This window comes from Shewanella indica, assembly GCF_002836975.1.
Classification (GTDB): domain Bacteria; phylum Pseudomonadota; class Gammaproteobacteria; order Enterobacterales; family Shewanellaceae; genus Shewanella; species Shewanella indica.
Genome location: NZ_NIJK01000027.1, coordinates 1 through 57,671 on the forward strand (window position 1 = coordinate 1; position 57,671 = coordinate 57,671).

A 57,671-nucleotide genomic window follows, 5' to 3' on the forward strand; every position below is an offset into this window, starting at 1 on the left:
ACTATCAAAAAACACAACCCACAGCGTATCGTTATCGAAGCGACTGGGCGCCTAGAAATGCCCTTCGTGTTAGCGTGTACCGAGGCCAAGTTGCCTATTGTTCGTGCCAATCCTGTTCATATCAGACGCTTTGCCGGTGCTATTGGTCGTAGAGCCAAAAATGACCGCTTAGATGCACAGCTTATCGCCCATTATGGTGAAGCCATTAAACCTGATTTGACGGTCATAAAGGCTAAGAACATACGTTTAATGAGTGACTTAGTAATTCGCCGCAATCAGCTGCTCGCGATGCAGACCATGGAGAAAAATCGTATTCAAATTTTGCCTAAGCACCTACATTCGACAATGACACCCATCCTGACTGCGATAAAAAATCAGGTCTCAAAGATTGAAAATAAGCTTGTCAAACTCATCGAAGATTGCCCCGAATACCAAACTAAAAATACCCTCTTACAAAGCGTACCTGGTATCGGCAATATCGCCGCTGCGTCTATCATCAGCAATGTGCCTGAGTTAGGCTACATTACCAACAAGCAAGCGGCTTCACTCATCGGCGTCGCCCCTATTACACGTGAAAGCGGACGCTACAAAGGGAAACGAGTCATCCAAGGAGGCCGCGCACAGGTGAGAACCGTTTTGTACATGGCCATGATGTCAGCCATGCAATGTAATCCTGTTTTCAAGGACACTTACGCTCGATTACTCGAAGCTGGAAAACCAAAGAAAGTGGCGATTATTGCCTGCGTTCGCAAGATGGTGGTCATCCTAAACTCTATGCTTCGAGATGGCATCATGTGGGACCAAAACATCGCCCAAAATAAAGGATTGACGCCATAGTCGTTTGTTAGCTCGCTGACTTACGTTTTTCGTCCCAAGTTTCAAGCACAAACATTGCTATTGTATGCGCAGAGTGAATTGCCAAACGAGCATGACGAGGCTTTAATTTATACATAACTCGACCCTCACCATGCGCTGAACTGGCATGTGTGCGAAACGCTCCAATACCGTCAACAATTGACAGGATGCCGGATAACACTCTTTTTAAGTCATCATCTTGAACCAATTTAGGATCGAAACCTAAATCACCACGCACAACTTTCCAAACGTTTTGTAGATCTTGCTTTTGAGGTTGTGCTAATTGCTCGTCAGCAATATAGACCTTAAATATGGATTCCAAAATGTTGCAAGCTGCTGACACTGACTCTCTAGGTTCAGAGTTTACATTTGCTAGTGCTCTTGTAAATTCAGCTTCAATTGAGGGGATGTCTCTACCTTTAATTAAGTCAGACAAGGAGCGACTTGGAGCTGAACTACCATCAGATACAATACCGCCATTAATGTAAGTTAGATTGCACTGCGCAAGTATTGACTCAAGCTTTTCTTTGAATTCCTTTTTATGATTGGTAACGTTAGTTCCCCACAGGAAGACCTCTTCCTCTTCTTGCTTTGGTAACTCCATATACGTTTCAATCAACTTACCAAGGACTTTTAATGGTTCGCCTGATTCTTTGTTAATTCGTCTTAGCCACGCTTGAACTTTAACGGGCTTAGAACCTTCAGGCGGCTCCCCTGGAGCATCAGCATATAAGAAAAGGTTATCGAGACTTGCATGAGTTTCGAGTGCAGATAAATTGTCTGATAAAACCGCGATTACGGGCGCAGGAATGTCTTTTCTCATATTGCCTCTTAATTAAAAATTGATGATTGCGAGCTAACAGCTGTATAGTGCGCATGCGCGTTTTAGTTCTCGGAGGAGTGTAAACACGCATAGCTATCTGTTTGTATTGGCTGGATATAATACCATTTAGTCCAAATATCCCTTGCTGCTAAACGCGCATGCGTGGTTTCCAAACCTATTATCTACCAGCTGTATTTTTTAACATTATGAATTTGATGCTATTTTCTAAAATGTTACAGAAATAATGCGCAAAATTATCTACAAATTCCCGGCATTTTTCCTGGAACGGCAATAATACTGTATAAAAAATCAGTTATGAGGTGCTTGTCATGAGCGCGCCAAGTCGTTCAAGGGCTCTACAATCCAGGCCCAACAAAAAGCATTAAGTAAAGCCATGGCTACCGCACGGGTCCAAACTCTGTTTGTCCCTGCATTCCGCTTAATGCAGAAAAGTGTTGTTGCTTTCGGCCTTAAGCTTAAGAAAGTGCTAAAGCTAAGCGTTTGAATTGGTTATACAATACCCAGTACTGAATTTGAAAACAATTAGCCAAAGGTCAAGTTCTGCCAAAGGCAACAAAACCCTGATTTGGTTTGTTTTTGAAGCAGAATTGACTGGGTTTGAAACCCAAAGCAACATGACTTTAAGCCGCTGGCACAGCGGCTATCATAGCTTCCAGCTAAAAGTTCCTAAGTTAGTACTGGCCGAGCTTCCGGCCACGGTGTAGCCCATCACCTGTGGTGCACCTTTCGCACAGGCGATACTGTGACACGCTGCGAGTACGTCCTTGTAAGCTCTGCCTCGCCATCCCTGGCTTGGAAGGTCACAGTTCCACCTGTGCCTGGAAAATAGGTGTATGTCTGCAAACTCTTCAGATATTTCAAGCTACTCAGCGCTAACAGAGTTGTACCAATTCCCCCTCGGTGTCGCCGAAAGCCGTTGGCGCAAATAACGTGGCTGAGGCATGGATGCCGAAGCAGCGACAGTCGAATCAGGGATGAGCGTCTGAAGCGATAGTTATTTGCGCCATTAGGCCGAGGGGCTTTCGACACCGTGTGGGGCGGCAAGGGAGATCCAAGAGGGGATTGCTGTTGATCCCTTCTTGGTCGGGTGTGGGGCGAAGCTCCACGACTTTAAGCCGCTGGCACAGCGGCTATCATAGCTTCCAGCTAAAAGTCCCTAAGTTAGTACTGGCCGAGCTTCCGGCCACGGTGTAGCCCATCACCTGTGGTGCACCTTTCGCACAGGCGATACTGTGACACGGTGTGAATACGTCCATGTAGCCTCGACGAAAACGTCCCTGTTTTCGACGGTCACAGTTTCGCCAGTACCTGGGGAAATAGGTGTATGTCTGCAGGTATATAAGCAATATCAAGCAGCACTGTTGTGGAAGAATTGCACCAATCCCCCTTCGGAGCCGCCGCTGGCGTTGTTGCAAATTGGCGTAGCCGAGACAGGGATGTCGAGGCTCGAAGGTCGAGCAAGGAGGCGAGTCCTGAGTGTAGCCAATTTGCTTCATAAGCCAGCGGAGTTTTCGGCTACGTCGGGGGTGTCCTTGGGGATGCAAGGGGCTTTGGACAAGCAAAGCCCCTTGCCCGGTGTGGTGTGGAACACCACGACTTTACGCCGCTGGCACAGCGGCTAGCATTGCTTTCAGCTCAAAATAGCCAAATAACATAGATTGAACTTCCAGCAACGGATGTCTCCCATTGCCTGCCGCAGGCTTATGCACAGGCGATCCTGTGATTCGGCGAGAGTTGCACAGCAACATGCTTTCGAGCGCGAGCCAGGGACGGTGAGCTGGCCGTTAAACAGGGAAGTTGTTGTGAATACGTCCATGTAGCCTCGACGAAAACATCTGACCTACAAGGACGTAGGAAATGCCGAATTTGTCGGGAACAAAATTCGGCCCTGTTTTCGACGGTCACAGTTCCGCCTGTGCCTGGAAATTAGGTGTATGTCTGCAGACACTTCAGATGTTCCAAGCTACTCAGCGCTAACAGAATTACACCGATTCCCCTTCGAAGCCGCCGCTAGGCTTTGTTTGCATATTGGCGTAGCCGAGGCCGGCTTGGAAAATTGAAAACGAATTTTCCGAAGCAATGCCTGATATGAAGAAACAATGCTTGATAAGAAAATGCCCTCCTATTGGAGGGCATTCATTGATGAGTACAACCTAGCTTAAGCGTTTCTCGGTTGCTCAGGCTTATCTATATCCAAAGTCACTTCATAGGCCACATTGTTTTGGCTGACAGGCTTTACCGTCTCCACTTTGGGCTCGACACTAGCCTTGGTATCCCGGGCGATTTGCAGCGCTTCATGGGTGAGCATATTGTTGCCGCTCAGCAGATCATTCAACCCGCCCTTTTCGGCATCTACCAGCCCCAACTCTCTGAGCATGGCATCAACCACAGGCGCGTTGGCACGGTAGTTGAGCGCTGCACTGGTCACTTGCTCGGCAATGCCGCCATTGACACCGGCGCCATCGGAAGCAGCCCCCAATTGACCGGTTACGCCGCTGCCATAGCCTTGAAGGATCTTGATACCTTCGATGTTTTCCAGTGGTTTAACTGCATTGGCGACGATTTCCGGCAGAACTTTGAGGATCGCCAGTGAGCGCTGCAGGGCAACTTGCTCGTCACGCAACACGTTCTCGGCTTCGTGCAGTGCCTGTTTACCGGCCGCTTCCACCGCATACACCTTCTCATCGGCCTCGGCCTTGAGCATCTTGGCATCAGCACTGGCGCGAGCTTCGGTCAGTATCGCTATGGATCTGTCTTCGGCGGCGCGTTTCTCGGCTTCAGCCTGAACTGTAACGCCAACAGCTTCCCGCTCTGCCTCTTTACGGGCGTCAATAACTTCAATCTCTTTGCGACGATTGGCCTCAGCCACCTGACGCACTGTGATTACCGCTTCCTCTTTTTCAACCTTGAGCTTTTCGGCCTCGGCGGCGCGGGCCCTGGCGGCAGATTCTTCTTCCGACTTGGCGGCAACCGCAATCTGTTTCTCCTGTTCGGAGACTTCGATATCTCGCAGCTGTTGAATTCTGGCCTGCTCAATTTGCTTACGCTTTTCAATCTCGCGGGTTTCTATGTCTTTGGTCTTTTCAATTTCCGCCGACTCGATGGCGCGTTCCTTGGCGATTTCCGCCTCCCGCTCCTCACGCTGCTTTTGCTCTTTCTGCTTGATGATCTCGGCCTTTTGCTCGGCGCGCTTGAACTCCAGTGCCTGCTGCTGGATCAGACGTGCTTCCTCTTCGGCCTTTTCAATGTTCAGCGACTCTTTTTCGGCTTCCAGGTTACGCAGCTCAATCTGGATCCTGTTATCCTGCTGAATATCGTTGGTTTCTTTGCGCTTTTCTTCGATGATCTTGGCGAGTCTGGCACGACCTTCGGCGTCAAAGGCGTTGTTCTCATTGAAGAACTCCAGCTCTGTCTGATCAAAACCTGTCAGAGAAACCGACTCCAGTTCCAGACCGTTTTTCTCAAGATCGTTGGCAACGTTGTTCTGCACCCGCTGTACAAAGTCGGCCCGCTGCTCGTGCATCTCTGTCATGTTCATTTCGGCAGCCACTGCGCGCAGCACGTCAACAAACTTGGACTCCATCAGCTTCTTGAGCTCTTCCACCCTATTGGTGCGACCGCCCAATGTCTGGGCCGCCATGGAGATACCTTCGGCATTGGGGGCCACCCTCAAGTAAAAGTCGGCCTTGACGTCCACCCGCATTCTGTCTTTGGTGATCAGGGCATCTTTTTGGGTCTTGCCCACTTCGATGCGCAGGGTGTTCATATTGACGTGAATAATTTCATGCAGTACCGGCAGGACAATGGCGCCGCCATCTTTGACTACCTTTTCACCACCGAAACCCGTGCGCACAAAGGCCATTTCTTTGGTGGCGCGGCAATAGAGCTTGGCAAAAATAAACCCTATCACCAACAAACAGAGCACTACTGCGCCTGCGGTAAACAGCAACATACTGGTGCCGCTGGTATTTAAACCCGGGATGGTTTCCATTCCTGTTGTTTCCTTCTTTGGTTGGATTATTGTTCAAAACGGGTGGCAGACCACACGCGGCCGCTGCGTCTTAGCAGCACCACTTGCACCCCTGCCGGGAATTCGGTGTCTTCGTCTTCGGGTTCGACCAGGACATAGTGTTTCTGACGGTACTGATCCTGAACCACAGCCTCGCTGGGATTTCCCTTGATGGCGCAGCCGAGCGTTACTGTGCCTACGCTGCCGCTGAGATCTTCGATTGAGACGGCGCTGGATTCATTTTTGGGAAGGATTCGGGCCAGCTGCCCACCGAGGAAATGGCAGGCAACCGCCGCCAACGGCAAGGCCAGCAACAAGGAAAACACTTGCGGCAACAGGGCCGAGGTCAGCAGCCAGGAAAAATAGTTAAGTAGGTAGCCCATAATACTGAAACATCCCAGTGCCAGTACAAACCAGATGAGCACAGGCAGCCTATCCAGGCAGAGCCAACCGGCCAGCGCTGTCAGTCCGCCCTGAGGCAGGTCAGTATCAAGATCGGCATCGGGAAGCCAGTCATCCATGGCGGCCATCAGGCTGATACCCGCGATTAATGTGAGTCCCTCTATCACTCCAAGCAGTGCCACTATCGCCAAGGCTACAGCATAGGGCAGATTGGACTGGGCCAGAAAAAAGTCCAGCACAGGATTCCTCCTTGTGGGCGACGACCGCTCCCGGTCGCCAACATTCCATATATGCCTGTTAAATTCAGGTAATTCCTGAGTTTACCTCCAGGCAAGCTTGGACTCCAATAGCTTTTATCTGCATTTGACGTCAGAAATCGGAAGCAGTTCACACTAAGGCTCAAATCCAGAAGGCTTTATGCTGCCATAGCAACGCTTGAGGCTTAACCAGGCTCAGTTAACCTTAAGTCGCAAACTGCCGGCTCAATATCGGCAACAGGGAATAACCCAATTAGTGGCACACCTTTATTTTTTGTTACAAAACATTACCTTAATCAATCTACGCATGAGTAAAGCCTACTGAAAACTGCTTGAGTATCGTCCCTTGGCTTGGTTAGCATAGGGGCAGTTATTCTTTGATGAATGCCAGACATTCCAGAGCACACCATGACAGCCAAAACCGAATATCAGCAACTTTGCCAGCACTTTCGTACCATCAGCCACTTTGAGCATTTCAGTGCCCTGGGGGATTGGGACCAAGCCACCATGATGCCCATGGGCGGCAGCGAGGCCCGCTCCGAGGCGATGGCCGAGTTGGCATTACACATTCACAGCTTGAAAACTGCCCCCCGGCTTGCCGAATGGCTGGATGGCGCCGAAGCCAAGGCCACCGAACTCAGTATCGAACAGAGGGCCAATCTCAGAGAGATGCGCTGGCACTATGCCCAAGCGATAGCCGTGCCGGGAGACTTGGTGCAGGCCAAGACGCTGGCGGGTTATCGCTGTGAAAACCAATGGCGTGAACAGCGACATAACAACGATTGGCAAGGGTTTCGCCCCAATCTTGAAGCGGTAATCGCCTTGGTGCGAGAAGAAGCCCAGGCTCGCTCGGCGCACACTGGCAAGGCCGGTTACGATGCCCTGCTGGACAGATTTGAACCCGGCATGACATGTGAGCGGCTGGAGAACACTCTCGGAGCAGTGCGGGACTGGTTGCCCGAGCTTATCCAAAAAGTGAAGCACAAGCAGCTGCACCAGAGTTACAAGAGCAGCGCCGGCGACTACCCGATAGCAGACCAAAAGCTGCTGGGACGGGAGGTAATGCAATACCTGGGATTTGATTTCAACCAAGGGCGTTTGGATGTCAGCTCGCACCCATTTTGCGGTGGCGTGCCCGGTGATATCCGCCTGACCAGTCGCTATACGGAGGATGACTTTATCGCTGCCCTCACCTCCACTATTCACGAAACGGGTCATGCCCGTTACGAGCAGGCACTGCCAAAGGATTGGCGAGGACAACCCGCCGGAATGGCTCGCTCCATGGGGATCCACGAGAGTCAGAGCCTGTTTTTTGAGATGCAACTCGGCGGCAGCCGCGCCTTTATCAGCAAGCTCTATCCCAGAATTCGCCGACATCTCGACTGCCCGGTATCGGCCCATGAACTGGTCGACAATATCACCCGGGTCAAGCCGGGTCTTATCCGGGTCGATGCCGATGAGGTCACCTATCCGGCGCACATACTGCTGCGATTTGAAGCCGAGCAGGCCTTTATCGACGGCAGCCTGGAAGTGAAAGACCTACCCGATTTCTGGGATCAAAAGATGCAGCAATACCTGGGGCTGAGTACTGCCGGCAATTATAAAGATGGCTGCATGCAGGATATTCACTGGACCTTGGGCGAACTGGGATATTTCCCCAGCTACACCTTGGGAGCCATGTATGCCGCCCAGCTGAGATTTGCCATGGAAGCCGAGTTGGGCCCCATTGAAGCCCTGCTGAGCCAGGATAAGCTGGGGCAGATTTGCGACTGGCTGGATGAAAAGATCTGGTCCAAGGGGTGCCTGCTGGAAACCGATGAACTGATCCGCAGCGCCACAGGGCAGAGTCTGGATCCCAACTTCCTGCAGCGCCATCTGCAACAGCGCTATCTGGATTAATTTATCTGCAAAAATGGTATAATGGCGCGTTTCTACGAAGTAACTGAAAAGAGAAAGTGAATTCAGATGTTGATACGCGCCATTAGCCAGGATGACTGGCAAGCCATAGGCGAAATTCAAGCAGAGTGCTACCACGCTCTGGCCCCCGAACCTTTACATGTACTCAAGAGCAAGTGGCAGGCATCACCGCAAACCTGCTATGTCCTTGAAAAGAGTGAACAGGTGGTAGGCTATTGTCTGGCTCATCCCTGGACCGAAGACACCCCTCCGCCACTGTACAAGGCGATTACCACACTGCCCAAGGCCGACACCCTTTATCTGCATGATATTGCCATCAGCAACAGGGCTCAGGGATTCGGCGCCGGACGCAAACTGTTTGATACCCTCAAGCTTCAGGCGGAAAAACTGCGCTTGGGTTCCTTGTCACTGGTTGCAGTACAGGGCGCCTGTGGTTACTGGGAAAAGCTCGGCTTTAACCACAAGCGTATTGAAAAATCGCTGGCCACCTATACAGATGACGCCAGTTATATGGTCTATCCGGTAGCCCGCTGACAGATGCAACCCACACTCATCACCATAGGCTTGTTGTGCCTGAGCAATATCTTTATGACCTTTGCTTGGTACGGCCACCTCAAATCCCTTTCAGGTAAACCCTGGATCATTGCCGCTTTGGTCAGTTGGGGCATAGCCCTGTTCGAATATCTTTTGCAGGTACCGGCCAACCGTATTGGTTATAGTGTGATGAATGTGGGCCAGCTCAAGATACTTCAGGAAGTCATCACCCTGAGTCTGTTTGTTCCTTTTTCATTCTATTACCTTAAAGAACCACTGAAACTGGACTATCTCTGGGCCGGGTTATGTATGCTCGGCGCCGTTTATTTTATATTTCGCAGTAAGTTCGCTTGAGCCCACTGCTTTAATGAGGACACAAGATGGCACGTCAGGTCGCCTATGAATACAAGGGGGTCGCGAAAGTGATCAACTTTGCCTATGACAAATACCACGACATGTACGAGGCTGTTGCCGCCGCCGAGGGAATAGATCTCAGCCGTTTTCTGGCGATGGAGCAGCAAGTCGCCATGACAGCCAAAGGCGGCGGCGCCCTGAAGAGCTATCGCACCAGTGAATTCGCCCGTATGGGATTTCGTCATATCCACTTTGTCAAAGAAGAAGAGCAGGGTTAATACCTGCCCAAAAGAGGGTTAAGCCATGATAAATCCAGAGCACGCCAATTTTCCCCGAGCCGGCTTTTTCAAGCGCCTCGGTGCCGCCGTTTATGATCTGTTGCTGGCGGTAGCTGTCTACATGTTTGCCGGTGCCATAGGGTTTGGGATCTTTACCGGCCTGACCGCCTCCGGCCTCATTCCCATGGGGAACTATGAACATGTTTCGGATCTGCTCAATGGCAACAGCCTCTATCACGGCCTCTATCAGCTGTGGCTGGCCTGCTGTGTGGCCGGTTTTTACGCTCTCTTTTGGTCCAAGGGCGGCCAGACGCTGGGCATGCGCGCCTGGCGCCTCAAGGTACAGCATCCCAACGGCCAAAACCTGAGTTTTATTACCGCGCTGGCACGGGTGGTTTGGTCCTTATTGGGGATAGGCAACCTGTGGATCTTGTTCAGTGGTGACAAACTGGCACTGCAGGACAGCATGACCCGCTCCGAAGTGGTGCTTCTCAGTAAAGAAGCCAACTCACTGCGCAACTGGCACGGAGCCTGAGGCACTGATTCTGAGGTAATGGCCTGAAATACCCAGGTAGCGGTAGCATTAAAATAACGCTTTATAGATGTCTCCAATACGCAAACCACAGCAAAAAGCCCTGTCACTGACAGGGCTTTTTCATAACGTTAATAGGCACAGGAGGCTTTTAAACCACTGCGGCTTTACTCTCAAGCCCTCAATCCTCAGCGTCCTCAGCGTCCTCAGCGTCCTCAGCGGCGGATATAGTAGATAGCCGCGCCGGTAAACAGCACACTCGGCATCATGGCCCCCATCAAGGCCGGCAGCTCATAGACTATGCTCATGGGGCCGAAGATCTCATTACAGATATAGAAGGTAAAGCCGGCTATCACCCCGAGTAACACCCTGGCCCCCATGGTGACGGTTCGCAGTGGCCCGAACACAAAAGAGAGCGCCACCAGCATCATCACAGCCACTGTGATGGGTTGCATCACCTTGCGCCACAGCGCCAACTCATAGCGACTGGCATCCTGATTGTTATTCTTCAGATAATCGAGATAACCGACCAAACCGCGGATAGACAGGGCATCGGGTTTAACCGACACCACACTCAGCTTGTCCGGTGTCAAACTGGAGGGCCATCTGTCTTCCTTGAGGTTATCCAGCACCACTTGCTCATTTTTGAACACAGTGCGGCGAACCTCCAATAAACGCCAATATTCCTTGGTATAGATAGCCTGCTCGGCGTGCACCACACTGGCCAGCTTCAGCTCAGAGTCAAACTCATAAAGGGTAATATTGCCAAGACGAGTCACATCTTCAATCTCGCCAATATTGACGAACAGGTTTCCATCTCTGGCCCAAATCCCGCGGTGGGACTTAATCAGGTTGCCGCCGGAGATCTTGCTGGTCTTAAGCTCATAGGCCTTCTGCTCCGCCACCGGTGCGCCCCACTCCCCCAGTACCATTACCATCAGCATCAAAGGAACAGCCGTCTTCATCGCCGACAGAGTGATCTGCAGCCGCGACATGCCGGAGGCCTGCATCACTATCAGTTCAGAGTTGGAGGCCAGCATGCCCATGCCGATGAGCGCCCCAAGCAACACGGCCATGGGGAAGAACATCTCCACATCTCTTGGGATCAAAAACAGCACATAAACGGCGGCATCCATCATGGTGTAGCTGCCCCGCCCTACCAAACGCAGCTGATCGACCCATTTGATGATTCCGGAAAGCCCGGTCAAAATCAGCAGACACAGGGCAGAGGTGCTGAGCAATACTCTGGCAATATACCAGTCCAGTATCTTCATGCTGCGGCCCCCCGGCGTTTGAACAGGCCTGTCAGGCGAGTGCCCAAAGGTCTGCCCTTACCTATCAGCAAGATGCCCATCACCAATGCCGAGGCATGGATCCACCACATTCCCAGCCAGGCCGGAATCACCTCATCCTGCAGCGCCTTGCGCCCGGCGACCATCAAGCCGAAATAGCCAAGATAGAGCAATACCGCCGGGAACACCTTGGCAAACTTGCCCTGGCGCACATTAACCCGCGCCAGTGGCACAGCAATCAGCGTCATCAAGGGGATAGCCAGCGGAATGGCCAGTCGCCAGTGGAATTCGGCCACGGCTTCCGGCCCCGGCGTATTGAGCAGTTCCTTGAAAGGCACGGCAGATAACTTGCGATCCCTCTCATCCACTTCCTGCTCTTTGAGCTGCATCTGATAACCGCCGAACTCAATCACCTGGTAATCCACCCGGTTCGGGGCTCCCTGATAACGCACGCCATCATCGAGCTTGAGCCGCTGACCACCGGTTGCGTCTTCCACTACCCGGCCACCATGGGCCACGACCAGGTTGGTAACGCCGCTCTCATCTTCCGCATCGGGAAGCTGGGCCACAAAGACTTTTTCCAGCTCATTATCTTTACTGATTTTTTCAACAAAGAGCACAGCCCGGCCATTGGCACTGGTTTGAAATCGCCCTTGAACCAGGGCGGCTAACCCGGCCTCTGACTGAGCCTTTTCCAAAACCGCGTGCTGTTTGTCCTGCGCCCAAGGCGCAACATAAAGCGCCAGATAACCGGTAAACAGGCTGTTGAGCAACGCCAGGATCAGGGTTACCCGGGTGACATACCATTCGCTGATACCGACCCCGTGAAAGACCACCATCTCGTTTTCTGCATACATGCGGCCATGGGCGAGCAAGATCCCCAGAAACAAACTCAGGGGCAGGATAAGCACCGTCAATTCGGGCAAATTAAGGCCTATCAGAGTCAGCACCAGGGAGGCGGGAAATTCGCCGTCGGAGGCATCGGCCAGGATGCGGACAAATTGCTGGCTGATAAAAATAGCTAACAAGACTGAAAGCACCGCTATTTGTGCCTTCAAAACTTCGCGGATCAAGTATCTAAATACAATCACAGGCTGAATCCGGTATCCAAACTTATCTTTTTGCTGGTGTCAGTGTTACTTTCATGTAGACTGTCTACTTTTGATAGTTTTCTGACCATAACAGGCGGCATTTTGGTTGTTTCAGGCGTATGATTCTTGTCAGCCAAACCAGCCCCCTGCTGCAGGAAATTTTCCGCCTTTGGGCGGCACAAGCAGACATTATCCAATAAATAAAAAAGTTTGTCTTTAAAAGAATCTAGGAGAGCTCATGGAGTTTAGCGTAAAGAGCGGCAGCCCCGAAAAACAGCGCTCGGCCTGCATAGTTGTAGGCGTTTACGAACCCCGTCGCCTGTCCGGCATCGCCGAACAACTGGACAAAATCAGTGAAGGTTACATCAGCAACCTGTTGCGTCGCGGCGATCTGGAAGGTAAGCCCGGGCAGATGTTGCTCCTGCATCATGTACCCAATGTACTGAGTGAGCGGGTTCTGCTGGTAGGTTGCGGAAAAGAACGAGAACTAGACGAGCGCCAATACAAGCAGATCATCACCAAGACGATCAACACCCTCAACGATACCGGCTCAATGGAAGCCGTGTGCTTCCTGACCGAACTGCACGTTAAAGGCCGCGACACTTATTGGAAAGTGCGCCAGGCCGTGGAAACCACCAGCTCTACCCTCTACAGCTTCGATGGACTCAAGACCCGTAAGGGCGAGACTCGTCGCCCGCTGCGCAAACTGGTATTCAATGTCCCAACCCGCCGTGAACTGACGGTTGGCGAGCGCGCCATCGAGCATGGTGTTGGCGTCTCCGCCGGTATGCAGCTGTGCCGCGACGTGGCCAATATGCCACCCAACATCTGCAACCCGGCTTATCTGGCCTCACAGGCCCGGCAATTGGCCGAAGTGCATGAGAACCTGAAGGTCAGCACTATTGGTGAAGAGCAGATGGCCAAGCTTGGCATGAACGCCTACCTGGCCGTGGGCCGTGGCAGTGCCAACGAGTCCATCATGACAGTGATGGAATATCAAGGCGCCGTCGACACGACCGCCAAGCCGATAGTGCTTGTGGGTAAGGGCCTCACTTTTGACTCAGGTGGTATCTCACTCAAGCCGGGTGAAGCCATGGATGAAATGAAATACGACATGGGCGGCGCTGCCGGGGTACTGGGTACCATGAAGGCCATCTGTGAAATGAAGCTGCCCATCAATGTGGTTGGGGTACTGGCCGGCTGTGAAAACATGCCTTCCGGCAACGCCTATCGCCCAGGTGATATTCTCACCACCATGAGCGGTCAAACCGTGGAAGTGCTCAACACAGACGCCGAAGGCCGTCTGGTGCTTTGTGATGTACTCACCTATGTGGAGCGCTTCGACCCTGAACTGGTGGTCGATACCGCCACTCTGACAGGTGCCTGTGTTATCGCGCTCGGTAAACACGCCTCAGGTCTGTTCTCTGCCCATAACCCACTGGCGAGTGAGCTGCTCAATGCCGGTGAGCAGAGTGGTGACCGCGCCTGGCGCCTGCCGATATGGGATGAGTACCAGGAGATGCTGGACAGCCCATTTGCCGATATGACCAACCTGGGCGGACGCCCTGCCGGTTCTATCACAGCAGCCTGTTTCCTGTCGCGCTTTACCAAAAAATACCACTGGGCCCACTTGGATGTAGCGGGTACAGCCTGGAACAGCGGCGCCAACAAGGGCTCGACCGGTCGTCCAGTTCCTATGCTGGCGCAGTTCCTGCTCAACCGCGCCGGGGTCGAGCAAGGCGAATAAGCGCCTGACTCCCTGCCAATAAAAAGCGAAGCCCAGTGCTTCGCTTTTTCTTTTTGTGGGCTATTTTATAAAGCCAATCTTCCCTTTGCCCTGCTCCTTCCCCGTCTTTTGATTATCGCCCCCGCCTTTTGATTATCGCCGATAGCGTCGACGCTTGAGCAAAATAGTATTCATCCACGGTTCAAACCACAGAGCTAAGCCACAGAGCTAAGCCACAATAAACCGCCCTGTTGAAAGGCAGTGGCTCAATACGGCCCATAAAACTCGGCTTCAGACTAAGTTTGCACAGCTGAATTTGCCAATACAGTTCCAGCCGATATGACTCCGTTTACTTTAACTCTGAACGCTTTAATTCATTGCTTTTCATCCAGTTACTTCCTGTCACTTTTTTTTGTCACTTGGTATTGCCGTTGAGATTCCAAGCCAAACAACAGCTGTTCAAATAAAATACTAGACGACTGGTCTAATGGTGATTATACTGGCCGCCATGAACACACAGACACAAAGCACACGCCAACACATACTGGACACGGGTTACCAGCTCGTCGTAACCAAAGGCTTTTCCAATGTTGGCCTGTCACAACTGCTGCAACATGCAGAAGTCCCCAAGGGCTCCTTCTACCACTACTTCAAATCCAAGGAGCAGTTCGGCGAAGCCCTGATAAAGGACTATTTCAACGATTATCAGAATAAGCTGCAGGCACTTTTGGGCCATGAACGCACTCCGGCGCTGCAGCGGCTGCAAAGCTACTGGCAACTCTGGCTGGATTGCGACGCCGATGTCTGCGGCGCACAAAAATGCTTGGTGGTGAAGCTGAGCGCCGAAGTGGCCGATCTCTCTGAACCTATGCGTATGGCGCTGCTGCAAGGTGCCAAGCGGATCATTGCCACCATTGCCGAATGCATCGAAGCCGGAAACCGGGATGGCTCTGTCAAGGTCGGCAACAGTGAACAGACGGCGCAGCTACTTTACAACCTCTGGCTGGGAGCCAGCCTGATGAGCAAGCTGACCCAGGATAAAAACGCCCTCAACCTGGCGATGCAAACCACTGACAGCATACTCGCAGGCAGGCTGGACAACAGCGGCCAATAACAGATACTCCCCGCCACACAGGTGGCGGGATTTTTTTAACCGAGCACTAGACGACCGGTCTAATCAAGCAATAAAACCCAATGGAGCCTATTATGACTGCCAATCAAACCCCACATCAGCGCATTGTGCTGGCCTCTCGCCCGAGCGGCGCTCCCAACGCAGAAAACTTCCGTCTGGAAAGCAGCAGCAAGCCGGTGGCAAACGACGGCCAGGTGTTGCTGCGCACCATCTATCTGTCGCTGGATCCATACATGCGCGGCCGCATGAGTGATGCAGAATCCTATGCCGAGCCGGTAGCCGTGAACGATATCATGGTCGGCGGCACGGTTTGCCAGGTAGAAGAGTCCCGTCACCCGGACTTTGAAGTCGGTGAGTGGGTACTCGCCTACACCGGCTGGCAAAACTATGCCCTTTCGGACGGTGAAGGGTTGTTGAAACTCGGCAAAGCGCCTGCTGCCCCTTCATACGCCCTCGGAGTCATGGGCATGCCGGGTTTCACCGCCTATATGGGACTGCTGGATATTGGCCAGCCCAAAGCGGGAGAAACTCTGGTGGTTGCCGCCGCGACCGGACCGGTTGGCGCAACCGTAGGTCAGATAGGTAAACTCAAGGGCTGCCGGGTCATAGGTATTGCCGGCGGCGCAGAGAAATGTCGCCACGCCAAAGAAGTACTGGGTTTCGATGAGTGCCTGGATCACAAGGCAGAGGACTTCGCCGAGCAGTTGGCCCGAGTCTGCGACCAGGGAATAGACATCTATTTCGAGAACGTCGGCGGCAAGGTGTTTGATGCCGTATTGCCCCTGCTGAATACCAGCGCCAGAGTCCCCGTATGTGGTTTGGTGTCTCAATATAACGCCACTGAGTTGCCGGCTGGCCCGGATCGCCTGTCACTGCTGATGAGCACCATTCTGGTAAAGCGGATCAAGATGCAGGGCTTTATCATTTTTGACGATTATGGTCACAGATATGAAGAGTTCGCCAAGGATATGGGTAACTGGGTTTCTCAGGGCAAAATTCAATACAAGGAGCAACTGGTCGAAGGGCTGGAGCAGGCACCACAAGCCTTTATCGGCCTGCTTGAAGGCAAAAACTTCGGCAAGCTGGTGATCAAGGTTGCCGAGCCGCTGTGATAAAAGCTGATGGCTGCACTCAATTGATTGCTGCGGCCATTCGGTAACCAGCAAAGCAAGACTTGCGGCCCTCTTAAGCATAAACGCCAAGAGGGCCGCCAATTTTAACGACTCAATTCAGGCTATTCACGCCATCTTTAACAAAGCCTTGGCTCCAGCTTAAGCCGGGATTCAAAGACAATCCGGGCACTTCCTTTAATTTGAATCTTGCATTCAGGCCTGTAGGCCGACGCAGAGCACACATGGGACTTGTTAGCACCTTCCTTAGGTTTCCTTAAAATCACCTCACGCTTAACATCAAACAGCAGCTCAATATGGTTGACAGCAAGACAACGCCAAACTGAATCTTGATCCATTTTATGCACGTATGACTTATCAGCTAATAGCTCAAGAGCCTTATCGGGATGGCGCTGACCATTTCAACCTTTGGCCAAAAGGTGTAAAATCCTCCTCTTATGTCAAATGGCTACCAGTGTTCTGTGCAGGGGTGAGATGCAGGCGATGAGCAAGGCAACTTTTTATCTGCTGCCAAATGCAGCACAGCAACCAAGCGCCGAGCAGTTGCAACTGCTTGCCTGTCAGTTGGCCGGGCAGCATTATGCCAAGGGTGAATGGCTCTATATTCACTGTGAGGATCAAGCGCAGGCCCATGGGATTGACGAGCTGCTGTGGCAGTTTGAGCCCATTGCTTTCGTGCCCCATAACCTTAAAGGGGAAGGCCCTGCCGCCGGTGCACCGGTTGAAATCGGCTTTGACAAGCTGGGGCCCAACCAACGCCGCCCGATACTGATCAATCTGGCCACAGAAGCCCCGGCATTTGCGGTAAACTTTGGCAGGATCATAGATTTTGTTGCCGGTGATGAGCAACACAAGGCCCTGGCCAGGGACAGATACCGCCAGTATCGTAATCTGGGAGTCACGCTCAGCACCCAGGATTTGGCAACACAACCACTTAATTTTGTTTGAGAAACGACAGTTCCCATGGAAAAAACATACAATCCGCAGTCTATTGAACAAGCGCTCTACCGTGTATGGGAAGAGAAAGGTTACTTCAAGCCCCACGGTGACGAGTCCCAGGGCAACTATTGCATCATGATCCCGCCGCCGAATGTCACCGGCAGCCTGCATATGGGACACGCCTTTCAGGATACCATTATGGACACCCTGATCCGTTACCAGCGGATGAAAGGCAAGAATACCCTCTGGCAAGTGGGTACCGACCATGCCGGTATCGCCACCCAGATGTTGGTGGAGCGCAAAGTCGCCGCCGAAGAAGGCAAGAGCCGCCACGACCTGGGCCGTGAAGCCTTTATGGACAAGGTATGGGAATGGAAGAACCAGTCCGGTGGCACCATTACCCGCCAGATGCGTCGCCTGGGCGCCTCGGTAGACTGGGACCGTGAGCGTTTCACCATGGACGAAGGCCTGTCGGAAGCCGTGCAGGAAGTGTTTGTTCGCCTCTATGAAGATGACCTCATCTATCGCGGTAAGCGCCTGGTTAACTGGGATCCCAAGCTGCACACTGCAATTTCCGATCTGGAAGTGGAAAACAAGGAAAAGCAGGGCCACATGTGGCACTTCCGCTATCCACTCGCCGATGGCGCCCTGACTGCCGACGGTAAAGACTATCTGATTGTCGCCACCACACGTCCGGAGACTATGCTGGGTGACAGCGCCGTTGCCGTGCACCCTGACGATGAACGTTATCAATCCCTGATTGGCAAAGAGATCATTCTGCCAATCGTTAACCGCCGTATTCCTGTGGTGGCCGATGACTATGTAGATATGGAGTTCGGTACCGGCTGCGTGAAAATCACTCCGGCCCACGACTTCAATGACTATGAAGTCGGCAAGCGTCACAATCTGCCTATGTTCAACATACTCACCCAGGATGCCGCCATCCGCACTGTGGCCGAAGTAGTGAATGTCGACGGTAGCCTCAACACCGAATTGGACGCCTCTTTGCCAAGCCGTTATGCCGGTATGGACAGATTCAAGGCCCGCGATGCCGTTGTCGCCGAATTTGAGACCCTGGGTCTTTTGGAAAAAATCGAGCCCCACGGCCTGAAAGTGCCTTATGGCGACCGCAGCGGCGTGGTGATTGAGCCGCTGCTGACCGACCAATGGTATGTGTCAGTCAAACCACTGGCCAAGACAGCCATAGAAGCGGTGGAAAACGGCGATATCAAGTTTGTGCCTCAGCAATACGAGAACATGTACTTCTCCTGGATGCGTGACATTCAGGACTGGTGTATTTCACGCCAGCTGTGGTGGGGTCACCGCATTCCGGCCTGGTATGACGACAGCGGTAAGGTCTATGTCGGCCGTAACGAAGCCGAAGTACGCGCCAAGCATAACTTGGCAAGCGATATTGCTCTGCGTCAGGACGATGATGTACTGGATACCTGGTTCTCATCTGCCCTGTGGACCTTCTCAACCCTGGGCTGGCCACAGCAGACTCCTGAGCTGAAAACCTTCCACCCCACAGACGTGCTGGTGACAGGTTTCGACATCATCTTCTTCTGGGTAGCCCGGATGATCATGATGACCATGCACTTCATCAAGGATGAAGACGGCACACCTCAGGTGCCCTTCAAGACTGTCTATGTGACCGGGCTTATCCGTGATGAGCAAGGCAACAAGATGTCCAAGTCCAAGGGCAATGTGCTGGATCCACTGGATATGATCGATGGCATAGATCTCGAATCTCTGGTTGGCAAGCGCACCGGTAACATGATGCAGCCGCAACTGGCCGCCAAGATTGAAAAGAGCACCCGCAAGGAGTTTGCCGACGGCATCGAAGCCCACGGTACCGATGCGCTGCGCTTTACCCTGGCTGCCATGGCGTCCACCGGCCGTGACATCAACTGGGACATGAAGCGCCTGGACGGCTACCGCAGCTTCTGTAACAAGCTGTGGAATGCTTCCCGCTATGTACTGATGAACACCGAAGATCAGGATTGCGGCCCCAACTCACCCAACGGCAAGGCCGGCGGTGAGATGCAGCTGTCGCTGGCGGATCGCTGGATCACAGGTCTGTTCAACCAAACGGTCAAGACCTTCGAAGAGCATATGGGCGCCTATCGTTTCGACCTGGCCGCCAATACCCTGTACGAATTCACCTGGAACCAGTTCTGTGACTGGTATCTTGAGCTGACCAAACCTGTGCTGCAAAACGGCTCTGAAGCCGAGCAGCGTGGCACCCGTCATACTCTGGTGACTGTACTCGAGCAGCTGTTGCGCCTGATGCACCCATTGATGCCATACATCACTGAAACCATCTGGCACCGTGTCAAACCACTTGCCGGTGTAGAAGGTGAAACCCTGATGCTGGCCGCCTTCCCTGAGTATCAGGCCGACAAAGTCGATACCGAGGCCATGGCCGACTTGGAATGGGTCAAGCAAGTGATTGTTGCCGTGCGTAACATCCGCGCCGAGCTGAACATAGCTCCGTCCAAGCCGCTCAACGCCTTGCTGCGCAGTGTCAGTGCTCGCGATAAGGCCCGTGTAGAGGCCAACCAAACCTTCTTCACTACCCTGGCTAAGCTGGAAAGCATGACGATTCTGGCCGATGGCGACAACGCGCCCATGTCCACCACCCAACTGGTGGGCGAGATGGAACTGTTGATCCCTATGGCAGGGCTTATCGACGTAGCGGCCGAAATGGCCCGTATCGACAAACAGCTGGAGAAGCTGAGTGGCGAAGTGGCCCGCATTGAAGGCAAGCTGTCCAATGAAGGCTTTGTCGCCAAAGCCCCGGCAGCCGTTATCGACAAAGAGCGCAGCAAGATGGCTGATCTCAAGCGCGATATGGACAAGCTCAAAGAGCAACAAGCCGAGCTGGCCAAACTGGAAGCCTAACGGTTAACCCAAGAGCCATAAAACCCAAGGGCAGTCAATCGACTGCCCTTTTTTTACTATTCGCTTGCCCTCGACTCCAAATGGCCTGCAAGATTAAGATAATTTCATCAGTTAAGTCTGGCTATCGGAACAACATATTGTTAGATTGAAGAATATTCCAAGGGGAGTAACTTCTCGCCGGTTTGTCGTCATTACGGTGTTTGCGCACCCGGCAACCGGGCAAAGCCACTGAGCAGTGCTTTGTAAGTGAGACCTTGCCGACAGGCAAGATCCGCGCTCCTTCAGCTGGCCTGCCGTCGGTGGCAGGCTTTGTTGTATTTGGAGAAAATAAAATGGGTACCTGGTGGTTATGGAGCGGATTTCTGGTAATAGTACTGGGGATCCTTTGGATAGACCTTAAGTTTGTCGGCGGTGGTCACAGCCATAAAGTCTCTATCAAAGAGGCGGGGATCTGGACCCTGGTATGGATAAGCGTCGCCATGCTGTTCAACTTAGGGATTTGGTTCTACCTGAAACAGACCGCAGGTCTCGAAGTCGCCAATCAACAAGGGCTGGAGTTTCTCACCGCCTACCTCATCGAAAAAGCCCTGGCCGTGGACAATGTGTTTGTCTGGCTGATGCTGTTTAGCTATTTCGCTATCCCCGCCGAACTGCAAAGACGGGTGCTGCTCTACGGAGTACTGGGCGCCATAGTGATGCGTACCGCCATGGTATTTGGCGGCACTTGGCTGATTAATCAGTTCCATTGGGTGCTGTATCTTTTCGGGGCATTTCTGCTGTTTACCGGCGTCAAGATGCTGTTTACGAAGGAAGATAATGAAACCGATCTCTCCAACAACAAGCTGCTCGGCTGGCTCAGAAAACACCTGAGGGTGGTGAAAAATCTTCAAGGTGAGCATTTTGTGGTGCGTCGCCACGGCGTATTATTTGCCACCCCCCTGCTGCTGGCGTTGATCGCTGTGGAGATCAGCGACATCATCTTCGCTGTCGACAGTATCCCGGCCATCTTCGCGGTCACCACAGATCCCTTTATCGTACTGACGTCCAACATCTTCGCCATCATGGGCCTCAGGGCCATGTACTTTCTGTTGGCGGGCGCCGCCGAACGTTTTGTACTGCTCAAATATGGCCTGGCACTGATCCTGATATTCATAGGTATCAAGATGCTTCTACTGGATATCTATCATCTGCCTATCATGCTGGCACTGGCGGTGATCGCGATTATTCTACTGGTCAGCATACTGGGCAGTCTGTGGCTGACCCGGAGTCAGAAAGCATCAAAGCAATAGCTTATTTGCCCTGCTAACTGTGGGTCACCCAAGAGATATTAAAATGCCGGACAAAATACCCATTATGTCCGGCTTCCTCCAGAAGCAACTTGCTCCACGGCAACTCACCGTCTTATGGTAATTAAAAGGGAAATGCAAAAATCGCCAAATAAGTCTGTTTGAATCGCACAGGAAAACAATGAGAAAAACAGTACATTGGTGTTTTTTTTGTCATCAATGCCAAAGTATAATGCGGCTTTATAGCGACCACGGAAACCTGCCATGCCGGCTTTTATCAAAGAAGAAATATCACTGCTTATCGCCTTGATTACCTTGTTGTTCTTTAAAACAGGTGGCGCCGAGTATCTGGCAGACGGCGCTCCGCTCGCCGTTTATATCCCGCTGTCGCTATTGCTGCTTGTGGTAGTGATCTGGACCATTTTCGGGGTCGTGCGCCATTCGGATATTCTGGCGATTCGTCTAGGCGATCCCTATGGCACCCTGATCCTCACCCTGTCGGTGATCTCATTGGAAGTGGTGATGATCTCCTCAGTAATGCTGACTGGTGACTCCAACCCAACCCTGGCCCGGGATACTATGTTTGCCGTGGTAATGATCATCTCTACCGGCCTGGTGGGGCTGACACTGCTGCTGGGCGGTTGGCGCTTCCATACCCAGCAATTCAATCTCGACGGGGTAAAATCCTATTTGGTCGCTATTATCCCGCTGGCCCTGGTGTGTCTGGTGCTGCCCAACTTTACCGAAGGCGGCAGCATAGGCGGCTTATCGGTTTCCATGTCCTGGATGCTTGGCTTGGTGTCGATAATGCTCTACGGCATCTTCCTGGTGATCCAAACCAAGAGCCACAGCCACTTTTTTGTTGATGCCGACCACCTGGATGATGAGCACCATCATCATGCCTCCAGCCACTCCAACCTCTACCACGGGGTACTGTTGCTCATCTGCCTGGTAACCGTAATGCTGCTGGCCAAGACCCTGGCGATGCCCATCAACTACAGCATTACCACTCTGGGCGCGCCGGCGAGCCTGGGGGGCTTCCTGGTAGCCTGTATTATTCTGGCGCCGGAAGCTGTGGGTGCCATAAAAGCCGCGCTCAACAATCAGTTGCAAAGAGCGATGAATCTCTATTTTGGTTCTGTGCTGGCCACCATAGCCCTGACCGTACCTGCCGTGCTTCTGGTGGGCAGTATTGCCGGTGAAGAGGTCAGACTTGGGCTCAGTCCCGCAGATATGGTGTTGCTGGTGACCACGCTGATGGTTTGTAAGGTGAGTTTCAGCAATGGTCGCACCCATGCGCTGCACGGGGCGACTCACCTGGTGTTGTTTGTGGTCTATCTGTTCTTGATGTTTGAGTAATCATTCGCGGATGTTGGCCATGAAAAACACATCCACATACTCGCCATCGCGAAAAGCATAGTCCCGCGCCTCGCCCTCAATCACAAAGCCATGGCGTTTGTAGAGCGTTATAGCGGCGTGATTGTCGGTATAAACCGTCAGCTCAAGGCGTCTCACCGCCAACCAGTTATGGGCCAAATCCACTGCGGCCGCCAGCAGCGCAGAACCCACGCCGATACCGCGGCACTCTTCACTCACCGCCATCCCCAGGTCGGCCACATGCTTACGTCTGGGGTTGGTTTGCACCTGCAAGGAGAGCTGACCGGCCACCTCCCCTTGCCACTCTGCGACCAGAGAATAGTAACCATCCGGCAGTTCGCCCAGGCGCTTATACCACTTTTCGAGTGACGGAAAGGGCTGCTGCAAAGTGCCGGCATAACAGCTTGGCTGAGTAAATAGCGCCCGTATTGCCGGAATATCCGTGTGCTCGCTGTGGCGCACCACCACCTCTTGTTGTGACTGACTCACCTTGGGTTCAAAATCTGTTACCTGCACTCTGTTCTCCTTAACTAAAAGCCGCCAAGCCTGTCTGGGCCCGTCCCAGGATCAAGGCATGAATATCATGGGTCCCCTCATAGGTATTGACCGCTTCCAGGTTCATCAGATGCCGGATGACATGAAACTCGTCACTGATACCATTACCACCATGAATGTCCCTGGCCTGGCGAGCAATTTCCAGCGCCTTGCCGCAGGAGTTACGCTTGATTAGCGAGATGGCCTCGATAGCTAAACTGTCCTGATCCAGCAAGCGACCGGCCTGCAAGCAGGCAAACAGCGCCGTGGTGATCTCTGTTTGCATATCCACCAGCTTTTTCTGGATTAGCTGATTGGCCGCCAATGGTCTGCCGAACTGGACTCGGTCCAGACTGTATTGCCGTGCGGCATGCCAGCAAAACTCGGCCGCGCCCAAGGCGCCCCAGGCGATGCCGTATCTGGCCTTGTTGAGACAACCAAAGGGCCCCTTGAGCCCCTCGACATTGGGCAGCAGAGCATCGACACCCACTTCAACTCCGTCCAGCACAATTTCGCCGGTTATCGAGGCCCTGAGAGAGAACTTGCCCTCTATCTTGGGCGCCGACAGCCCAGGAGCGCCCTTTTCCACTAAAAAGCCACGAATGACCCCATCAAGCTTGGCCCAAACCAGGAACAGATCAGCGATGGGAGAGTTGGTGATCCACATCTTATTGCCATGGAGCCGATACCCTCCCGGGATAGCTTCGGCGCGAGTCTTCATACCGCCGGGATCTGAACCTACATCCGGCTCGGTCAGCCCAAAACAGCCAATCAGTTCACCCCGGGCCAGCCTTGGCAGATATTTCTGTTTCTGCTCTTCAGTGCCGTAGGCAAAAATCGGATGCATCACCAAAGAGGACTGCACACTCATGGCGGAACGATAACCACTGTCGACCCGCTCTATCTCACGGGCAATCAGGCCATAGCTGACATAGTTGACCCCGGCGCCGCCATATTCACTTGGCAGAGTCGCCCCGAGTAATCCCAGGGCACCGAGCTCTTTCATGATCTCGGGATCAAAGTATTGCTCGCGATTTGCCTGCAGGATCCTGGGTTGCAACTTGCTTTGGGCATATTCACGCACAGTATCGCGGATCATCCTTTCTTCCGGCAGCAACAGGCTGTCAAACTGCAAGGGATCTTGCCAATCGAAGGGGTTACGGGCCATAGCTTTGTCCTTTTTTTTCAGCTGATTTTCATCATGCTAACTCAGTCCCGGATTTCTGCCCAGCGCTGAAACCTCCGCCAAACAAAGATTACGTCTGTATCAAATTGCTACTTTCATGAAAGAAATCTCTGAATTTGCGCCGCACAAATGTTAGTCTTCAGCACTATTCTTGGTCATAGCTTTTAGTAATATTTTCGGTATTCAATGTCTGTACGGCTCTGCTTATTCATAATCGGCCTCTTGTCTCTCAATGCCTGGGCACATCCCTATTGCAAAGAGACAGAATGCATCCCTATTGATAAATGGGATCTAGGACTGGCCTTGGGTTACGGTCAAAAAACCAACCCCTTACGCCAGCAGGACGATATTCCCCTCTATGTCATTCCCAGTATCGCCTACTATGGTGAAAACTGGTTTTTTGATAACGGTAATCTGGGACTGACCCTGGCTGAATCGGAAAACTACACCATTAATCTGGTGACGGCCTACAGCAAAGAGCGGGCTTTTTTCTATCGCTGGGACCCCAGTAATGTATTTACTTTCGGTGGCAGCTCTCAGATCTCCAAGGCCACCGAGAGTCGCGCGGCACCCATGATGTTAATGCAAGCCAATGAACCACCAAAAGTATTTAATGAATTGGAAAACAGACACTTTACATTTCTTGGCGGAGCCGAGGCTTTTTTTTACACTCAATACGGTATACTGAATCTTTCGCTTACTCATGATATGTTCAATGTTCACCGGGGCACTGAGGCCAAAGCCAGGTGGTTGTATCATCTGAATTTGGAACGCTGGAAACTTGAGTTCGCCCTGAATATAGAGTGGAAGAGTAAAGAAATAGTCGATTATTACTTTGGCGTAAGACCAAGCGAGAATGCCTATTGGAGTCAGGCTTACCAGGGGAGTTCAGGCTTTAACCGCGGGCTGGAGTTTACCGGCCGTTATAGCCTCAACGAGGACTGGGATCTTATATTGGGACTGCGTTATACCAAACTTGCCGATGAAATAGCCAAGAGCCCTCTGCTGGATGAAGATGATGTCAGGGCTTTTTTCATTGGTGCTGCCTATAGGTTTTAAACAAGGTGCGCATAGCAAACAGCTGGCGTTGGCTGTTCCTGCTGCTGATGTTGTCAATGATATTTGCAACCAAGGTGCAGGCTGACCCAGATAATAACAATCAAGAAATCAAGCTGGCTATCACACCTCAGCTCTGTATTCTCAAGAGTGAAGAGGACACCTGTTCGCTTGATGTCAGTTTAAGCTGGACTAATACAAATGGTGCGGTTTGTATCCTTTCTGATTATGAAGGGTTACAACGTTGGTGCAGTGAAACTGAAGATGTGCACAGCCTCACATTCCGGCTCACAACCAGTGAGGACATTCATTTTGTCATGGTAGATAAAGACACATGGCAAACCTTAGCCGGCGTTTACTTTAGAACGACCCCCGTATCTGACACCAATGTCAGGCGCAGATATCGCAACCCTTGGAGTTTATTCTGATGACCTCAGCGCAATCGACTCACCGAGTTTTATTGGTAGAAGACGATATTCGTCTTGCCAACCTTATTGTGGATTATCTCAAGTCCCATGGCATGCATGTAGAAGTTGAGCGCCGCGGTGACACAGTTTTGACCCGACTGCTCAACTACAAACCTGATATTATCTTGCTGGACATCATGCTACCAGGCATGGATGGACTGTCGCTGTGCGAAAAACTACCGGATTACTTTGCCGGCCCTATCCTGCTGATGAGCGCACTTGGCTCCAATGAAGATCAAATCAAAGGCCTGGAACTGGGAGCCGATGACTATGTGGTTAAACCGGTTGACCCGGCACTCCTGGTCGCGCGGATCAACAATCTGCTAAGACGTCATACCAAACCACCTATGGCAGAATCTCACTGCCTGAGCTTTGGCAAGCTGAGCATAGATCCTCACACCCAGGCAATTCGTCTGGGCGATAAAGAGGTGGATCTCACCAGTCACGAATTTGAACTCCTGTGGCTGCTGGCATCCCAGGCCGGCCAAGTACTGAGCCGCCAATATATCTATCAGTGCCTGCTGAATATCGACTTCGATGGCAAGGATCGCAAGATAGACGTACGTATCTCCCGCCTGCGTAAAAAACTGGGCGATAACATAGAAACGCCATTCAGGATCAAGACGGTTTGGGGCCAGGGATATCTATTTGCCCCCGAAGCCTGGAACAGCTAATCCCCAAATAGGTTACCGCGTGAAACGCCTCTTCATCAGTTTGTATCTACTGATCAGCCTGAGCTTTCTCGGGCTGGGATGGACCCTAGACGCCCTTTGGCAGCAACACGATGACGAGGCGGAACTCTTGGCCGATGCGCCACTTATGGCCATGGCTGCCATCTTGAAGCCCATGAGCCCAGAACAGCGGCAACAGGCGATCGCCACCGCCAATGTCAATGCCACCTATCCATTGCGTCTGTTCAGTGCCGACAAGATCACCCTGGCCGATGATGGCGAGTTAGCTCCCGGTGAAGTCTTCACTACCCTGACCAACTCAGGTAGACAGATGCAGTTTATCCGCCTGGACCAACAGGTGCTGATGACAGGCCCGATAGACACAGATCCCAGAGCCAGACTGCGTGGCCTATTCACCCTGTTTTTCTATCTGTCGCTGGCCGGTGTGGCCTTGGTTTGGGTCTGGCCGCTATCGAGAGATCTTAAGGTGCTCAAACAAGCAACTGAAGCCCTCGGACAAGCCAAATGGGATACCCGTATCAAGCTATCGCCCCGCTCTCAGGTAAAGCCCCTGGCGCACACTTTCAATGAGATGGCACGGCATATCGGTGCTCTTATCGACAACCAACGACACCTGGCCAATGCTGTATCCCACGAGATCCGCACGCCGCTGGCCAGACTCAAGTTTGCCCTGGCGCTGATCCCCAACTATTGCCGTGAAGGAGCCGATGAAACCGCCAGAGCCGACTTTATTGCCGGCATGACAGAAGATGTCAAAGAGATGGAATCCTTGCTGCAGGAGATGCTCACCTACGCCAGCCTGGAGTCGGCCCAAACAGGGCTGAGACAGGAGAGCTGCGATCTCACCGCCCTCTGCCGCCAGGTGATAGACAGACTGCAGAGCCTGAGCCCGATTCCAATAACCCTGGATAGTTCCGTCGCCAAACTGCCCTTCACCTGTGAACCGGCCTTGATTGAAAGAGCACTGCAAAACCTGCTCACCAATGCCCAGCGCTTTGCCGAAAGCCAAATTCAGGTGACTCTGAGTGATGAAAAAGACAGGGTGACTATTGAGGTTAAAGACGATGGTGAAGGGATCCCCGAAGAGGAACAACGCAAGATATTCGAGCCCTTTGTCCGCAGCGATACCTCACGCAACAACAATAAAGGCTTTGGGCTGGGGCTGGCAATAATCAAGCGTATAGCCGAACGCCATCATGGGGAAATCCTGCTATTCAGCCGCCCCGGGGAAACCCGTTTTTGCATCAGCCTGCCCAAGCGTGAACTCAATCGAGACTGAAATCACTGAAGTCCAGAGGCTCGTCTGCGTCGTCTTTGGCATCAAAGTCCAGGCTGTGATTCAACTGCAGCTCTTCCACCTTTAGCTGCGCCCTGCGCGCCTTTATTTGCGCCAGTTGCCAACGCCGTTTACGCGCCTTGCACAGGCGAATAACATCCAACTTGCGGGCGTTGGAAAAATTGAGCCAATCAAACCTCTCTTCACGGTTACGGAAACAACCTTTGCAATAGCCCTTGGCATCTGTCTGGCAGACACCGATACAGGGGCTGGGGATATCAAAAAAGACCAGTTGTTCCATAGGGGCGTAAATGCAGGCTCTATCTGATGGGTAAACCTTAGGTATATCATCTCATTCTTAAAAAGGCGATTTTTTATCCACTTCTTGCACTAACGGCCGCTTTGGCACAAAGTCACAGGGTAAGGTATATCCCTTCACGGAGGACAAGCGATGACATTCAGGACACTCTTGCTGCTGTTACCCCTGCTGCTGACAGCCTGCGCCCAGCAGCCGAAACAGGACTACGACCCGGGATACAGCTTCGCCAAGCTACAAAAGTTCACCTCCCTGCCGATTTCCAGCAGCGATGATCCCCTGAGCGCCGAGCGGATCAATCAAGCGATTGTCGACACGCTGAAAAGCAAACAATTTACTGAAGTCACTGAGTCAGCGGACTTCAAGGTTTCCTTTGCCTTTCGCACAACAGATAAGCCAAAAGACTCAGGCCTCTCCATCGGCCTTGGCAGCGGCACCTGGGGCTCTGGCGGCGGCATTGGCGTGGGCACCAGTGTAGGTGTACCCCTGGGCGCCGATGCCAAACTCCAGACCATACAAATCGATATCATAGAGGCGAGTAGCAACCGCCTCATCTGGCGCGGCAGCGATCAGTTCAGCTTCAGCGATGGCGGTGAAGGTAAGGCAGAGGCAACCCGGGAAACCGTGATGCGGATCCTGAGCCAGTTTCCGCCTCAACCGTGAGCCATCACAGTGCGGCCGTTGGCCCATTGACGCAGGGCGTTGAGCTTTTCGGCCATCACTACAGATAAGGGGCGGGTCCGACTCAGGGCATCGAGCAGCCAGGCCTGATTGGCCTCCTGCCCAGCCGCCCTCGCGGCATAACGGGCAGAAATAACCGCCTGCTCTATCTCGGCGCCGGAGAAACCTTCACTGGCGCTTGCCAGACTCGCCAATTCCAGCGCGGCCGGATCGATATTGCGCTTACGGCAGTGGATACGGAAGATCTCCTCCCGGGTGGAGCTGTCCGGCAGGTCGACAAAAAATATCTCATCCAGGCGTCCCTTACGCAGCAGCTCGGGAGGCAGCGCGCTGATATCATTGGCGGTCGCCACCATAAAGACTTCGGACTTGCGCTCTGCCATCCAGGTCAGCAGGGTGCCGAGGATCCGCTTCGAGGTGCCTTCATCGCTGTTACTGCTGCCCAGCCCCTTTTCAATTTCATCTATCCACAATACGCAGGGCGCCATCAATTCCGCCATCTCCAGCGCTTTCTTGAGGTTGCGCTCCGTCTCGCCTATGTACTTATTGTAGAGTCCGGCCATATCCAGGCGCAGTAAAGGCCGCTGCCAGATCCCGGCCACCGCCTTGGCCGCCAGGCTCTTGCCGCTGCCCTGCACCCCGAGCAGCATCACGCCCTTGGGCTTATCGAATGCTTGCGCATCGCTACCAAGGCGCCTGTGGCTCAGCCACTCCTTGAGTCTGGAAAGCCCGGCGACATCGGCAAAGTCACAGGTGTCATACTCAAATTGCAGCACACCTTCCATATCCAAAAGCGCAAACTTGGCCTTGTTGACCACGGGATTATCCGAGTGACACAAGGCGCCATCATCCCAGATGGCCTTACGGGCAAGACGGCGGGCATCGGCATGGCTCAGACCGCGAAGATTACCGGCAAGCAGTGGGATCACGGCTTCATCGAGACGATTCAAGGCCCCTTTGGCTCGGGCCAGGCGCGCTTCCTCTATGATGAGGTTTTCCAACTGGGCCTGCCCTGGCATGGAAAGGGAGAAATGAGCGCAGTATCGGCTCAGTTCAGGGGGAACATCAAAAGCGTGGCTGACCATCACCAGGGTGTTCTGCAAGGTTTCATGCTCAAGGGCAATCTCCTTGATCATTCTCACGTTACGCGGCGCATCGACCACATAGGGGTGAAAGTCACAGAGCACATAGATCCCCTGCTGCTGGCTGGCCTTGATATGCGCCAGAATATCGGTCGGTTCGGCATTGAATTTCTGCACCCCAACTTCCCTGTCCAGCCGCTTGAGCCCCTGGGTAACACTCCAGCCATACAGGGGCCGCATCAGTACACCGGCCACTCGTTTGAGCAGCCCCAATACCCTGGGCTCCTCATACGTTTCAATTATCACCAAGGGTGTACCGCCCCTGAGCACCCCGGTTAAGTCTTTGACATCCTGCATTCTGGCTTCCCGCACGATAATAACGGACTTAAGAATAACAAAATTCCAACATTCGCCACAGCAACGCAAGCAGTGATCCAGCGCACAATTTATCAAGCCTTCCGCCCAAGTCGATTACCAAAGGGTAAACTAGCAAAAAAATCCGCTGCCACAGGCAGCTACAATAACCAAAGGTACCCACACTATGTTAGGCACTCCCCTTAGCCAAGGCGCCGTGCGCGCCATGCTGCTCGGCTGCGGCGAACTGGGCAAAGAAGTTGCGATTGAACTGCAGCGCCTGGGCGTCGAAGTCATCGGCGTCGACCGCTACCCCAATGCCCCTGCCATGCAAGTCAGCCATCGTTTTCATGTGGTCAACATGCTCGATCCCGAGGCGCTGCGCGCCGTCATCGAGCTGGAAAAACCCCATCTGGTCATTCCGGAAATCGAAGCCATAGCCACAGCGACGCTGGCGCAAATGGAGGCCGAAGGCCTGAAGGTGGTACCCACCGCCAGAGCCACCCAGTTGACCATGGACAGAGAAGGCATTCGCCGTCTGGCGGCAGAGACGTTGGGGATCCCCACCTCGCCCTACGTCTTTTGTGACACTGAGGCAGAATTCAATCAGGCGGTGGCCAAAATAGGTTTGCCCTGCGTGGTCAAGCCTGTGATGAGCTCATCGGGCAAGGGCCAGAGCGTGATCCGCGAACAAGCTCAGATAGCCGCGGCCTGGGAGTATGCTCAGCAAGGTGGCCGCGCCGGTCAAGGCCGGGTGATAGTCGAAGGCTTTGTGCCTTTCGACTACGAAATCACCCTGCTCACCATAAGTGCAGTCAACGGCATTCATTTCTGTGCGCCTATAGGCCACAGGCAGGAAGACGGTGACTACCGCGAATCCTGGCAGCCACAGGCCATGAGCCAAGTGGCCCTGGAAAAGGCGCAACAGATAGGCGCCAAAGTGGTTGAGGCGCTCGGTGGTCATGGTTTGTTTGGGGTAGAACTCTTTATCAAGGGCGATGAAGTCTACTTCTCTGAAGTCTCGCCCCGCCCACACGACACCGGCATGGTGACCCTGATAAGCCAGGATCTGTCCGAGTTTGCCCTGCACGTGCGTGCCATTCTCGGATTGCCGATCGCCAATATCCGCCAACAGGGCCCCAGCGCTTCGGCTGTGGTGCTCAAAGAAGGCGACTCAAACAACCTGCGCTACACGGGCCTTGCTGCAGCGCTGAGCGAAGCCGACACCCAGCTGCGACTGTTCGGCAAGCCGGAGATCCATGGTCGCCGCCGTCTGGGAGTTGCCCTGGCAAGGGATCTGGATATTCAAAGTGCCATAGACAAGGCGCTGCGCTCTGCTGCCAAAGTGGAAGTGATTTTTTAAAAGAGACCGCCATGAGCCAGCATTTTCAGGGTAAGTATGAAGTGGAACTCAAGTTCCGTCTGAATGAATCTTGCAGCAAACAACAACTGCTTGAGCGCATCAATGCCATGGAGCATGAGTGCATGTTTGCCGATAATCAGGAGGACGACTGCTACTTCGATACCCCGGATGGTCAACTGGCCGCGGCGGACAAGTCACTGTGCATCCGGGAGATGCAGCCATCCAACAATCTGCTGTGGATCCTCAAGGGCCCAGGAGCGGATTGCTGTGAGGCGGTCAATATCTCGGATGCCGCCAGGGCCCGCAGCATGCTCAGCGCCATGGGCTATGTGCCGGTGCAGCGGCTGCAAAAATGCCGCAGCATCTACTTTATCGGCAAGTGGCATATGACGCTGGACAGCCTGGCGGGGCTCGGCGATTTTGCCGAGCTGGCGATCATGACCGACGATAGCGATAAGCTGGAGCAGCTTCGCAGCGAGCTTTGGCAACTGGCGGCCCGGTTCGGGCTGACCCAAGCCATGTTGGAGCCCTGCTCCTATCGGCAACTGTGCCGCACTATACCTTATTATTGAGTTAAACCTGGTTAACTGAGTCTCCGTCAATAAAGGCGCGCAGATTGTCCACGGCAATATCCAACAGCTTCTGCCTGGCTTCTATTGTCGCCCAGGCATTGTGCGGACTTATGCTGACGCCTTTGGCATTGAGTAAGGGGTTGTCAGGCATTGGAGGCTCACTGGAGAGCACATCCACTCCGGCCCGCAACTTGCCCTGATTAAGTGCTGTGGCAAGCGCATTTTCATCCACCAGCCCACCACGGGCGGTATTGATCAAAATAACCCCGGGCTTTAACAGCTGCAGCGAGTCTTGATTGATCATCTTCTCAGTCGCCGATGTCAGCGGGCAGTGCAGCGAAATCACATCGGCTTCACGATACAGCTGCTCCAGTGGCGCCCAGCTGATGCCTTCGGCCAGGTCATGGCGCTCGGTTCGGGTATGCAGCAGCACCCGCATCCCCAGCGCCCTGGCAATATTCGCCACTCGCGAGCCTATATCACCATAACCGACTATTCCCATCACCTTGCCCGTGAGTGACATCAGCGGTGACAGCGTAAAACAGAAGTCGGCGCACTGGCTCCAGGCCCCCGCCGCCACAGCCTGGTGGTGCTGCGCCACTTGTTGGGTGTGATACAAGAGATGGGCAAAGACCATCTGCGCCACCGCATCCGGACCATAGCCAGGCACATTGGTGACTGTGATGCCAAGGTCGCCGGCGGCCTGTAAGTCGACCACATTGGTGCCCGTGGCAAGAATGCCTACGTACTTGAGCCCGGGCAGCGCCGCCAGTTGCTGCGCCCCGAGCACTGTCTTGTTGGTGAGCAGAATATCGGCGCCTTGGGCGCGTTGCTGCACAAGCTCAGCCGGAGTTCTGTCATAGACGCTAAGCTCCCCAAGCGCCTTGAGTGGCGACCAATCGAGATCGCCGGGATTGAGACAAAAGCCATCCAGAACCACTATTTTAAAGCTCATACTCACCTCCTTATTGCCTGCTCAGAAACGGTATCTTAACCCCAGATTGGCCTGTCCCTGCCACAGAGTATCGCCCTTGATATGCCATAAGCACTGATTGACATCGCAAAACAGGCTGCTGTCGCTGCTTATCAGGGTCGCATAACCGCGCACATCGGCAAACAGGGATAGCTGCTCCAGCAGTTGGTAATCCAGCCCCAGCCCAAGTCCCATGGAAAAACGGGTCTCATTACTGCCATACTCGGGACGCAGTTGCGTCAAACCGGCACTGGCGGTGACATAGGGCCGCAGCTTGCCTTTAGGGAAATAGAGCGTGCCCCCCAGATGCAGATAATCAACGCTGAGGTCCATCAGCTTGTCAGCGCCCGGAAAACCATTGCCACTGAGCTCAGTGCCCTGATGGGAGTAAAGCAGATACATGTCACCCGGATCTGACGTCGTCAGCCCCAACATAAAGCCAAAATGACCGGCCTCGGTAATATCCGCACTATTGTTGTCATTAACTGCGCTTTCGCTGGACCTATAGTCCAGATCATTGCCGCCAAAGCTGTAACCGCCGAACGGCGCAACAAACACTTCGGCCTGAGCCTGACCGCTCAGGGCCAAAAGCAAGGGAATTGAATAAGCAAGTTTCATGGCGCTCTCCTTGGGTGAACCCTCTTTAACAGTATGAGCCGCCCCCCAAGGGCTAGGCTCAGCGCATTCCTCTACTGCTCTTGACCCTGTCGTAAGCCGCCTGAATATCCTGAGCCTTACGCTTGGCCAACTCCATCATCTCTTCCGGTAAGCCCTTGGCTACCAATTTATCCGGATGATGTTCATTCATCAATTTACGATAGGCGCGTTTGACATCCTGATCGCTGGCGGACTCTGAAAGCCCCAAGACTTCATAGGCATCGGCAACCGATGGTCTATGATCGCCGGGCGCTTGCTGAAAGCGAAACTCTGCCTGCCAACGCTTGAGCAGCTCATCGAGCTGAAAGCTGCTGAATCCCAGCTCTCTGGCAATCACCTGCAGTATTGCATATTCCTTGTCCTGCAGCTCACCGTCAGACAGGGCTGTCTGGATTTGAATTTCCAGAAACATCTGCTGCACTTCCCGGCGACCAAAGGTGATGCGCCGAAAACGGCGCAGGCTGGCTTCCAGTTCAAAGTCCGGCTCCTTGCCCTCGCGAAACGCCTGCTGGGCATCTTTTCGCGCTGTGCCGCTGAGGCGCAACATATCCATCAGACTGGTGGCCATGCGGATATCATTTTCAGTCACCCGTCCAGAAGCCTTGGCGATATGCCCCATAACGGCAAAAGTGGTGTTGAAAAACTCAGCCTGCCGACTGCCGGCACTTTCCCCCTGAGCAGCTGCCATCCGCTTGTCATATAGATGTCCAAGCCAGATCCCCAGTAAGGCACCGAAGAAACGCCCGAACATAAAGCCGATGACACCGCCGAAAAATTTACCCCAAATACGCATCTGTTATCCCATAGTGTGCCCGCACTTGGCCGGGCCAATATTCAATCTTGAACTGTCTTATCTTGTGTCTGCTTGCGGGCTCGTGGTTAAACAGCCCCTTTGGCCTGCCTCAGCTCCAGCTGTTGCAACCTGTCCAGCGTGCCGACATCACACCAATAACCCGTGAAATGACTGCCGCTGATAAGCCCCTGCGCCATCTTTTGCCGCAGCAGCGGCGCCAAGGCAAAATGTGTTTGGGTTACCCCATCGAATAACTCGGGGCGATATATTCCCACCCCGGAGAAAGTGTATCTGGGCATGCCATTGTCACTGACCCTCGAATGGCCGAATGTTTGCGGCAGCAAGGCGAAGTCTCCCTCGGGATGCTGCGCCGGGTTATCCACCAGAAACAGGTGCGCCAGAGTATCGGCAGCCAAATTGGACAGCTCAGGCATGGCATCGATAAACACATCGCCGTTAATCACCAAAAAAGGTGCATTACCCAGCAGTGGCAGGGCTTTCTTGATCCCGCCGCCGGTTTCCAGCGCTTCAATCTCACGGCTGTAATGAATCGTCACGCCAAAACGGCTGCCGTCTCCCAGGTGTTCAATCAGTTTGTCCGCCTGCCAAGCGCAGTTGATCACCAATTCTGTCACGCCCATGGTGGCCAAACGTTCAATGTGATACTCAATCAAGGGCTTACCGGCCACGGGCACCAGGGGTTTAGGTAGCTTATCGGTCAAAGGGCGCAGACGCTCCCCTCTACCGGCAGCCAGAATCATCGCCTTCATTTTTGCTCCTGTGCCTCTGCTTGTGGTCTGGACTGTAATTGAGACTGGGTTTGAGCCTGTTGCTGAGTCAGCGGCAATAACTTCAGTCTTACCCAGGAGGAAAGCGCCTGCAACTGAGGATAACGCTCACAGATATCTGCCACATAGCCGAGTGTAAGCGGTATATCCTTGAGATAACCTGACTTGCCATCTCTGTGGTGCAAGCGGGCAAAGATACCCGCCGCCTTCAGGTGTCGCTGCACTCCCATAAGATCGAACCAGCGACTGAAGGTGGCATAATCAACATCTTTGCCAACCAACCCCAGCTCGCGACACTGTTCAAAGAAGGCTTTGAGCAGCGGCTCGACTATCGCATCCGGCCAACGTATATAGCAATCTCTCAGCAGCGAGACTGCATCATAGGTCACAGGTCCCAATACGGCATCCTGAAAATCTATTACCCAAAGCTTACCTTCTTTAAGCATCAGATTACGGCTGTGAAAATCCCTGTGCATACCGACCTGGGGTTGCGCAAGCGCGCTGACAGTCAGAATAGCAAAGCTTTCGGCCAACATAGTATGCTCAGCGGCTGTCAGGGAGACTTGCCAGTGTTTTTCCAGTAGCCATTCGCTGAAAATCGCCAGCTCGCGCTCGACAAAGGCCGCATCATAGTCGGGCAAAGGGCCAAGCTCACTTTCCCGCACCGCCGCGATATCCGGCAAAATCGCCAGCGCCTTGAGATACCAAGCACTCACATTGGTTTCAGTCAACTCGGGCAACAACAAGTTATCGCCAAGATCCTGCTGCAGGATAAAGCCCTCCGCCTCATTGAACTCAAGCACCTTGGGCACTCGGATACCCGCTTGATGATATGCCCGTGCCAAAGCAATAAAGGGCTTGTTATCCAATAAGTTGGGAGGAGAGTCCGTGACTATGTAATCACAATCATCAACATTGAGACGAAAATAACGCCGGAAGCTGGCGTCACCGGAAATCAGCTTGGCTTGCAAGGGCTTACCGAAAAGTTGCTGCAACCAGCACGACATGGAAAGAAATCTGGGGTCAGACAAGGTCATCTCATGGCTCTTGACGAAAAATTGCTTTATTATACCGAGGTAAAAAACAGGAAACAGCCAATAAATACAGAGTTTTTTATGGCTGCGTTGCCCGAGGCAGGATGCAACTTTTCCCTCCGAATACTTGTCCAGACAAAGAAATCTAAATAATTGACCTAAGATGCAGATCCGATATTTTCTGGCACTGAGCCTTTTACCCCCCCTGACGCTGGCTGAACCCCTTTCTCAGGAGGGCGGCAACAACGCTCAATGTGTTATCTTGCCTCCGGTTCCCTACCATCAGGTTGGGGAAAGCAGCGGCCCTTTGGCCGATCAAAAAATACAGATCCATTCGGATGCCTCTTCGGCACAATTGGGGCTCGAGGCCAGCTTTGAAGGCAATGTGACCTTTTCTCAGGCCGGGCGCAAAATTTCCGCCGAAAGAGCCACGGTCAACCAGCAGGAGCAACAATTAACCGCTCAGGGTAACTTGGTATTTCAAGACCCGCTGTTTACCGTGACCGCCGACTCGCTGATGGCACAGATGCGTTCCAATAACGCTACCCTTGAAGGGGCACAGTACTGGCTTCACGGTCAGCAGGTTCACGGGGATGCCCAGAAACTGGAAATCACCCAAAACAACAACCTGATCCTGAACAACACCAACTTCACCACTTGCCCACCGGATAATGTCTCCTGGCTGCTGGAAGCCGAGAAGATCAAAATCGACAGCAAAGAAGAGTGGGGGGAAATCTGGGACGCCAAACTCAGAATAGGCGGGGTGCCGGTATTCTATATTCCTTACATGACAGTGCCGGTTTCGGAGAAACGCAAGACAGGTTTCCTGTTCCCCAGTTTCAGTTCCAGCACCACCAACGGGGTGGAATTTGCCGCGCCGTTTTATTGGAACATAGCCCCCGAATACGATCTGACCTTCACCCCACACTATATGTCGTCGCGGGGCTTGTTTACCAAGACAGAATTCCGCTATTTGTTGGGTGATGCAGGTAATCGACAAACGCCTACAGGCCAGTTCAACCTGGAATACCTGGGCAGCGATAACATGCTTGATGGCAGCCCCAACCGCTATATGTATCACTGGGAACACAGCGACGCCCTGGATGAAAACTGGCGGGTGCTGGCCAACTATACCGATGTCTCGGACAACAACTACTTCAACGATCTCAACTCTGATGTCAATCGTGCCACGGACAACCAGTTGTCCCGGGTTGGTGAAATCGCCTATTTCACCGACAACTGGGACTTCAGTGCCAGAGTGCAGGACATCAAAGTATTGGGCAAGGAAGAACGGCCCTATCAGGTGATGCCGCAGTTGAACTTCAACTACCGCACTCCGGGAATGTGGCAAGGCTTGGATTTCAACTTCGCCTCAGAGATAACCAACTTCCGTCACAAAGAAGATATCTACACCACGGCAACACGGGTACATATGGAGCCCAGTATCCTTCTGCCTATTCACGGCCCGGCAGGCTCACTGACCAGTGAAGTCAAGCTGATGCAAACCAACTACTGGCAGCACAATATTCAGCAGTCCGAGCAGGAGAGTAGTATAAGCCGTACCTTGCCTCAGGTGAGAATTCACGGTCAGATAAACTTCGAGCGCTATACCGACTACTTTAATCAAAACTATCGCCAGACATTGGAACCTCAATTCCAGTATCTGTATGTCGGCTATGAAGACCAGTCCAAAATCGGTCTTTATGACACGGGTGAACTGCAACAGGACTATTTCGGCCTGTTCCGCGACCGCCGCTTTTCGGGGCTGGATCGCATCGCCGATGCCAACCAGTTGACCCTGGGTCTGACCACCCGCCTGTTTGATGAACGTAACCTGGAACAACTGAAGTTCAGCCTGGGCCAGATCATCTATTTCGATGACAGCAAGGTCAGCCTCTATGAAGATGACCTCACAGAGCAGCCATCCACTTCGGTACTGGCCGCTGAGCTGGATGCCCGAGTCTACAAAGACTGGTTTGTCAGTGGTGCTATTCAATACGATACCCGTAACAGCTCCAACAAGAAGAGCGAAGCATCTCTGGACTACCGCCCCGGCCCCAACAAGCTGCTACAGTTCAGCTATCGTTATGTGCCAGATCTGCTCAACAGTAACACCAACGACAGAGTGGATATCTCCCAGGCTGGTTTCCGTACTACCTGGCCTATTACCGATGAACTCTATTTTGTCGGCAACTGGTATTACGACCTCAAAGAGGAACGCTCGGTGGAAAGCTATACCGGCTTCCAGTACGAATCATGCTGCTGGGCAGTGCGTTTGAGCTACCACTACCGCATCAAGACCAACTATGAGGACGATCTCAGGAGTGCTGCCCCCAACGAACGCGAAATGTTCGAAACCGGCGTCTACCTCAACTTTGTGATCAAAGGTCTCGGTGGCTCAGGTCCTCTGGGGGTCAACGACATGTTGGATGAAGGTCTGTTCAACTACCGCAAACCACTTTATCTGAGGAATTAATCAAGATTTGTGGTAGATTGCTGAACCTCGGACAGGACAGAGAGTCCAATCTGGACAACCCGGGCCGCTGCCATCGGCGGCCAACGAAACGAAAATGTGGCAAGGATTTTGTGGATGAAACCCTGTAAGAAACTGATTTTTGGATTTTTTGCTCTAATCATGAGCCAGGCTTCCCTGGCGGCACCACAACTGCTGGATCGCGTTGCGGTGCAAATCAACGACGGCATAGTGCTGGAAAGTGAAGTCCAGAACATGGTCGACACAGTCAAGGCCAACGCCAAAGCCGCCGGCCAGAGTCTGCCTTCAGATCAGGCACTGCGCACCCAGGTTATTGAGCGTTTGATCCTGACCCGTCTGCAACTGCAGATGGCCGACCGTATCGGCCTGCATATCGGGGATCTGCAGCTGGACCAAACTATAGAGAATATCGCCAAGCAACAGAACATGACGGTCGCCCAGATGCGTGCCGAGATTGAAGCCGATGGCAACAGCTTCAGTCAATACCGCGAGCAACTGCGTGAAGAAGTGACTCTGGGTGAAATCCAGCGCATTCAAGTACAACGCCGAATCCAGGTTTCACCCCAGGAGATCAACAGCCTGGTGAAACTGATCAAGGAACAGGGCCTGAAAGACGTCGAATATCAGGTTGGCCACATACTGATCGAAGTGCCTTCCAACCCCAGCTCAGAGCAATTGGAAGCGGCCAGTAAACGTGCCAATACCGTATTGGAACGTCTGAAATCCGGCGCAAACTTCCGTGAAACAGCCATTGCTTCCTCCGCAGGCCCCAAAGCGCTGGAAGGTGGTATCTGGGACTACATGAACATCAATGAGATGCCAACCCTGTTTGCCGAAGTCATTGCTGATGCCAAAACAGGCGACATCATAGGCCCCATTAAGAGTGGTGCCGGCTTCCATATCATCAAGATTATGGATGCCCGCGGCCTACAGACTCAGGAAGTTGAGGAAGTCAGAGCCCGCCATATTCTGCTCAAGCCATCACCAATTCTGTCTGAAGATAGAGCTAAAGCGATGTTGCAGCAGTTCCTCAAACAGATCCGCAGCGGTGAAGCCAAGTTTGAAGATCTGGCGCGCCAGTATTCGGAAGATCCCGGCAGCGCCACCAAAGGCGGTGAGCTGGGATGGGCTGCCCCAAGCATTTATGTGCCCGAGTTTGCCCAAACACTCAACAGCCTGAAGCAAGGTGAAATCAGTGAGCCCTTCCGTTCAACCCACGGCTGGCACATCACTCAGCTGGAAGAGAGACGCAAAACCGATGCCACGGATCAGTTCAATACCAACCGTGCGCATCAGTTGATCTTCCGCCGCAAATTCAACGAAGAGTTACAAAACTGGCTGGACGAAATGCGGGCCGACGCATACATTGAACTCTTCGACCCAGAAACTGAAAGAGGTTAAGTCGCTTGGATATTAAACGTATTGCCATTACCCCCGGAGAGCCTGCCGGCATAGGTCCGGATCTGGTAGTACAGCTGGCGCAGCGCGACTGGCCGGCCGAGCTGGTTGTGTGCGCGGATCCTGCCTTATTGCAAGCGCGCGCCAAGATGCTGGGGCTCAGTCTCCAGCTCAAGCCTTATCAACCAAGCCAAGCAGCCAAGCCACAGCAAGCCGGTAGTTTGACCATAGTGCCCTTTCCCATGGCCTGTGAGCCGCGCTGCGGCGTGCTCAATGAGCAAAACAGCGCCTATGTGGTCGACACCCTGCGTTATGCGGGTGAAAAGAACATGAACGGCGAATTTGATGCCGTGGTGACAGGCCCGGTCCACAAGGGCATTATCAATCAGGCCGGGATCCCTTTTTCCGGCCATACCGAGTTTTTTGCCCATCAGGCCGGTTGCCAGGATGTGGTGATGATGCTCGCCTGCCCAGGTCTGCAGGTAGCCTTGGTGACCACTCACATTCCACTGGCTTACGTTTCCAAGGCGATCACCCGTGAACGCCTGCATCAGATCATCAGGATACTGCACCAGGACTTGGTGAATAAGTTTGCCCTGGACAACCCCAAGATTTATGTCTGTGGCCTCAATCCCCATGCCGGTGAAGATGGCCATCTGGGTCGGGAAGAGCTGGATGTGATCATCCCGGCGCTGAACGAGCTCAGAGAGCAGGAGCAGATGCGCATTATAGGCCCTCTGCCTGCCGATACCCTGTTCCAACCCAAATATCTGCAAGACGCCGATGTGGTGCTGGCCATGTACCACGACCAGGGCCTGCCCGTGCTCAAATCACAGGGCTTTGGCAAGTCGGTCAACATTACGCTGGGCCTGCCCTATATCCGCACTTCGGTGGATCATGGCACGGCACTGGAACTCGCAGGCACAGGCAAGGCCGATATCGGCAGCTTCGTCTGTGCACTCAACAAGGCCATAGAACTGGCCGGTAAAAACTGATCCAACTGAGTATCAATGAGCAATAAAGTACACTTAGGCCATACCGCCAGAAAACGTTTCGGACAAAACTTCCTGACCGACGACAATGTGATCAACCGTATTGTGGCGGCTATCGCCCCGGATAATGAGCATGTCATGGTCGAAATCGGCCCGGGTCTTGCAGCCCTGACCGAACCTGTGGCCAGTGCCATAGACAAGCTGACCGTGGTCGAGCTGGATAGAGATCTGGTGGAACGTCTGAAGCAGCACCCGGTATTGAAAGACAAGCTGGAAATCCATCAGGGTGATGCCCTGCAGTTTGACTTCAACAAACTCATGGTAGAGGGCAAGAAGCTCAAGGTCTTCGGTAACCTGCCATACAATATCTCCACGCCGCTGATGTTCCATCTGTTTGAATATGCCGAGCAGATCACCAACATGCACTTCATGTTGCAAAAAGAGGTGGTACTGCGGCTTTCAGCCAGCCCGGGCAGCAAGGCCTATGGCCGCCTCACCGTCATGGCCCAATACTATTGCCAGATAGTGCCGGTACTGGAAGTGCCTCCGGGCAGCTTCACGCCGCCACCTAAAGTCGATTCCGCCGTGGTGCGCCTGGTGCCCTATGAAACCAAACCCTGGCCGGCCAAAGACGTTGCCATGCTCAGCAAGGTAACCAGCACCGCCTTCAATATGCGCCGCAAGACCCTGAGGAATAACCTCAAGGGGCTGCTTGATGATGCCGATTATGAGACCCTGGGAATCGATCCCGGCCTCAGACCCGAGCAGATCAGCGTCGAGCAATATGTCGCCATCGCCAACTTACTGAGCGACCGCCAGGCATAACATCCGGACGCCGGTCGGCGTCCTTCCTTTCCATCAGAGATTTTGGCCAGGAACTTAAGATGAATCCCCAGAAAAGCCGTATCAGAGTCGAGGTGCAGACCCAGTATATAGAACACCAGTCTGCGCCGGATGAAGACAAGTATCTTTTCAGCTACACCATTACTATTATCAACCTGGGTGATGAGGCGGTGACCCTCAAGAGTCGCCACTGGGTGATAACAGATGGCAATGGTCAACAAAGCGAAGTTCAGGGTGCTGGTGTCGTCGGCGAAACTCCGAGGATCAAGCCCAATACCGCCTACCAATACAGCAGCGGCACAGTGCTGGAAACGCCGCTGGGCTTTATGGAAGGCAGCTACCTGATGGAAACCGATTCGGGCGAGAGTTTCTATGCCCAGATCCCTCCTTTCCGCCTGGCTGTACCCGGCCAGGTGCACTAATGGGCAGATAACTGTGGCTCACTATTTTGTCGGCGATATTCAAGGCTGTTTCAACGAGTTGCAACGCCTGTTGGAGAAAGTCGATTTTAATCCCTCCAAGGACGAGCTGTGGGCGGTCGGCGATCTGGTCGCCCGCGGTCCGGATTCTCTCTCGACCTTGAGATTCTTCCGCGATCTCGGCGACTCGGCCAAGTCTGTGCTAGGTAATCATGACCTGCATCTACTGGCCGTCAAGGCCGGGCTCAAACGCGCCAAACCCAGCGACAAGCTACAACCGCTACTGGACGCTACAGATATCGACAGTCTCATCGACTGGATTAGAAACCAGCCTTTGATGCGTGAGTTGCCCGAACACAAACTCATCATGACCCACGCAGGCGTGCCGCCCCAGTGGGACATCCAAACCTTGCGACAGGAAGCGGACGCCGTCAGCCAGGCGTTGCAAAGAGCTGACTATTTAGACTGTCTCATCGCCCGGATGTACACAGAAGAGCCGGAAGACTGGTCCGATGCACTCAGTGGCCTGCCCAGACTCAGGTACTGTATCAACGCCCTGACCCGAATGCGTTACCTCTATCTCGACGGCACTCTGGACTTCAGCTGCAAGGTGCCGCCGGCCAAATGCGAAGATCCCAATCTCAAACCCTGGTTTTTATTCCCATCCAACACAGCTGACTACACCCGGGTCTTTGGTCATTGGGCCGCCCTGATGGGCAAGGTCGATGGCGAAAGACTGCAGGCGCTGGATACCGGCTGCTGTTGGGGAGAACACCTGACACTCTGGCACCTGGAAACCGATCAAAAAATTACCCAATCCAGGTTAAAAAAAGGTTAAGCTTAGCTGACATACGCCGATAACCATTTGGTAACGTGCCTATGAAAACTAAAAGATTTTTCCAAGAGAAAAACCACAACCTTATCCGGAGTAGCCTATGAAGTTGAATGTAGCAACCCGGGTCATAGCAGGATTTGCCGTAGTCACCCTGCTATTGATCCTGCTTGGTGCTGTTTCCTGGTTCACCAACAATGAACTGAAAAACACCACGGAAGTTCTACAACAACTGAGTATTCCGGCACTGAAATCAACCGGCGAACTGAGTGAAACCCTCAGCGAGCAGCAAAGGTTGGTTCTGGTGGGTTACCATGTCCCCAAGGCCAATAAGCTGCCGCCGCTCCAACAGCTGTTTGGTAGTCAAAAGCAAAGCTTCAAGGCGCAATTTGCCAGTCTGTCGAAACTGGTACAGCACGAACCCGGACTCAAAGAGATCCTGCCCCAAGTAGAGCGCAATTATCAGGCCTTTATCAACACCAGCGAACGCATGATGGCCGACCACCTCAGTGCGCTGGAACAGCAGGAAAGCCTCAATAAACAGCGGGATCAATTGGAGACAACCGCCGATGATGCCGCCAGTCTGCTGCTGGACCTGATGGTTCTTGAGCAAAGTGAAAACACCACAGAGCGGGAAATTGCCGCTTCTGCCGCAGCACTGGACAGCAATGTCACAAATCTGATCAGCACGGTTTACGATCTGGTGGCCACCGAAGACCGCAGCAAATACGAAATCATAGTCAAAGAACTTGGCTATATCAGCAACGAAGCCGAGGCCAAACTGGAATACATCAGTCGTCACGGCACAGGTGTCATTGATACCGACATGCTCAATGAGTTGACCAGCGAGCTTGGCAAACTCAACCAGCATCTTAAAGGCAAAAACTCGATTCAGGCCCAGAAAGCAACCCAACTTGAACTCAAGGCCAGTACTCAGGTGGCACTGGCTCAAGTGGAAACCGACAAACAAAATGCCAATCAGGCAATGGCGGCTCTTTCCGGGGCCATCGAAACCCTGACCAACGAGATCAATGCCAAAACCCTGGCCAGTATCGACTCGGCCAGTATGCAGACCCTATTGGTGGTGCTGGTAGCTATTGTGGTAGCCATAGCCGTGAGTATTGCCGTGGTGAAACCACTGACCGCATCACTCAACCGTATCAATCAAGCATTGAATATCCTCGCTTCCGGTGACTTGACCCATAAACTGGATGACTCAGGCGAGGATGAGTTTGCCGAGCTTTCCCGCAACTGCAACCGCCTTATCGACAGTCTCAGAGGTCTTATTCGCGGCATTTTGGATAGATCCAACCAGTTGGCAGCCGCCGCCGAACAAACCTCGGCAGTCACCTCACAAACCACTATCGGGGTCCAGGAGCAAAAGAGTCAGGTAGATCAGGTAGCCACAGCCACCACAGAGCTGAGCTCAAGTGCCCAGCAGGTATCCCACAGCGCAGATCACGCCCTGAGCCAGATTAAACAGGCCGATGAAGAAGCTCAGAATATGCGGATCATTGCCGAGGAAAACCGCCGCACCATAGAAGCACTGGCCGACGAAGTCGCCAAGGCGGGACAGGTGATCAACAAGGTGCACTCCGACAGCGACGCCATTGGCTCGATTCTGGATGTTATTCGCGGCATTGCCGAGCAAACCAATCTACTGGCTCTCAACGCCGCCATCGAGGCCGCCAGAGCCGGTGAACAGGGACGCGGCTTTGCCGTTGTGGCCGATGAGGTACGCAACCTCGCCTCCCGCACCCAGGAATCGACCCAGGAGATCCAGCAGATGATCCAGGTGCTGCAAACAGGCACCCAAGAGGCGGTCGCTGTCATGGAACAGGGCCGCGCCCAGGCCAACTCCTGCGTCGCCAAGACAGAGCAAGCCAATCAGGCTCTGGAAGCTATCAGCGAATCAGTACATCAAGCCTTCGATGCCGGCACCCAAATCGCCAACGCCGCTCAGGAGCAGAACCTGGTCAGCCAGCAGGTTTCAGAAAAACTGGAACATATTGCACTGATCTCGGAAGAAACCGCCTCAGGCGCCGATCAGACCGCCCAATCCAGCCATCAGGTGGCGCAACTCGCCGAAGAGTTGCAGGCTTCGGTTGGCGAGTTTAAAGTTTAACGCCAATGGTTGGCCGGAGCCGAGAATGTTTCACCGTCTGAATAGAGAGAAAATTCGGCGCTCAATCCAGAGGTCAGTGGATTGACGCCCCAAAGACTCCAAAGCAGAGCCAGGCTTTGGGGCTCAAAGAAGGCATAAATCCACCATTGGTTATTCCCCTCATCGATTACTTCTGTGTTTCACCTCTACCTACAGCAACAGGCACAAGCAACAAAAGTGACACAAAAACCTGTTTTATTTATTGACAATCAACCTCTGTCGCTTGTTAGCTTGCAGATAAGGAAATTAGCGGGAGCTTTCAATGGAATACAGACGTATCCCCCACTCTACTCTGGAAGTAAGTAAACTGTGCCTCGGCACCATGACCTGGGGCGAGCAAAACTGCCAGGCCGAGGCCTTCGCCCAGTTGGATATGGCCCTAGCCGAAGGGATTAACTTTATCGACACTGCCGAGATGTATCCGGTGCCGCCAAAACCCGAGACTCAGGGTGAGACCGAACGCATTCTTGGCGCCTACCTCAAGGCCCGCGGCAACAGAGACAACCTGGTGATTGCCACCAAGGTGGCGGCTCCCGGCGGCAAGAGTGACTATATCCGCAGCAAGATGGCACTGGACTGGCGCAATATCCAGCTGGCGGTGGATGCATCGTTGCAGCGCCTGGGCGTAGACTGTATCGATCTCTACCAAATCCACTGGCCCCACAGAAACTGTAACTTCTTCGGCGAACTCTTCTATGAGCAGCAGGAGCAGGAGTCGATGACTCCCATCCTGGATACCCTAGAAGCCTTGAGCGAAGTGATCCGCGCCGGCAAGGTGCGCTATATAGGGGTCTCCAACGAAACGCCCTGGGGCCTGATGAAATACCTGCAACTGGCTGAGAAACACGGCCTGCCGCGAATTGTCAGCGTGCAGAACCCCTATAACCTGTTGAATCGCAGCTTTGAAGTGGGCATGAGTGAAATAAGCCACCGCGAGGAGTTACCACTGCTGGCCTACTCGCCATTGGCCTTCGGTACCCTCACAGGCAAGTACCTCGACGGTCAGTGGCCGGCAGGCGCCAGGTTGACCCTGTTCAAGCGCTTCGCCCGCTATACCGGCACCGAGTTGGCGCTTGAGGCCACCGAGGCCTACGTCAAGCTGGCCCAAAAATTCCACCTGAGCCCGGCGCAGATGGCACTGGCATTCGTCAACTCCCGTCCCTTTGTGGGCAGCAATATCATAGGCGCCACCAATCTGGAGCAGTTAAAGGAGAACATTGCCGCCTCGCAGCTTAAGCTGAGTGATGAACTGCTCGGTGAGCTCAACTCGCTGTCGAGCCGATTTCGCCTGCCCTGTCCTTAAGGGTTGAGATATTTCGCCTTGCATTGGGCGCACAAATCCATAAAGATCTGTGCGCCCTTTTGATTGAAGATCCACAGCAATGAGCACTCCACAATTGCGCGCCCAGTTTCCCGCGCTCACCCAGATGTTGGGGGATTATCCCCTGGTCTATCTCGACACGGCCGCCACCAGCCAAAAACCCCGGCGGGTGCTGGAAGCTATGGCGCGTTTCTACCGTGAAGATTGCGCCAATGTGCACAGAGCGGCCCATCAGCTTTCCGCCCGGGCGACCCAGGCCTACGAAGCTGTGCGTGATGCCTTGCAAGATTTTATCCATGCCGCCCGGCGGGAAGAGATCATCTTCACCCACGGCACCACCGAAGCCATCAACCTGCTGGCCTGGGGCCTTGGCGAGCGCTTTGGCAAGGATGACCTCATTCTGGTCGACAGCTGCGCTCATCACGCCAATCTGCTGCCCTGGCAACAACTGGCCAAACGCAGTGGTGCCAGGCTGGAACCCATACCACTGGATAAAGATCTGCGCCTCGATAAGGCGGCCTTTGGCCTGCTGCTCCAGCAAAAGCCCAAATTGGTGGCCCTCAGTCACGTCTCCAATGTATTGGGTACAGTCAATGACATAGCAGGCCTGTGTCAGGATATTCGCGCCGCCGGTGCCATAAGTGTGGTGGATGGTGCCCAGGCCGTTGCCCACCTGCCGCTGGATATGCAGCAACTGGGGTGCGACTTTTATGCTTTTTCCGGCCACAAGATGTATGGCCCCAGCGGCATAGGCGTACTCTGGGGCCGCTATGAGTTGCTGGACACCCTGGAGCCACTGCTAACCGGCGGTGAGATGATAAAAACCGTCAGTTTCCAGGGCAGTACATTTGGCGACTTGCCCAACCGCCTCGAGGCCGGCACCCCGCCGATAGCCGAGGTCATAGGTCTGGGAGAGGCCATCGCCTTTCTTGAGCAGCAGGACAGACAAGCCCTGGCGCTTGCCGAACAAAAACTGCTGAACAAACTGCAACAGGGGTTATCCGCCATTGCCGGGGTCGAGCTTTACGCCGCTCACAGAGATAATCTGGGCGCCGTGGCCTTTAATCTTAAGGGCGAGCATCACCAGGATGTAGGCATACTGCTGGATCAACAAGGCATAGCGGTACGCTGCGGCCATCATTGCGCCATGCCACTGATGTCGCTGATGGGTATCAAGGGCTGCTGCCGGGCCTCTGTGGGGATCTACACTGATGAGCAAGATATCAAACGTTTTCTCGATGCCCTGAAGGCAAGCGCCGAACTACTGGGATACTGAACCATGACAGAGCAAACACTCACTGCTGCCGACTTTATCCAATTTGCCAAGCAAACCCAGGTGCCCCTGGCCGACTTATTTGAAGCCGTCTCTTCGGCCAATAATTGGCAGGACAGATACCGCCAGTTAATGCAAGGAGCCAAGCTGTTACCGGCCCTGCCACCCGAGCTGCAAACTGAAGCCGCCCGGGTACGCGGCTGTGAAAGCGCCGCCTGGCTCTACCACTACCAAATCGATGGCAAGCATCTGTTTATTGCCGACAGCGAGGCCCGCATCGTCAAGGGGCTGATCGCCTTGTTGCTGCATGCTATGAATAACAGCGACAGCCAAACCCTGGCGCAATTTGAGCCCAAGGCTTATCTCAAGCAACTGGGTTTGGAGGGGCAACTGAGCCCATCCCGCAGCAACGGCCTCTATGCCCTGATAAGCAGAATCATCGAGCTCAGCCAGTGCTAATGCCATGATGCTTTTTTCAGCGCTTCAACTATCAAGCTCACATCGGAGAATAATTTTGCGGCCTGGTTGGCATTTTTTCAATTAAGCTTCACTTACCATCTGGTTCCAGAGTCGGAGCGTAGCTCAGCCCGGTAGAGCGCTGTCTTCGGGAGGCAGGGGTCGCAAGTTCGAATCTTGTCGCTCCGACCAATCAAACCGCTATCCAAGCGGCATAAAGACTCAAGGGCAGGTTCATCGAACTTGCCCTTGTTGTTTCTGCTTCGTCACACTGCAACAACCATCATCAAGCCGGCCAGCAACAAACAAGTGCCGAGCACGTATTGCAGTTGTTTCTTGGCCAGTACTTTACAGGTTACCTCCCCCACCATGCTGAGGATCAACACCGTCGCGCCAATCCCCACCAGATAGCCCAAAAACAAATTGGAACCACTGAGGGTCCAGTCGGCTACACCCAGATTGGCGCTGCCCAGGGTGTAGCCATGAGCAAATGCCAACATGGCGACCATGGCCGCGGCGATATGGGTGGCAAAACAGATATTACCGGCAATCAACATGCCGAGCACAAACATGGACAAGAGGACAAAGGATTTACTGACGATAAGCGCCACCGAGGTTTGCGCCATCAAAGTACCGGCCAACATCACCAGCACAAAGGAGAGAGGTACTGCCCACAAGGCTTTACCGCCAAGCTGCGCCGACCAGACACCGACGCCCACGGCCACCAGCAGACTGGCCAACAACATCAATGGGTTGAGTTGCATCACCTGCTCGGGAAAGCGTCCCACAACCCCCAACGACAACAGCAGACTGGCACCAACACCCAAGAACAGCCAAGATCTGCCAGCAAACAAGGACCGCATCATAAGCACCTCTCACTTGCCGAGTGACTATGCTTTAACCTTATACCTTACAGTTAAAAAATGCTTGACCTGGCACAAACTCCTGACAAATAACCTCCCTTTAGTGACTTGCATACCACAGACCAAGGCTTTACTATCCTTGGGTCTTTAAACACATTTTGATTAACCCCATGTATTCCCCAATCGACTCATTGCTCATGCAACAGACTTGGTGGCGCAGCCCAAACCGGCGGCGTCAGGATTAAACATAGGTAAAATCATATCTTCCGGGCCGCCATAAGGCGGCCTTTGTGTATCTGTACGTCTTATGGCTCCGGCAATTTCAAGGAGAACAAGATGAAACAGATCATACTCACAGGCGACAGACCCACAGGCAAACTGCATATCGGCCACTATGTCGGTTCACTCAGGCAAAGAGTCCAGGTTCAGGACGAGTTCGATCAGAACGTGATGATTGCCGACTATCAGGCCTTGACCGACAACGGCCATAACCCGGCCAAGGTGACCGACAATATTCTCGAAGTCATGGCCGACTACCTGGCGGCCGGGCTGGATCCGGCCAAGACACGTTTTTGCCTGCAAAGCGCACTGCCGGCGCTGTCGGAACTCACCTGCATCTACTTGAACTTGGTGACGGTTGCCCGGCTTGAGCGCAATCCCACGGTCAAGGCGGAGATCCAGCAAAAAGGTTTTGAGCGCAGCCTACCGGCGGGTTTTCTGGTCTACCCCGTCAGCCAGACCGCTGATATTACCGCCTTTCGCGCCACTCATGTGCCTGTAGGTGAGGATCAGTTGCCCATGCTGGAGCAAAGCAATGAAATCGTCCGTCGCTTCAACAACCTGGTGGGGGCTGAAGTGCTCAAGGAGTGTCAGGCGATTCTCAGTGACACAGGCCGTCTCCCGGGACTCGACGGTAAAGCCAAGATGTCCAAATCCCTTGGCAATACCATAGAACTGGGAATGAGCAGTGATGAACTCAAGCAAGCGGTGTTTTCCATGTATACGGATCCCAACCATCTGAGAGTAGAAGATCCGGGTAGAGTCGAGGGCAACACAGTATTCAGCTATCTCGATGCCTTCCATCCGGACAAGCCCTTGGTAGCCGAGCTCAAAGCCCATTATCGCCGAGGCGGCCTCGGCGATATGAAGTGCAAAAGGATACTCAACGACTGCCTGCAGGAATTACTCGCGCCCATGCGGGAGCGGCGCAGGCAAGCCCTGGCAGACAAAGGGCAACTGCTGGCGATACTGCAAAAAGGTACGGAAGAAGCCAGAGCCATCAGTGATGCCGTACTGCAAGATGTCAAAGCCGCCATCGGGCTTAATCTGCTTCGCTAAACGATTGTTCACTCAGCCAAGAGTCTATAAGCCCGGCACTTGGCTGAGCCTCTCACAGAAACAACTCCCCCTGTTGGCACTCATACTAACCTTGATACTGCGAGCGCTATCCAGCCAGGCTGTTTTTTACTGGGCAGTTTATTGCAGTGCTGTATCATGCCAAGCTATGCCAACGCCGCCGAACAAAGTGTGGCAATCAACTATATCCATGGAGAAGGCCAGGCCAAGGGTAGCAAACTGGCTTATCAGCTGTATCTGGATACCCTGAAACCTATCAGTGGAAATTTTGAACTGCCCCTGAAAGCCAGTATCAACTTTTGGGAATGCGGCGAAAATAACCAGCATGATGTCAATCATCTGCTGGCCATGTCACCCATATTGAAATACCCGCTGATGAGGGGACAATGGCTGGACTTTTATCTGGAGGCCGGGATAGGCTTTGCCTTCAAATTTGGCCGTGAGCGCAAACAGACAGGCTCCATCACCTACCTGCATTATTCCAATGCGGGCCTCAGCAAACCCAACCCAGGGCTCGACTTTGTCAACCTGGCCTATAGCTACCGTTTCTAACACCCTTTTAGGGGAGCGGGCCAATCAATTTAGCGGATGATTGGCCCGAAAATAGGCCCACGCTTCCACAATGCTGCCATCCGGCAGGTGACAATAGCCGACAGTGCCTTTTTGTTCCTGAACCAGCTCCAGCTTACCGCCGGATTCGACACAAAATACCGCTGCCGGATTAGGGCTTCCCACAGTATCTTTCAGACTCTCGGACCCGGTTTTTGCCGCCTCTTCAGAGCAGCCCCCCAACAGCAGCAGAGTGCCCACAATCATTACAGTTAATACTCGCATCTTGGCTCCTTGCTCAGTCCCTTGGGCGCGCCCAATTGCCACCGCAGACTTTCCAGTATCAGCTCAAACAAACTCCAAGCTACAAGGAGATAGCAAGGTCTGCAAGCAAATGAGCCACTTATCCAAGTTAATGATTTGAAAGTTATGAATATTGTTAAAAGTAAGCAGCAATTTTTGCCAGGCAGATCATGATTTTTCCAATTTGATCAGGCTTGTTTTTTGGTGTTTGACAGTAAAGCGGGTAAAGTGTCGCGGTTATCATCTTTTTTGATACAAGGCATTAGCCTGCAATTGATAAAAGACCTACAAACATAATAATACAGACAAGGGAAGAGTATGAGCGACTCCAACTCCTGTGCAGGCAATGACCTGCGCGAAGTCAAGCAACTGGGAATGTGGGCCTCCATCGCCAGTTTAAGCTATATCTTCTGGCTGGTCGGCGGTATGGAACTGGTTGAACGTATCGCCTACTACGGCGTTAAGGCCAGTGCCGGACTCTATGCCAAGGCGCCGGCTTCCGAAGGCGGCCTAGGTATCAGCCTCAGCGATTACGGCATCATTATCTCAGCCTGGGCCTTGCTGCAGACCTTTGTGCCGGTATTTACCGGCGGGATCTCAGATAGGGTCGGCTACAAAGAGACCATCTTTGCCTCAACCATCATCAAGATCTGTGGCTACCTCTGTATGGCCTTCTTCCCCAGCTTCTGGGGCTTTTTGTTCGGTGCCATGCTGCTGGCGGCCGGTACCGGCATCTTCAAGCCCGGCATCCAGGGAACGTTGGTGCTGTCCACCAACCGTAACAACACCTCCATGGCCTGGGGTATCTTCTATCAGGTGGTGAATATCGGTGGTTTCCTTGGCCCCTTGGTGGCAGTGCATATGCGGCAGCTGTCCTGGGACAATGTGTTCTACGCCTGTGCCGCCATTATCTCGCTCAACTTCCTGTTCCTGCTGACGTACAAAGAGCCGGGTAAAGAGCAACGCCTGGAACGGCAACGTAAGATCAAGTCCGGTGAACTCAAGCAGGAGATGCTTTGGAAAGATGCCTGGAGCGAGCTGAAAAAGCCGGTAGTCATCTACTATATGCTGGTGTTTTCCGGCTTCTGGTTCCTATTCAACTCCCTGTTTGACGTGCTGCCTATTCATATCGCCGAATGGGTGGATACCAGCGTGATTGTCACCAGCCTGTTTGGCCCTGAAGGCACCAGCAACGGCATACTGCAATTCTGGCTCGGGCTGAACAACGAAGGTACCAAGGTCATGCCGGAAGGCATGCTCAACCTCAACGCGGGTCTGATTATGACCAGCTGCTTCCTGATAGCCGCTCTGACCGCCAAGTACCGTATCACCAGCGCCATGCTGGCCGGCTGTCTACTGTCTATATTTGCCTTTGTGTTGATCGGTGCCACCCATGCGGCCTGGTTTATCGTGTTGGCTATCGCCATGTTCTCTCTCGGCGAAATGATGATAAGCCCGAAGAAGAACGAGTTTATGGGCAATATCGCCCCCGAAGGCAAGAAGGCCATGTACCTCGGCTTTGTGATGTTGCCACAGGGCATAGGCTGGGGCCTGGAAGGCTATTTCGGCCCCAAACTCTATGAGATCTTTGCCTCCAAAGAGATCTTCTCCCGTGAGATGCTACTGGATAAGGGCATGTCACAGAAGGATGTAGCTGCCATTCCGCAGGGGGAAGCCTTTCATAAACTGGTTGAATTCACCGGCCAAAGTGGCCGCGAGCTGACCGAGATCCTCTACCAGAGCCACAACATAGGCATGGCCTGGTACATCATAGGCGCCATAGGCACCATTTCCGCCGTCGGCATCTATATCTACGGTAAGTGGCTGCTGAGAATGCAGCAAGCCCAAGCCTGATTGGAAACGCCACCTCAGGGTGGCGTTTTTATATATTGATTGTAAATGAGAGCTTGATCCCGCCAAGGGAACGGGCCAAATCCTATGCTTAAAATAGCCATAAATAGAATGCAACCATTTGTATCCAAGGAAGTTTTATGCTTTTTAACCATCATCTTCACCGGCAGATAGATTCATTGAAACAGCGGCTCGAAGAACAGAGCCAGCAGCACCAGGCGACACTGGAGCAATTGCAGCTACAACTGGGGCAGCTTAAACAGGAAAGGGACCAGGCACTGGCGCAAAACCGCGACTTCGCCGCCATGTTGGCCTGCCAGAACCAGGGCGGGCTCATGTTGCAATCGGTACGCGAGGCCATGGCCGAAGACGCCGGACGTCTGCTTGAGGAGCAAAGCAAACTGGAGCAACTCAACGCCCTGTTCGAGCAAACCCGCAGCGCCGTTGCCAGGCTGGGAGAGCGAGCCCATCTGCTCAGTTCACAGTCACAGCATAGCCTGGGAACAGTGGCGCAACTGGATACCAGTACCCAAAGCATCAGCCAGTTTGTCAGCGCCATTCAGGGCATTTCGGCACAGACCAACCTGTTGGCACTCAATGCCGCCATCGAAGCCGCCCGCGCCGGAGAGGCAGGTCGCGGCTTTGCGGTGGTGGCCGATGAAGTCCGGCAGTTGGCGGCCAAGGCCAGTGACGCCAGCCAACAGATAGAGCAGTTGGTGCAACAGATCATCACTCAGTCAGAAAGCATACGAACCCTGACAGATGACAACCAAGGCTGCGCCGATGAAGTGGCCAGCTCGGCGGTGCAGATAGACACTGTGGTCACTCAGGTATTGGCGCAATCGGCGCAGATGCAACAGGTGATCAGCCATGCCGCGACAGTGTCTTTCCTCAACACCACCAAGCTGGATCATGCGGTATGGAAGCAGAATATCTATGAACTGCTGCAAAACCAGTGTTTTGATCAGCCGGTAAACAGCCACCATGACTGCCGTTTGGGTAAGTGGTACTACGAAGGACAAGGCGCCAGCCTCTATAGCTCACTCCCGGGTTTCCGCGAGTTGGAAGCGCCGCATGCATTGGTGCACGAGAATGGCCGCCTGGCGCTGCAACACGCCGCAGCCGGCAACACCACAGAGCAGGTAATGGCACTGCAACGGATGGAAGATGCCAGTATGCAGGTGGTACTGGCCATAGATAGCATTATCGCCGCAGTTCAGTAGCCGTCAGTAAAATCGTCAGTAAGCGACCGATTCCACCTCTTCCCGGGTCAACTCTCTGGCTTCGCCCTCGGCCAGAGAGTCATCCAGCACTATCTGACCTATCTGACTGCGATGCAGCGCCAGCACAGGGTTACGAAAGCGGCCGAACATGCGTTTTATCTGGTGATACTTGCCCTCCGTGAGTATCACCTCGGCCTCATGGCTTGCCAACATTTTCAGCTCGGCCGGCGCTGTGATGACGTTTTCAAACTCAAAGAAGAATCCGCGCCTGAAAGCCTCAATATAAGTGTCATCCAGCGGATTGGCCAGACGCACCCGATAACGCTTGGCTTTACTCGATGAAGGCAGGGTCAACGCCTGGGTCCAGCGGCTATCATTACTGAGCAGCACCAGTCCGGTACTCTGCTTATCCAGGCGGCCGGCGATATGCAGCCCTGGCACCAATGCCGCCGGGGGCAGGCAGTCGAGCACGGTTTTATGCTCGGGATCCTGGGTGGCACTCACTACTCCGGCAGGCTTGTTCAGCATCCAATAGACAGGGTTTTGCCGCTGCAGCCATTGCCCATCGAGACGAATATGACTGAACTCATGGATAAGCCTGTCTGCGGCAAACACCTGCTCGTCATCGAGCCAAACCCGGCCATCGGCAAGCAATTGCCTGGCCTGTTTACGGGGAATATTCAGCTGCCCGGCGAGAAACCTGTCCAGCCGTCCCCTCTTACTGCGCATCGTTTAAGGCGCCTTTAGCTTCAATCCGATAAGCGCAGCGACGTGAACCATCCAAAATGTGTTCGCGGCGACTGATCTCCACTTCGGGCCCCAGCAACTGCCGGAACAACGCCAGCTCAGAGCGACAAAAGTTCTGGCAACTCGTGGCCGCCGCACAAATGGGGCAATGGTTTTCCAGCAGCCAAAAGCCGGTACTGTCCGCTTCAATCTGCGCCATATAGCCTTCACGGCTTCGGATCTCGGCCAGGCATTCCAGCTTGTCGGCCAGGGAAGCGGCAGCGGCCATCTGGCTCGAATAGCTCTCGAGGCTCTGCTGCTCCCTGTGACTGATGAGTTTATCCAAGCCCTCATCACCAAAGACCTGACGCACTGAAGTTATCAGTTGCAGACTCAGCTCATCGTGACGGTCGGCAAACAGCGAGCAACTTTGCTCGGTCAACGTCCAATAACGCGCAGGCCTGCCGCGGCCTTCGGCTCTATCTTCTGTCCGCACCAGCCCCTCGGCTTCAAGGGCTTGCAGATGTTGACGCACCCCCATACTGGTCAGCCCCAGCTCAGCGGCTAGGCTCTGGGCCGTCTGGGCTCCGTTCAACTTGAGAATGTCGACTATCTTGTCTGTGGTCTTCATGGCACCTCCAGCGCTGATTATGCCCGGATCAGGACGCCGCATCCAGAATAAATAAACTTTTTTGTTTATTTTATCTTTACATTATTAAGTAAAGCACATACCTTATAAAAAATAAATAAACAAAAAGGTTTACTTAACATGAAATACCTAGTCGTCAGCGCCAGCCAACGTTTCCAATCCCAGAGTGCCAAGGTCGCAGAATTCATCACCCGGGAAATAAAGACCAAGCAGCTCGCAGAGGCGGAGCATTTGGAGCTCTGCGGTTTCAATCTTCCCTTCTGGGATGGTGAACAACAAAACAAGGGCGCCGACTGGCAACAGATAGAAGCCAAGGTGACAGCAGCCGATGCTCTGGTGCTTATCACTCCGGAATGGGGCGGCATGGCGACACCTTTACTGAAGAACTTTCTGCTGATGTGTGACAGCCAACATACGGCCCATAAGCCTGTGCTGCTGGTTGCAGTTGTCTCAGGCATAAGCGGCGCCTATCCCATCAGTGAATTGAGAATGAACGCCATGAAAAACAACAAACTGGTGGCGGTGCCGGATCATTTGATCGTCCGCGATGTCGAGAAAATGCTCAACCCCGAATGCGACAGCATCCGCGATGCCAGATTAAGAGAAAGGATCGGCTACAGCCTGCATATGTTGGCCCAGTATGCAGCCGCACTGGCACAGATACGTTTTGCCCACAGGGACGCCCCCTTTCCCAAACAACAGGAATATTGCTACGGCATGTAAACAAAAGGCCCGAATAAGAAGGAAAAAGGGCAAATACCAAGGAGAACGCAAATGATACAACTGGAACATCTGAACCTGGTGGTCGCAGACCTGCCCAAGACCCTGGATTTTTACCGCGCCGCCTTTCCTCACTGGCAGATCCGCTGCCAAGGAGAAGGAAGCTGGTATGGCAAGCCACGAAAATGGCTCCACTTCGGTGATGACTATCAATACCTGGCTTTCAGCGATAACGGTGAGGGCAATAACCGCGACTTGAGCGGTCATCAACCCGGGCTGGCCCACTTCGCCTTTGTCACTGCAGACATAGACGGAGTGATCAAGCGCCTGCAGGACGCAGGCTATAGCATAGATAAAGACGGTGCTGACGAGCCCTGGCGCCGCAATGTGTACTTTATCGACCCGGCCGGGTTTGAAGTGGAGTTTGTCCAGTATCTGAGCGATCTGCCAAAACAGCGCAATCGCCCTAGCTAAGGGCAGTCAAAAATAACCTTACAGGCTCCCTCGCCTTCGCTCACTGGCTGGGGGAGCCGCCTTGATTCACTTCTTGGCAAAC

Annotated in this window: 55 protein-coding genes and 1 tRNA gene (1 of these 56 running past the window's edge); 37 read left to right on the plus strand and 19 right to left on the minus strand. The window is 53.4% G+C overall.

Features of this window, described 5'->3' with window-relative positions:
- The coding region (locus tag CX650_RS06980) for an IS110 family RNA-guided transposase (RefSeq protein WP_101095405.1) at positions 1–837 on the plus strand (837 nt) is incomplete at its 5' end.
- Positions 838–844: 7 nt separating this feature from the next.
- Here the strand turns inward: CX650_RS06980 and CX650_RS06985 are convergent.
- From CX650_RS06985 to CX650_RS07000, 3 genes are all read right to left on the minus strand, one after another.
- Positions 845–1,678, minus strand: a complete 834-nt coding sequence (locus tag CX650_RS06985; protein WP_101095406.1) for an abortive infection family protein — start codon at positions 1,676–1,678, stop codon at positions 845–847.
- A 2,179-nt stretch (positions 1,679–3,857) separates the two neighbouring features.
- On the minus strand, positions 3,858–5,690 hold the full coding sequence (locus CX650_RS06995; protein ID WP_025889285.1) for a flotillin family protein: 1,833 nt from the start codon (positions 5,688–5,690) through the stop codon (positions 3,858–3,860).
- A gap of 26 nt (positions 5,691–5,716) precedes the next feature.
- Complete coding sequence (locus CX650_RS07000) at positions 5,717–6,349, minus strand: YqiJ family protein (protein ID WP_101095408.1); 633 nt, start codon at positions 6,347–6,349, stop codon at positions 5,717–5,719.
- 426 nt (positions 6,350–6,775) lie between these two features.
- Here CX650_RS07000 and CX650_RS07005 point away from each other — a divergent pair, with 426 nt between their 5' ends.
- The 5 genes from CX650_RS07005 to CX650_RS07025 all read left to right on the plus strand — a co-directional run bounded on the left by CX650_RS07005 (position 6,776) and on the right by CX650_RS07025 (position 9,985).
- Positions 6,776–8,266: a carboxypeptidase M32 gene (locus tag CX650_RS07005; protein WP_101095409.1), complete on the plus strand. Its 1,491-nt coding sequence runs from the start codon at positions 6,776–6,778 to the stop codon at positions 8,264–8,266.
- Positions 8,267–8,332: 66 nt separating this feature from the next.
- Positions 8,333–8,818 carry a GNAT family N-acetyltransferase gene (locus CX650_RS07010; RefSeq protein WP_025889284.1) on the plus strand — a complete coding sequence of 162 codons (486 nt, stop codon included), beginning with the start codon at positions 8,333–8,335 and terminating at the stop codon, positions 8,816–8,818.
- Positions 8,819–8,821: 3 nt separating this feature from the next.
- Positions 8,822–9,172, plus strand: coding sequence for a DMT family protein (locus CX650_RS07015; RefSeq protein ID WP_025889282.1), 351 nt, complete (start codon positions 8,822–8,824; stop codon positions 9,170–9,172).
- Positions 9,173–9,198: 26 nt separating this feature from the next.
- Positions 9,199–9,450, plus strand: a complete 252-nt coding sequence (locus CX650_RS07020; RefSeq protein ID WP_025011397.1) for a DUF2960 domain-containing protein — start codon at positions 9,199–9,201, stop codon at positions 9,448–9,450.
- Positions 9,451–9,475: 25 nt separating this feature from the next.
- A complete protein-coding gene (locus CX650_RS07025; protein ID WP_028781602.1) occupies positions 9,476–9,985 on the plus strand; it encodes an RDD family protein in 510 nt (169 codons plus the stop codon).
- Between the two features lie 212 nt (positions 9,986–10,197).
- On the opposite strand, the gene lptG is transcribed toward CX650_RS07025, so the two are convergent.
- Positions 10,198–11,256, minus strand: a complete 1,059-nt coding sequence (lptG, locus tag CX650_RS07030; protein WP_101095410.1) for an LPS export ABC transporter permease LptG — start codon at positions 11,254–11,256, stop codon at positions 10,198–10,200.
- Positions 11,253–12,365: an LPS export ABC transporter permease LptF gene (gene lptF, locus CX650_RS07035; protein ID WP_039033175.1), complete on the minus strand. Its 1,113-nt coding sequence runs from the start codon at positions 12,363–12,365 to the stop codon at positions 11,253–11,255. Before lptF ends, lptG begins: the two co-directional genes overlap by 4 nt.
- A gap of 238 nt (positions 12,366–12,603) precedes the next feature.
- Between lptF and pepA the strand changes: the two genes are divergently transcribed.
- The 7 genes from pepA to CX650_RS07070 all read left to right on the plus strand — a co-directional run bounded on the left by pepA (position 12,604) and on the right by CX650_RS07070 (position 22,841).
- The gene (gene pepA, locus CX650_RS07040; protein ID WP_039033174.1) at positions 12,604–14,112 is read left to right on the plus strand and encodes a leucyl aminopeptidase; all 1,509 of its coding nucleotides are present in this window, start codon (positions 12,604–12,606) and stop codon (positions 14,110–14,112) included.
- A 487-nt stretch (positions 14,113–14,599) separates the two neighbouring features.
- Positions 14,600–15,205, plus strand: a complete 606-nt coding sequence (locus tag CX650_RS07045; RefSeq protein WP_039033204.1) for a TetR/AcrR family transcriptional regulator — start codon at positions 14,600–14,602, stop codon at positions 15,203–15,205.
- Between the two features lie 92 nt (positions 15,206–15,297).
- A complete protein-coding gene (locus tag CX650_RS07050) occupies positions 15,298–16,335 on the plus strand; it encodes an NADP-dependent oxidoreductase (protein ID WP_101095582.1) in 1,038 nt (345 codons plus the stop codon).
- A 501-nt stretch (positions 16,336–16,836) separates the two neighbouring features.
- Positions 16,837–17,301 (plus strand): DNA polymerase III subunit chi, encoded by a 465-nt coding sequence (locus CX650_RS07055; RefSeq protein ID WP_101095583.1) that lies wholly within the window; start codon positions 16,837–16,839, stop codon positions 17,299–17,301.
- Between the two features lie 15 nt (positions 17,302–17,316).
- Complete coding sequence (locus tag CX650_RS07060; protein WP_101095411.1) at positions 17,317–20,196, plus strand: valine--tRNA ligase; 2,880 nt, start codon at positions 17,317–17,319, stop codon at positions 20,194–20,196.
- A gap of 332 nt (positions 20,197–20,528) precedes the next feature.
- Positions 20,529–21,485: a TerC family protein gene (locus CX650_RS07065; protein WP_101095584.1), complete on the plus strand. Its 957-nt coding sequence runs from the start codon at positions 20,529–20,531 to the stop codon at positions 21,483–21,485.
- A gap of 261 nt (positions 21,486–21,746) precedes the next feature.
- Positions 21,747–22,841, plus strand: coding sequence for a calcium:cation antiporter (locus CX650_RS07070; RefSeq protein WP_101095412.1), 1,095 nt, complete (start codon positions 21,747–21,749; stop codon positions 22,839–22,841).
- On the opposite strand, the gene CX650_RS07075 is transcribed toward CX650_RS07070, so the two are convergent.
- Together CX650_RS07075 and CX650_RS07080 are read right to left on the minus strand one after the other, a co-directional pair.
- The gene (locus CX650_RS07075) at positions 22,842–23,375 is read right to left on the minus strand and encodes a GNAT family N-acetyltransferase (RefSeq protein WP_226684440.1); all 534 of its coding nucleotides are present in this window, start codon (positions 23,373–23,375) and stop codon (positions 22,842–22,844) included.
- Between the two features lie 10 nt (positions 23,376–23,385).
- Entirely contained in the window at positions 23,386–24,561 is a 1,176-nt protein-coding gene (locus CX650_RS07080; protein WP_101095413.1) for an acyl-CoA dehydrogenase, read from the minus strand.
- Between the two features lie 321 nt (positions 24,562–24,882).
- Between CX650_RS07080 and CX650_RS07085 the strand changes: the two genes are divergently transcribed.
- The 4 genes from CX650_RS07085 to CX650_RS07100 are packed head-to-tail and all read left to right on the plus strand — an operon-like array spanning position 24,883 to position 28,073.
- Positions 24,883–25,638: a MipA/OmpV family protein gene (locus CX650_RS07085; protein WP_229799903.1), complete on the plus strand. Its 756-nt coding sequence runs from the start codon at positions 24,883–24,885 to the stop codon at positions 25,636–25,638.
- A gap of 5 nt (positions 25,639–25,643) precedes the next feature.
- The gene (locus tag CX650_RS07090; RefSeq protein WP_039033170.1) at positions 25,644–26,063 is read left to right on the plus strand and encodes a DUF3019 domain-containing protein; all 420 of its coding nucleotides are present in this window, start codon (positions 25,644–25,646) and stop codon (positions 26,061–26,063) included.
- A complete protein-coding gene (locus CX650_RS07095; protein WP_039033169.1) occupies positions 26,063–26,776 on the plus strand; it encodes a response regulator in 714 nt (237 codons plus the stop codon). The genes CX650_RS07090 and CX650_RS07095 overlap by 1 nt, the downstream gene beginning before the upstream one ends.
- Positions 26,777–26,795: 19 nt before the next feature.
- Positions 26,796–28,073 carry an ATP-binding protein gene (locus CX650_RS07100; RefSeq protein WP_101095415.1) on the plus strand — a complete coding sequence of 426 codons (1,278 nt, stop codon included), beginning with the start codon at positions 26,796–26,798 and terminating at the stop codon, positions 28,071–28,073.
- Here CX650_RS07100 and CX650_RS07105 read toward each other — a convergent pair.
- Positions 28,060–28,371: a DUF1289 domain-containing protein gene (locus CX650_RS07105; RefSeq protein ID WP_039033167.1), complete on the minus strand. Its 312-nt coding sequence runs from the start codon at positions 28,369–28,371 to the stop codon at positions 28,060–28,062. The two genes, CX650_RS07100 and CX650_RS07105, sit on opposite strands and share 14 nt — an antisense overlap.
- 150 nt (positions 28,372–28,521) lie before the next feature.
- Here CX650_RS07105 and CX650_RS07110 point away from each other — a divergent pair, with 150 nt between their 5' ends.
- On the plus strand, positions 28,522–29,049 hold the full coding sequence (locus tag CX650_RS07110) for a DUF4136 domain-containing protein (protein WP_039033166.1): 528 nt from the start codon (positions 28,522–28,524) through the stop codon (positions 29,047–29,049).
- On the opposite strand, the gene CX650_RS07115 is transcribed toward CX650_RS07110, so the two are convergent.
- On the minus strand, positions 29,040–30,506 hold the full coding sequence (locus tag CX650_RS07115) for an AAA family ATPase (protein ID WP_101095416.1): 1,467 nt from the start codon (positions 30,504–30,506) through the stop codon (positions 29,040–29,042). The two genes, CX650_RS07110 and CX650_RS07115, sit on opposite strands and share 10 nt — an antisense overlap.
- Before the next feature lie 184 nt (positions 30,507–30,690).
- Here CX650_RS07115 and purT point away from each other — a divergent pair, with 184 nt between their 5' ends.
- Positions 30,691–31,866, plus strand: coding sequence for a formate-dependent phosphoribosylglycinamide formyltransferase (gene purT / locus CX650_RS07120; RefSeq protein ID WP_101095417.1), 1,176 nt, complete (start codon positions 30,691–30,693; stop codon positions 31,864–31,866).
- 11 nt (positions 31,867–31,877) lie between these two features.
- Complete coding sequence (locus CX650_RS07125) at positions 31,878–32,438, plus strand: class IV adenylate cyclase (RefSeq protein WP_101095418.1); 561 nt, start codon at positions 31,878–31,880, stop codon at positions 32,436–32,438.
- Between the two features lies 1 nt (position 32,439).
- On the opposite strand, the gene CX650_RS07130 is transcribed toward CX650_RS07125, so the two are convergent.
- The 5 genes from CX650_RS07130 to CX650_RS07150 form a co-directional block, all read right to left on the minus strand.
- A complete protein-coding gene (locus CX650_RS07130) occupies positions 32,440–33,393 on the minus strand; it encodes a D-2-hydroxyacid dehydrogenase (protein WP_101095419.1) in 954 nt (317 codons plus the stop codon).
- A gap of 21 nt (positions 33,394–33,414) precedes the next feature.
- Positions 33,415–34,029: an outer membrane beta-barrel protein gene (locus CX650_RS07135; RefSeq protein WP_101095420.1), complete on the minus strand. Its 615-nt coding sequence runs from the start codon at positions 34,027–34,029 to the stop codon at positions 33,415–33,417.
- Positions 34,030–34,087: 58 nt separating this feature from the next.
- Positions 34,088–34,861, minus strand: coding sequence for a co-chaperone DjlA (gene djlA, locus CX650_RS07140; protein WP_101095421.1), 774 nt, complete (start codon positions 34,859–34,861; stop codon positions 34,088–34,090).
- Positions 34,862–34,947: 86 nt separating this feature from the next.
- Complete coding sequence (gene murU, locus CX650_RS07145) at positions 34,948–35,631, minus strand: N-acetylmuramate alpha-1-phosphate uridylyltransferase MurU (protein ID WP_101095422.1); 684 nt, start codon at positions 35,629–35,631, stop codon at positions 34,948–34,950.
- Positions 35,628–36,686 (minus strand): aminoglycoside phosphotransferase family protein, encoded by a 1,059-nt coding sequence (locus CX650_RS07150; protein WP_101095423.1) that lies wholly within the window; start codon positions 36,684–36,686, stop codon positions 35,628–35,630. Before CX650_RS07150 ends, murU begins: the two co-directional genes overlap by 4 nt.
- Positions 36,687–36,846: 160 nt before the next feature.
- On the opposite strand from CX650_RS07150, the gene lptD reads away from it, so the two are divergent.
- The 11 genes from lptD to CX650_RS07205 all read left to right on the plus strand — a co-directional run bounded on the left by lptD (position 36,847) and on the right by CX650_RS07205 (position 49,067).
- Positions 36,847–39,159, plus strand: coding sequence for an LPS assembly protein LptD (gene lptD, locus CX650_RS07155; RefSeq protein ID WP_101095424.1), 2,313 nt, complete (start codon positions 36,847–36,849; stop codon positions 39,157–39,159).
- A gap of 114 nt (positions 39,160–39,273) precedes the next feature.
- Complete coding sequence (surA, locus tag CX650_RS07160) at positions 39,274–40,578, plus strand: peptidylprolyl isomerase SurA (protein WP_101095425.1); 1,305 nt, start codon at positions 39,274–39,276, stop codon at positions 40,576–40,578.
- 5 nt (positions 40,579–40,583) lie between these two features.
- Positions 40,584–41,570, plus strand: coding sequence for a 4-hydroxythreonine-4-phosphate dehydrogenase PdxA (gene pdxA / locus CX650_RS07165; protein ID WP_025889251.1), 987 nt, complete (start codon positions 40,584–40,586; stop codon positions 41,568–41,570).
- A 15-nt stretch (positions 41,571–41,585) separates the two neighbouring features.
- Complete coding sequence (gene rsmA / locus CX650_RS07170) at positions 41,586–42,392, plus strand: 16S rRNA (adenine(1518)-N(6)/adenine(1519)-N(6))-dimethyltransferase RsmA (RefSeq protein WP_039033155.1); 807 nt, start codon at positions 41,586–41,588, stop codon at positions 42,390–42,392.
- Between the two features lie 59 nt (positions 42,393–42,451).
- Positions 42,452–42,832 (plus strand): Co2+/Mg2+ efflux protein ApaG, encoded by a 381-nt coding sequence (gene apaG, locus CX650_RS07175; protein WP_101095426.1) that lies wholly within the window; start codon positions 42,452–42,454, stop codon positions 42,830–42,832.
- 13 nt (positions 42,833–42,845) lie between these two features.
- The gene (locus CX650_RS07180) at positions 42,846–43,667 is read left to right on the plus strand and encodes a symmetrical bis(5'-nucleosyl)-tetraphosphatase (protein WP_101095427.1); all 822 of its coding nucleotides are present in this window, start codon (positions 42,846–42,848) and stop codon (positions 43,665–43,667) included.
- A gap of 97 nt (positions 43,668–43,764) precedes the next feature.
- Positions 43,765–45,786 (plus strand): methyl-accepting chemotaxis protein, encoded by a 2,022-nt coding sequence (locus CX650_RS07185; protein WP_101095428.1) that lies wholly within the window; start codon positions 43,765–43,767, stop codon positions 45,784–45,786.
- A 301-nt stretch (positions 45,787–46,087) separates the two neighbouring features.
- Positions 46,088–47,128, plus strand: coding sequence for an NADP(H)-dependent aldo-keto reductase (locus CX650_RS07190; protein WP_101095429.1), 1,041 nt, complete (start codon positions 46,088–46,090; stop codon positions 47,126–47,128).
- 79 nt (positions 47,129–47,207) lie between these two features.
- Positions 47,208–48,422 (plus strand): aminotransferase class V-fold PLP-dependent enzyme, encoded by a 1,215-nt coding sequence (locus CX650_RS07195; protein ID WP_101095430.1) that lies wholly within the window; start codon positions 47,208–47,210, stop codon positions 48,420–48,422.
- Positions 48,423–48,425: 3 nt separating this feature from the next.
- Positions 48,426–48,878 (plus strand): SufE family protein, encoded by a 453-nt coding sequence (locus CX650_RS07200; RefSeq protein WP_101095431.1) that lies wholly within the window; start codon positions 48,426–48,428, stop codon positions 48,876–48,878.
- A 112-nt stretch (positions 48,879–48,990) separates the two neighbouring features.
- Positions 48,991–49,067 (plus strand) — tRNA-Pro (locus CX650_RS07205).
- A 74-nt stretch (positions 49,068–49,141) separates the two neighbouring features.
- Here the strand turns inward: CX650_RS07205 and CX650_RS07210 are convergent.
- Positions 49,142–49,741: a HupE/UreJ family protein gene (locus CX650_RS07210; protein WP_101095432.1), complete on the minus strand. Its 600-nt coding sequence runs from the start codon at positions 49,739–49,741 to the stop codon at positions 49,142–49,144.
- Positions 49,742–50,074: 333 nt separating this feature from the next.
- Here CX650_RS07210 and trpS point away from each other — a divergent pair, with 333 nt between their 5' ends.
- Positions 50,075–51,076 (plus strand): tryptophan--tRNA ligase, encoded by a 1,002-nt coding sequence (gene trpS, locus CX650_RS07215; RefSeq protein ID WP_101095433.1) that lies wholly within the window; start codon positions 50,075–50,077, stop codon positions 51,074–51,076.
- Positions 51,077–51,232: 156 nt separating this feature from the next.
- Positions 51,233–51,646, plus strand: coding sequence for an acyloxyacyl hydrolase (locus tag CX650_RS07220; RefSeq protein ID WP_101095434.1), 414 nt, complete (start codon positions 51,233–51,235; stop codon positions 51,644–51,646).
- Between the two features lie 24 nt (positions 51,647–51,670).
- On the opposite strand, the gene CX650_RS07225 is transcribed toward CX650_RS07220, so the two are convergent.
- A complete protein-coding gene (locus CX650_RS07225; protein ID WP_208148945.1) occupies positions 51,671–51,928 on the minus strand; it encodes a putative hemolysin in 258 nt (85 codons plus the stop codon).
- Positions 51,929–52,264: 336 nt separating this feature from the next.
- On the opposite strand from CX650_RS07225, the gene CX650_RS07230 reads away from it, so the two are divergent.
- Together CX650_RS07230 and CX650_RS07235 are read left to right on the plus strand one after the other, a co-directional pair.
- Complete coding sequence (locus tag CX650_RS07230; RefSeq protein WP_039033145.1) at positions 52,265–53,800, plus strand: MFS transporter; 1,536 nt, start codon at positions 52,265–52,267, stop codon at positions 53,798–53,800.
- A 137-nt stretch (positions 53,801–53,937) separates the two neighbouring features.
- Positions 53,938–55,020: a methyl-accepting chemotaxis protein gene (locus tag CX650_RS07235; RefSeq protein WP_101095436.1), complete on the plus strand. Its 1,083-nt coding sequence runs from the start codon at positions 53,938–53,940 to the stop codon at positions 55,018–55,020.
- 15 nt (positions 55,021–55,035) lie between these two features.
- On the opposite strand, the gene CX650_RS07240 is transcribed toward CX650_RS07235, so the two are convergent.
- A complete protein-coding gene (locus CX650_RS07240; protein ID WP_101095437.1) occupies positions 55,036–55,749 on the minus strand; it encodes a 16S rRNA pseudouridine(516) synthase in 714 nt (237 codons plus the stop codon).
- Positions 55,739–56,377 (minus strand): helix-turn-helix transcriptional regulator, encoded by a 639-nt coding sequence (locus tag CX650_RS07245; protein ID WP_101095438.1) that lies wholly within the window; start codon positions 56,375–56,377, stop codon positions 55,739–55,741. Before CX650_RS07245 ends, CX650_RS07240 begins: the two co-directional genes overlap by 11 nt.
- A gap of 138 nt (positions 56,378–56,515) precedes the next feature.
- On the opposite strand from CX650_RS07245, the gene CX650_RS07250 reads away from it, so the two are divergent.
- Positions 56,516–57,118 carry an NADPH-dependent FMN reductase gene (locus CX650_RS07250; protein WP_101095439.1) on the plus strand — a complete coding sequence of 201 codons (603 nt, stop codon included), beginning with the start codon at positions 56,516–56,518 and terminating at the stop codon, positions 57,116–57,118.
- Between the two features lie 51 nt (positions 57,119–57,169).
- Positions 57,170–57,589 (plus strand): VOC family protein, encoded by a 420-nt coding sequence (locus tag CX650_RS07255; RefSeq protein WP_039033140.1) that lies wholly within the window; start codon positions 57,170–57,172, stop codon positions 57,587–57,589.
- Between the two features lie 66 nt (positions 57,590–57,655).
- Here the strand turns inward: CX650_RS07255 and CX650_RS07260 are convergent, their stop codons facing one another.
- Positions 57,656–57,671 carry the 3' end of a disulfide bond formation protein B gene (locus tag CX650_RS07260; RefSeq protein WP_101095585.1) on the minus strand. It continues 587 nt past the right edge of the window, so 16 of the gene's 603 nt are visible here — the last part of the coding sequence; the start codon falls outside the window, past its right edge; it ends in the stop codon at positions 57,656–57,658.

Coding starts and splice junctions, on each gene's coding strand:
- CX650_RS06985 (WP_101095406.1), bottom strand. CDS start 1,678: ATGAGAAAAGACATTCCTGCGCCCGTAATCGCGGTTTTATCAGACAAT.
- CX650_RS06995 (WP_025889285.1), bottom strand. CDS start 5,690: ATGGAAACCATCCCGGGTTTAAATACCAGCGGCACCAGTATGTTGCTG.
- CX650_RS07005 (WP_101095409.1), top strand. CDS start 6,776: ATGACAGCCAAAACCGAATATCAGCAACTTTGCCAGCACTTTCGTACC.
- CX650_RS07010 (WP_025889284.1), top strand. CDS start 8,333: ATGTTGATACGCGCCATTAGCCAGGATGACTGGCAAGCCATAGGCGAA.
- CX650_RS07015 (WP_025889282.1), top strand. CDS start 8,822: ATGCAACCCACACTCATCACCATAGGCTTGTTGTGCCTGAGCAATATC.
- CX650_RS07020 (WP_025011397.1), top strand. CDS start 9,199: ATGGCACGTCAGGTCGCCTATGAATACAAGGGGGTCGCGAAAGTGATC.
- CX650_RS07025 (WP_028781602.1), top strand. CDS start 9,476: ATGATAAATCCAGAGCACGCCAATTTTCCCCGAGCCGGCTTTTTCAAG.
- lptG (WP_101095410.1), bottom strand. CDS start 11,256: ATGAAGATACTGGACTGGTATATTGCCAGAGTATTGCTCAGCACCTCT.
- pepA (WP_039033174.1), top strand. CDS start 12,604: ATGGAGTTTAGCGTAAAGAGCGGCAGCCCCGAAAAACAGCGCTCGGCC.
- CX650_RS07045 (WP_039033204.1), top strand. CDS start 14,600: ATGAACACACAGACACAAAGCACACGCCAACACATACTGGACACGGGT.
- CX650_RS07050 (WP_101095582.1), top strand. CDS start 15,298: ATGACTGCCAATCAAACCCCACATCAGCGCATTGTGCTGGCCTCTCGC.
- CX650_RS07055 (WP_101095583.1), top strand. CDS start 16,837: ATGAGCAAGGCAACTTTTTATCTGCTGCCAAATGCAGCACAGCAACCA.
- CX650_RS07060 (WP_101095411.1), top strand. CDS start 17,317: ATGGAAAAAACATACAATCCGCAGTCTATTGAACAAGCGCTCTACCGT.
- CX650_RS07065 (WP_101095584.1), top strand. CDS start 20,529: ATGGGTACCTGGTGGTTATGGAGCGGATTTCTGGTAATAGTACTGGGG.
- CX650_RS07070 (WP_101095412.1), top strand. CDS start 21,747: ATGCCGGCTTTTATCAAAGAAGAAATATCACTGCTTATCGCCTTGATT.
- CX650_RS07080 (WP_101095413.1), bottom strand. CDS start 24,561: ATGGCCCGTAACCCCTTCGATTGGCAAGATCCCTTGCAGTTTGACAGC.
- CX650_RS07095 (WP_039033169.1), top strand. CDS start 26,063: ATGACCTCAGCGCAATCGACTCACCGAGTTTTATTGGTAGAAGACGAT.
- CX650_RS07105 (WP_039033167.1), bottom strand. CDS start 28,371: ATGGAACAACTGGTCTTTTTTGATATCCCCAGCCCCTGTATCGGTGTC.
- CX650_RS07110 (WP_039033166.1), top strand. CDS start 28,522: ATGACATTCAGGACACTCTTGCTGCTGTTACCCCTGCTGCTGACAGCC.
- CX650_RS07115 (WP_101095416.1), bottom strand. CDS start 30,506: ATGCAGGATGTCAAAGACTTAACCGGGGTGCTCAGGGGCGGTACACCC.
- purT (WP_101095417.1), top strand. CDS start 30,691: ATGTTAGGCACTCCCCTTAGCCAAGGCGCCGTGCGCGCCATGCTGCTC.
- CX650_RS07125 (WP_101095418.1), top strand. CDS start 31,878: ATGAGCCAGCATTTTCAGGGTAAGTATGAAGTGGAACTCAAGTTCCGT.
- CX650_RS07130 (WP_101095419.1), bottom strand. CDS start 33,393: ATGAGCTTTAAAATAGTGGTTCTGGATGGCTTTTGTCTCAATCCCGGC.
- CX650_RS07135 (WP_101095420.1), bottom strand. CDS start 34,029: ATGAAACTTGCTTATTCAATTCCCTTGCTTTTGGCCCTGAGCGGTCAG.
- djlA (WP_101095421.1), bottom strand. CDS start 34,861: ATGCGTATTTGGGGTAAATTTTTCGGCGGTGTCATCGGCTTTATGTTC.
- murU (WP_101095422.1), bottom strand. CDS start 35,631: ATGAAGGCGATGATTCTGGCTGCCGGTAGAGGGGAGCGTCTGCGCCCT.
- CX650_RS07150 (WP_101095423.1), bottom strand. CDS start 36,686: ATGACCTTGTCTGACCCCAGATTTCTTTCCATGTCGTGCTGGTTGCAG.
- lptD (WP_101095424.1), top strand. CDS start 36,847: ATGCAGATCCGATATTTTCTGGCACTGAGCCTTTTACCCCCCCTGACG.
- surA (WP_101095425.1), top strand. CDS start 39,274: ATGAAACCCTGTAAGAAACTGATTTTTGGATTTTTTGCTCTAATCATG.
- rsmA (WP_039033155.1), top strand. CDS start 41,586: ATGAGCAATAAAGTACACTTAGGCCATACCGCCAGAAAACGTTTCGGA.
- apaG (WP_101095426.1), top strand. CDS start 42,452: ATGAATCCCCAGAAAAGCCGTATCAGAGTCGAGGTGCAGACCCAGTAT.
- CX650_RS07185 (WP_101095428.1), top strand. CDS start 43,765: ATGAAGTTGAATGTAGCAACCCGGGTCATAGCAGGATTTGCCGTAGTC.
- CX650_RS07190 (WP_101095429.1), top strand. CDS start 46,088: ATGGAATACAGACGTATCCCCCACTCTACTCTGGAAGTAAGTAAACTG.
- CX650_RS07195 (WP_101095430.1), top strand. CDS start 47,208: ATGAGCACTCCACAATTGCGCGCCCAGTTTCCCGCGCTCACCCAGATG.
- CX650_RS07200 (WP_101095431.1), top strand. CDS start 48,426: ATGACAGAGCAAACACTCACTGCTGCCGACTTTATCCAATTTGCCAAG.
- CX650_RS07210 (WP_101095432.1), bottom strand. CDS start 49,741: ATGATGCGGTCCTTGTTTGCTGGCAGATCTTGGCTGTTCTTGGGTGTT.
- trpS (WP_101095433.1), top strand. CDS start 50,075: ATGAAACAGATCATACTCACAGGCGACAGACCCACAGGCAAACTGCAT.
- CX650_RS07220 (WP_101095434.1), top strand. CDS start 51,233: ATGCCAAGCTATGCCAACGCCGCCGAACAAAGTGTGGCAATCAACTAT.
- CX650_RS07225 (WP_208148945.1), bottom strand. CDS start 51,928: ATGCGAGTATTAACTGTAATGATTGTGGGCACTCTGCTGCTGTTGGGG.
- CX650_RS07230 (WP_039033145.1), top strand. CDS start 52,265: ATGAGCGACTCCAACTCCTGTGCAGGCAATGACCTGCGCGAAGTCAAG.
- CX650_RS07235 (WP_101095436.1), top strand. CDS start 53,938: ATGCTTTTTAACCATCATCTTCACCGGCAGATAGATTCATTGAAACAG.
- CX650_RS07240 (WP_101095437.1), bottom strand. CDS start 55,749: ATGCGCAGTAAGAGGGGACGGCTGGACAGGTTTCTCGCCGGGCAGCTG.
- CX650_RS07245 (WP_101095438.1), bottom strand. CDS start 56,377: ATGAAGACCACAGACAAGATAGTCGACATTCTCAAGTTGAACGGAGCC.
- CX650_RS07250 (WP_101095439.1), top strand. CDS start 56,516: ATGAAATACCTAGTCGTCAGCGCCAGCCAACGTTTCCAATCCCAGAGT.
- CX650_RS07255 (WP_039033140.1), top strand. CDS start 57,170: ATGATACAACTGGAACATCTGAACCTGGTGGTCGCAGACCTGCCCAAG.